Annotated in this window: 49 protein-coding genes (1 of these 49 cut by a window edge); 31 read left to right on the top strand and 18 right to left on the bottom strand. The window is 70.5% G+C overall.

Translation table 11 applies throughout. The features are described 5' to 3' along the window. From EP26_RS33335 to EP26_RS19430, 15 genes are all read left to right on the top strand, one after another. Window positions 1–361 carry the 3' end of an ATP-binding cassette domain-containing protein gene (locus EP26_RS33335; RefSeq protein ID WP_084112673.1) on the top strand. It extends 1,340 nt beyond the left edge of the window, so only the last 361 of its 1,701 coding nucleotides appear in the window; its start codon lies off the left edge, out of view; the stop codon is at window positions 359–361. Beyond that, entirely contained in the window at window positions 358–3,423 is a 3,066-nt protein-coding gene (locus EP26_RS32155; protein WP_052389388.1) for an HlyD family type I secretion periplasmic adaptor subunit, read from the top strand. The genes EP26_RS33335 and EP26_RS32155 overlap by 4 nt, the downstream gene beginning before the upstream one ends. Before the next feature lie 46 nt (window positions 3,424–3,469). Continuing rightward, window positions 3,470–4,630, top strand: coding sequence for a cell division protein ZapE (zapE, locus tag EP26_RS19490; protein ID WP_043341106.1), 1,161 nt, complete (start codon window positions 3,470–3,472; stop codon window positions 4,628–4,630). A 36-nt stretch (window positions 4,631–4,666) separates the two neighbouring features. Beyond that, entirely contained in the window at window positions 4,667–5,035 is a 369-nt protein-coding gene (locus EP26_RS19485) for a hypothetical protein (protein WP_043341105.1), read from the top strand. Between the two features lie 122 nt (window positions 5,036–5,157). After that, a complete protein-coding gene (gene mdh / locus EP26_RS19480) occupies window positions 5,158–6,111 on the top strand; it encodes a malate dehydrogenase (protein WP_043341104.1) in 954 nt (317 codons plus the stop codon). 39 nt (window positions 6,112–6,150) lie between these two features. Continuing rightward, window positions 6,151–7,344: an ADP-forming succinate--CoA ligase subunit beta gene (sucC, locus tag EP26_RS19475; protein ID WP_043341103.1), complete on the top strand. Its 1,194-nt coding sequence runs from the start codon at window positions 6,151–6,153 to the stop codon at window positions 7,342–7,344. A gap of 3 nt (window positions 7,345–7,347) precedes the next feature. Continuing rightward, window positions 7,348–8,238: a succinate--CoA ligase subunit alpha gene (sucD, locus tag EP26_RS19470; RefSeq protein ID WP_043341099.1), complete on the top strand. Its 891-nt coding sequence runs from the start codon at window positions 7,348–7,350 to the stop codon at window positions 8,236–8,238. A 150-nt stretch (window positions 8,239–8,388) separates the two neighbouring features. Next, on the top strand, window positions 8,389–11,283 hold the full coding sequence (locus tag EP26_RS19465; RefSeq protein ID WP_043341097.1) for a 2-oxoglutarate dehydrogenase E1 component: 2,895 nt from the start codon (window positions 8,389–8,391) through the stop codon (window positions 11,281–11,283). A 34-nt stretch (window positions 11,284–11,317) separates the two neighbouring features. After that, window positions 11,318–12,580 (top strand): 2-oxoglutarate dehydrogenase complex dihydrolipoyllysine-residue succinyltransferase, encoded by a 1,263-nt coding sequence (gene odhB, locus EP26_RS19460; RefSeq protein WP_043341096.1) that lies wholly within the window; start codon window positions 11,318–11,320, stop codon window positions 12,578–12,580. A 142-nt stretch (window positions 12,581–12,722) separates the two neighbouring features. Then, a complete protein-coding gene (locus EP26_RS19455) occupies window positions 12,723–13,004 on the top strand; it encodes a hypothetical protein (RefSeq protein WP_043341095.1) in 282 nt (93 codons plus the stop codon). 1 nt (window position 13,005) lies between these two features. Continuing rightward, window positions 13,006–13,596 (top strand): YajG family lipoprotein, encoded by a 591-nt coding sequence (locus tag EP26_RS19450; protein ID WP_043341094.1) that lies wholly within the window; start codon window positions 13,006–13,008, stop codon window positions 13,594–13,596. A gap of 73 nt (window positions 13,597–13,669) precedes the next feature. Continuing rightward, window positions 13,670–14,461 (top strand): SDR family NAD(P)-dependent oxidoreductase, encoded by a 792-nt coding sequence (locus tag EP26_RS19445; RefSeq protein WP_043341093.1) that lies wholly within the window; start codon window positions 13,670–13,672, stop codon window positions 14,459–14,461. Between the two features lie 75 nt (window positions 14,462–14,536). Continuing rightward, on the top strand, window positions 14,537–14,830 hold the full coding sequence (locus EP26_RS19440) for a FeoA family protein (protein ID WP_043341092.1): 294 nt from the start codon (window positions 14,537–14,539) through the stop codon (window positions 14,828–14,830). 15 nt (window positions 14,831–14,845) lie between these two features. Then, window positions 14,846–16,747 (top strand): ferrous iron transport protein B, encoded by a 1,902-nt coding sequence (feoB, locus tag EP26_RS19435; protein WP_084112672.1) that lies wholly within the window; start codon window positions 14,846–14,848, stop codon window positions 16,745–16,747. Between the two features lie 413 nt (window positions 16,748–17,160). After that, on the top strand, window positions 17,161–17,628 hold the full coding sequence (locus EP26_RS19430; RefSeq protein ID WP_157033630.1) for a hypothetical protein: 468 nt from the start codon (window positions 17,161–17,163) through the stop codon (window positions 17,626–17,628). Between the two features lie 123 nt (window positions 17,629–17,751). Here EP26_RS19430 and EP26_RS19425 read toward each other — a convergent pair whose 3' ends face one another. Then, window positions 17,752–18,873, bottom strand: a complete 1,122-nt coding sequence (locus EP26_RS19425) for an RMD1 family protein (RefSeq protein ID WP_043341091.1) — start codon at window positions 18,871–18,873, stop codon at window positions 17,752–17,754. Between the two features lie 71 nt (window positions 18,874–18,944). Between EP26_RS19425 and EP26_RS19420 the strand changes: the two genes are divergently transcribed. Then, window positions 18,945–19,334 carry a carboxymuconolactone decarboxylase family protein gene (locus EP26_RS19420; RefSeq protein WP_043341089.1) on the top strand — a complete coding sequence of 130 codons (390 nt, stop codon included), beginning with the start codon at window positions 18,945–18,947 and terminating at the stop codon, window positions 19,332–19,334. Here EP26_RS19420 and EP26_RS19415 read toward each other — a convergent pair. Continuing rightward, window positions 19,331–20,134: an EcsC family protein gene (locus tag EP26_RS19415; RefSeq protein WP_043341086.1), complete on the bottom strand. Its 804-nt coding sequence runs from the start codon at window positions 20,132–20,134 to the stop codon at window positions 19,331–19,333. The two genes, EP26_RS19420 and EP26_RS19415, sit on opposite strands and share 4 nt — an antisense overlap. Before the next feature lie 74 nt (window positions 20,135–20,208). On the opposite strand from EP26_RS19415, the gene EP26_RS19410 reads away from it, so the two are divergent. Next, a complete protein-coding gene (locus tag EP26_RS19410) occupies window positions 20,209–22,281 on the top strand; it encodes a molybdopterin-containing oxidoreductase family protein (RefSeq protein WP_052389386.1) in 2,073 nt (690 codons plus the stop codon). Here the strand turns inward: EP26_RS19410 and EP26_RS19405 are convergent. The 6 genes from EP26_RS19405 to EP26_RS19380 form a co-directional block, all read right to left on the bottom strand. Next, window positions 22,267–23,130: an SAM-dependent methyltransferase gene (locus EP26_RS19405; RefSeq protein WP_052389385.1), complete on the bottom strand. Its 864-nt coding sequence runs from the start codon at window positions 23,128–23,130 to the stop codon at window positions 22,267–22,269. The two genes, EP26_RS19410 and EP26_RS19405, sit on opposite strands and share 15 nt — an antisense overlap. A 194-nt stretch (window positions 23,131–23,324) precedes the next feature. Then, window positions 23,325–24,290, bottom strand: a complete 966-nt coding sequence (locus EP26_RS19400) for a Bug family tripartite tricarboxylate transporter substrate binding protein (protein ID WP_084112671.1) — start codon at window positions 24,288–24,290, stop codon at window positions 23,325–23,327. 60 nt (window positions 24,291–24,350) lie between these two features. Beyond that, the gene (locus EP26_RS19395; protein WP_043341083.1) at window positions 24,351–25,280 is read right to left on the bottom strand and encodes an AEC family transporter; all 930 of its coding nucleotides are present in this window, start codon (window positions 25,278–25,280) and stop codon (window positions 24,351–24,353) included. A 3-nt stretch (window positions 25,281–25,283) separates the two neighbouring features. Beyond that, entirely contained in the window at window positions 25,284–25,760 is a 477-nt protein-coding gene (locus tag EP26_RS19390; RefSeq protein WP_043341081.1) for a hypothetical protein, read from the bottom strand. A 62-nt stretch (window positions 25,761–25,822) separates the two neighbouring features. Beyond that, a complete protein-coding gene (locus EP26_RS19385; protein WP_245624454.1) occupies window positions 25,823–26,320 on the bottom strand; it encodes a bactofilin family protein in 498 nt (165 codons plus the stop codon). A 344-nt stretch (window positions 26,321–26,664) separates the two neighbouring features. After that, window positions 26,665–27,330 (bottom strand): EI24 domain-containing protein, encoded by a 666-nt coding sequence (locus tag EP26_RS19380; RefSeq protein WP_043341079.1) that lies wholly within the window; start codon window positions 27,328–27,330, stop codon window positions 26,665–26,667. 113 nt (window positions 27,331–27,443) lie between these two features. On the opposite strand from EP26_RS19380, the gene EP26_RS19375 reads away from it, so the two are divergent. The 4 genes from EP26_RS19375 (at window position 27,444) to EP26_RS19360 (ending at window position 31,821) form a co-directional block, all read left to right on the top strand. Beyond that, entirely contained in the window at window positions 27,444–28,457 is a 1,014-nt protein-coding gene (locus EP26_RS19375; RefSeq protein ID WP_043341077.1) for an adenosine kinase, read from the top strand. Window positions 28,458–28,559: 102 nt separating this feature from the next. Next, window positions 28,560–29,522: a hypothetical protein gene (locus EP26_RS19370; RefSeq protein WP_043341076.1), complete on the top strand. Its 963-nt coding sequence runs from the start codon at window positions 28,560–28,562 to the stop codon at window positions 29,520–29,522. A gap of 201 nt (window positions 29,523–29,723) precedes the next feature. Continuing rightward, window positions 29,724–31,553: a translational GTPase TypA gene (typA, locus tag EP26_RS19365; protein WP_043341074.1), complete on the top strand. Its 1,830-nt coding sequence runs from the start codon at window positions 29,724–29,726 to the stop codon at window positions 31,551–31,553. A gap of 79 nt (window positions 31,554–31,632) precedes the next feature. Then, on the top strand, window positions 31,633–31,821 hold the full coding sequence (locus tag EP26_RS19360) for a hypothetical protein (RefSeq protein ID WP_043341071.1): 189 nt from the start codon (window positions 31,633–31,635) through the stop codon (window positions 31,819–31,821). Here EP26_RS19360 and EP26_RS19355 read toward each other — a convergent pair. The 3 genes from EP26_RS19355 to EP26_RS19345 form a co-directional block, all read right to left on the bottom strand. Next, on the bottom strand, window positions 31,811–32,380 hold the full coding sequence (locus tag EP26_RS19355) for a YIP1 family protein (RefSeq protein WP_043341069.1): 570 nt from the start codon (window positions 32,378–32,380) through the stop codon (window positions 31,811–31,813). The genes EP26_RS19360 and EP26_RS19355 overlap by 11 nt on opposite strands. A gap of 11 nt (window positions 32,381–32,391) precedes the next feature. Then, the gene (locus tag EP26_RS19350) at window positions 32,392–33,894 is read right to left on the bottom strand and encodes a flavin-containing monooxygenase (protein WP_043341066.1); all 1,503 of its coding nucleotides are present in this window, start codon (window positions 33,892–33,894) and stop codon (window positions 32,392–32,394) included. A gap of 102 nt (window positions 33,895–33,996) precedes the next feature. After that, window positions 33,997–34,836 (bottom strand): VOC family protein, encoded by an 840-nt coding sequence (locus EP26_RS19345; protein WP_043341063.1) that lies wholly within the window; start codon window positions 34,834–34,836, stop codon window positions 33,997–33,999. On the opposite strand from EP26_RS19345, the gene EP26_RS19340 reads away from it, so the two are divergent. After that, a complete protein-coding gene (locus tag EP26_RS19340; protein ID WP_211259482.1) occupies window positions 34,807–35,832 on the top strand; it encodes an NAD(P)H-dependent flavin oxidoreductase in 1,026 nt (341 codons plus the stop codon). The genes EP26_RS19345 and EP26_RS19340 overlap by 30 nt on opposite strands. Next, a complete protein-coding gene (locus tag EP26_RS19335; RefSeq protein WP_043341060.1) occupies window positions 35,829–37,223 on the top strand; it encodes an amidase in 1,395 nt (464 codons plus the stop codon). Before EP26_RS19340 ends, EP26_RS19335 begins: the two co-directional genes overlap by 4 nt. Here EP26_RS19335 and EP26_RS19330 read toward each other — a convergent pair. Next, window positions 37,220–37,657 (bottom strand): OmpA family protein, encoded by a 438-nt coding sequence (locus EP26_RS19330; protein ID WP_043341059.1) that lies wholly within the window; start codon window positions 37,655–37,657, stop codon window positions 37,220–37,222. The two genes, EP26_RS19335 and EP26_RS19330, sit on opposite strands and share 4 nt — an antisense overlap. Then, complete coding sequence (locus tag EP26_RS19325) at window positions 37,654–38,871, bottom strand: cupin domain-containing protein (protein ID WP_245624453.1); 1,218 nt, start codon at window positions 38,869–38,871, stop codon at window positions 37,654–37,656. The genes EP26_RS19330 and EP26_RS19325 overlap by 4 nt, the downstream gene beginning before the upstream one ends. 118 nt (window positions 38,872–38,989) lie before the next feature. Between EP26_RS19325 and EP26_RS19320 the strand changes: the two genes are divergently transcribed. The 3 genes from EP26_RS19320 to EP26_RS19310 are packed head-to-tail and all read left to right on the top strand — an operon-like array spanning window position 38,990 to window position 45,350. After that, window positions 38,990–43,618, top strand: a complete 4,629-nt coding sequence (locus tag EP26_RS19320) for an NAD-glutamate dehydrogenase (RefSeq protein ID WP_043341053.1) — start codon at window positions 38,990–38,992, stop codon at window positions 43,616–43,618. Next, entirely contained in the window at window positions 43,615–44,097 is a 483-nt protein-coding gene (locus tag EP26_RS19315; RefSeq protein ID WP_043341051.1) for a mismatch-specific DNA-glycosylase, read from the top strand. Before EP26_RS19320 ends, EP26_RS19315 begins: the two co-directional genes overlap by 4 nt. Further along, window positions 44,094–45,350 (top strand): MFS transporter, encoded by a 1,257-nt coding sequence (locus EP26_RS19310; RefSeq protein WP_157033629.1) that lies wholly within the window; start codon window positions 44,094–44,096, stop codon window positions 45,348–45,350. The genes EP26_RS19315 and EP26_RS19310 overlap by 4 nt, the downstream gene beginning before the upstream one ends. Here EP26_RS19310 and EP26_RS19305 read toward each other — a convergent pair. Then, window positions 45,329–46,027, bottom strand: coding sequence for a CBS domain-containing protein (locus tag EP26_RS19305; RefSeq protein ID WP_245624452.1), 699 nt, complete (start codon window positions 46,025–46,027; stop codon window positions 45,329–45,331). The genes EP26_RS19310 and EP26_RS19305 overlap by 22 nt on opposite strands. 224 nt (window positions 46,028–46,251) lie before the next feature. On the opposite strand from EP26_RS19305, the gene EP26_RS19300 reads away from it, so the two are divergent. The 3 genes from EP26_RS19300 (at window position 46,252) to EP26_RS19290 (ending at window position 49,906) form a co-directional block, all read left to right on the top strand. Beyond that, window positions 46,252–47,688, top strand: coding sequence for an adenine nucleotide alpha hydrolase family protein (locus tag EP26_RS19300; protein WP_157033628.1), 1,437 nt, complete (start codon window positions 46,252–46,254; stop codon window positions 47,686–47,688). Between the two features lie 121 nt (window positions 47,689–47,809). Further along, entirely contained in the window at window positions 47,810–48,781 is a 972-nt protein-coding gene (locus tag EP26_RS19295) for a TAXI family TRAP transporter solute-binding subunit (protein ID WP_043341111.1), read from the top strand. Window positions 48,782–48,931: 150 nt separating this feature from the next. Continuing rightward, window positions 48,932–49,906 carry a Bug family tripartite tricarboxylate transporter substrate binding protein gene (locus tag EP26_RS19290; protein WP_043341046.1) on the top strand — a complete coding sequence of 325 codons (975 nt, stop codon included), beginning with the start codon at window positions 48,932–48,934 and terminating at the stop codon, window positions 49,904–49,906. Window positions 49,907–49,984: 78 nt separating this feature from the next. On the opposite strand, the gene EP26_RS19285 is transcribed toward EP26_RS19290, so the two are convergent. Both EP26_RS19285 and EP26_RS19280 read right to left on the bottom strand, forming a co-directional pair. Continuing rightward, window positions 49,985–50,620, bottom strand: coding sequence for an FMN-binding negative transcriptional regulator (locus EP26_RS19285; RefSeq protein ID WP_043341043.1), 636 nt, complete (start codon window positions 50,618–50,620; stop codon window positions 49,985–49,987). A 52-nt stretch (window positions 50,621–50,672) separates the two neighbouring features. Further along, window positions 50,673–50,852, bottom strand: a complete 180-nt coding sequence (locus tag EP26_RS19280; protein WP_043341041.1) for a hypothetical protein — start codon at window positions 50,850–50,852, stop codon at window positions 50,673–50,675. Window positions 50,853–50,950: 98 nt separating this feature from the next. Between EP26_RS19280 and EP26_RS19275 the strand changes: the two genes are divergently transcribed. After that, complete coding sequence (locus tag EP26_RS19275) at window positions 50,951–52,021, top strand: mechanosensitive ion channel family protein (protein ID WP_052389384.1); 1,071 nt, start codon at window positions 50,951–50,953, stop codon at window positions 52,019–52,021. A 34-nt stretch (window positions 52,022–52,055) separates the two neighbouring features. Here the strand turns inward: EP26_RS19275 and EP26_RS19270 are convergent, their stop codons facing one another. Continuing rightward, window positions 52,056–52,844 (bottom strand): potassium channel family protein, encoded by a 789-nt coding sequence (locus tag EP26_RS19270; protein ID WP_084112669.1) that lies wholly within the window; start codon window positions 52,842–52,844, stop codon window positions 52,056–52,058. A 2-nt stretch (window positions 52,845–52,846) separates the two neighbouring features. Continuing rightward, entirely contained in the window at window positions 52,847–54,082 is a 1,236-nt protein-coding gene (locus tag EP26_RS19265; RefSeq protein WP_043341039.1) for an argininosuccinate synthase, read from the bottom strand. A gap of 217 nt (window positions 54,083–54,299) precedes the next feature. Here EP26_RS19265 and EP26_RS19260 point away from each other — a divergent pair, with 217 nt between their 5' ends. After that, window positions 54,300–56,333, top strand: a complete 2,034-nt coding sequence (locus EP26_RS19260) for a beta strand repeat-containing protein (RefSeq protein ID WP_043341037.1) — start codon at window positions 54,300–54,302, stop codon at window positions 56,331–56,333. Window positions 56,334–56,407 lie beyond the last annotated feature (74 nt).

The following is a 56,407-nucleotide window of genomic DNA, read 5'->3' as shown; positions in this document are numbered from 1 at the left end:
CGCGCATGACCTGATCGCCGGCCTGCCCCTCGGCTATGCGACACCGCTTGGCCAGGGAACGAAGCTGTCCCTCGGCCAGCAGCACCGCATCGCTATCGCCAGGGCGCTCTATGGCCGGCCGAAGCTGCTGCTGCTGGACGAGCTTGGCGGGTCGCTCGATGCCGAGGGCGAGGCGGATGTCGCCGCCATGCTCGGGCGGCTGCGCCGGGAGGGAGGCTCCGCCGTGTTCACCACCCACCGGCCGGCGCTGCTGGGCCTGGCCGATCGCGTCCTGGCCATCCGGAATGGGACGCTGGTATCCGCGGGCGGCGCGGCGCATCACCTCTTCGCATCGCCGGTTCCCGAGCGGCGCCTGGCATGAGGCCGGCGGCTGCCAGGCCCTGGCTCGATCTCGCGGAGATTGGCATCACGCCTGCCTCCGTCGCCACGGTGCTGCTTCTCAGCCTCGCCGGGCAGATCGGCTACTTCGGCTTCCTGCTGCTGCTCAAGGCGCTGTCGGACGCGACGCATGCGAGCAGCAATGCCGACACCTACATCGCCATGATGGCGATCTTCGTCGGCCTCACGCTCTTCTCCGAGATCTACCTCTTCTACCGGGCGCGGATGCTGCGGGCGGCGGCGCATCGCTTCAATCTCCGGCTGCGGGCGGAGGCGCTGCAGAGTTCGGTCCGCAACGCGGTCCGCACCGATGTCGCCCGCGGGGTCACGGTGCTGCAGGATATCGCCACCGTGCAGGGCTTCCTGGCGGGGCCCTCCCTGGTTGGCGCTCTCGACCTCGTCGGCGCCTTCCTGGCCCTGGCGGCGCTCTTCTACATCGACAGCGGCTTCGGCTGGATCACCACGGCGGGCATCCTCGTCACCATCGCCATGGCCTTCGTGACGAAACTGGCGGTGTCGCGGCAGAGCGAGCGCGCGGAGAGACAGGTCGCCGCGGTATCGGCCGAGCTCGGCAGCCTTTTTTCCAACAATGATATGCTGCGGGGGCTCGGGCAACTTCCGGCCATGCTCTTCCGCTGGCATCGGCGCTATGATCGGGCGCTCGATGCGGGCGATGCCGCCCATGCCCGGAAGGAGGCGATCGAGCAGATCGAACATATCGTCTCGGGCCTGTTCGTATTGGCGCTGCTGGTGCACGGCGTCGTCCTCGTCTTCGAGGGCACCGGCACCATGGGCCTCGTGCTTTGCGCCTTCTTCGGCGGCTCCAAGGCAATGGCGCCTTTCTCCGACATCTTGCGGTATTGGGACAGCTGGAGCGGCGGCCTCGGCGCCTGGCGGCGGTTGCGCCAAGTCCTGCGAGAGGATGGCGCGCCCGCGGTCGCACCGCCGGAGGCCGCTGCGCCGCCGGGCCTCGTAGCCGAAGGCCTTGGCTTCTGGCCCGAAGGCCGCGAGATGCCGATCATCGACGGCCTGTCACTGCGGCTGCCGCCGGGCAGCGTCACCCTCGTCACGGGCCGGAACGGTGCCGGCAAGAGCACCCTGCTGCGCCTGGTGCTCGGCCTGTTGCAGCCGGGTTCGGGCCGGGTGCTGCTGAACGGTCAGGACACTTGGTTCTGTGATCGGGAGTCGCTCGGCGGCCGCATCGGCTACCTGCCGCAGGATATTCAGCTGCTCGACGAGAATATCCGGACCAATATCGGCCGCGGCCCGGACGCGCCGCTGGAGTCCGTGATCGCCGCGGCAGCGGCTGTCGGCGTGCATGAGATGATCGGCCGTCTGCCACTCGGCTATGCCACGTCCTGCGCCGTTCTTTCCACCGGACAGCGCCGGCTGGTCGCGCTGGCCCGGGCGCTCTATGGAGGGTCGGAGTTGCTGGTCCTGGACGAGCCGGAAGAGGCGCTGGACGGGCCCTCGCGACGCCTGCTCCTCGCTGCCGTCGACCATGTGCGGATGGCGGGAGGCGTCGTCCTCGTCGTCACTCATGATCCAGAAGGATGGGAAGAGCACGCGAATTACGCCCTGCAGCTCTCGCTGGGCGGCGGGTGGAGCCTTGCGGAGCGGCAGCCGGTTGAGGCAGTGGAGCGGCCGATCCCGGTCGCGGCTCCCCTCGTGCCGACTGATCCGCAGGATGGCCGGCTCGCGCTGCGCCGGCTCATCGAGGCATCCGTGCCGAGCCCTCCCGTCTCGGCGGTGATGCGGACGGCGCTGCTGGTTCTCGGACTGACCCTGGTGCCCTTCATCGGCTGGGCGACCATGACGCGGATGGATCAAGCGGTGCTCGCTCAGGGCCAGCTGGTGCCGGATGGCCGGCGGAAGACCGTCAACCTGCTGGAGCCCGGCATCCTCCGGGAGATGCTAGTGCAGGAAGGGTCGGTCGTGCAGGCTGGGCAAGCCTTGCTCCGGCTCGACTTGGCCCAGTCCGAGGCGACAGCCATGCAGGCGCGAGCCGCCTATTGGGGTGGCCGGGCGCGGGCCGCGCGGCTGGCCGCCGAGCAGGCGGATCAACGCCGGTTCGCCTTTCCGCAGGAGGTCGAGGCCAGGGCGGAGGCGGAGCCGGCCATCGCCGTCTTCCTGGAGGCCGAGCAGGCACTCTTCGCGGCCCGCTGGGCGGCCTTCGACGGCCAGTCGGCGGTGCAGGAGCGGGCCATTGCCCAGCTCCGCGAGCAGATCGCCGGTGCCCGGGCGCAGCGGGACGGCGCGGCGCGGCAGGTCGCGGCCATCAGGGAGCAGATCGCCGGCTACAACCGGCTGCTGACGCAGGGCTATGCCTCGCGCTTCCTGGTGCTGAACCTGCAGCAGCAGGAGGCAGGCTTCGTCGCCATGATCGGCCAGGCGGAGTCCCGGGAGGCGCAACTCCGCGAAGGCATCGCCCAGGCGGAGCGGCAGCTTGCGGGCATCCGGCTCCAGCGGCTCTCAGGCATCGCCACCGATATCCAGGCCGCCGAGGCGGACATCGCGGCGGCGCGGCAGCAGCTCCGCATAGCCGAGGACGTGCTGACCCGGCGGGAGGTGCTGGCGCCTGAGGCTGGGCGGGTCACCAATATTCGGGCCTTCACGCCTGGGGCGAGCATCGCTTCGGGCGAGCCTGTCCTCGATCTCGTGCCGGTCGAGGACAGGCTTGTGGCTGAAATGCGGATTTTGCCGACGGATATCGATCAGGTGGCGGTAGGCCAGCGTGCGAGGCTGCGGCTGACCGCGCTGCGACAGGCGAATCCGCCGATGTTGCCGGGCCAGGTAATCACCGTCTCGCCCGATATGCAGGCCGATGCCGTGGGCCGGGCCTACTACCTCGTCCGGGTCGCGCTCGATCCCGGGGCGCTCGACCTCGTGCCGCAACGCTCCCTCGTGGCCGGCATGTCGGCCGAGGCGTTCCTGGTCGGCGAGAGCCGGACCCCGCTCGGGTATTTCTGGGAACCCGTGCGCGGCTCGGCGCGCCGGACCGTGCCGCCGGCCGCGCCCGCGGAAGGCCAGCCGCCGGGAGCGTGACCGGTGGATTGCCCCCGGCCCAAGTCCGGGTTATCCGCCGGGCGCGATGCATGCGCCCGTCAACCCCCGCTCCGATCAAGGCCCGCTGCCGGCCTATCGCGCCCGCGTCGCGGCCGGGCTGCTGAAACCCGACACCGCCCAGGCCCTGGCCGCTGAGACCCTGCAGGAGCTCTGGCACCGCCTCCGCGGCTACGATCCGCACCCGGAGGCGCCGCCGGAGGCCGGGTTCCTCGCCCGTTTCATGCGCCGCAAGCCGGTGCCCGAGGCGCCGGAGGGGACGCCGCAGGGCCTCTACCTCGTCGGCGAGGTGGGGCGGGGCAAGTCCATGTTGATGGACCTCTTCTTCGAATGCGCCGACGTCATCCGCAAGCGGCGCATCCACTTCCACCAGTTCATGCAGGATTGTCATCAGACGATCCACGCCTGGAAGCAGCGCAACCCGGGCGAGGCGGACCCGATCCCGCCACTGGCCAATTCGATTAGCGTCGATGCGGCGCTGCTCTGCTTCGATGAGTTCCAGGTGCATGACATCGCCGATGCGATGATCCTCGGCCGGCTGTTCGAGGCGCTCTTCGCCCGCGGCGTGGTGGTGGTCGCGACCAGCAACACGGCGCCCGACGACCTGTTCAAGGGCCGGCCCGGCCGCGACGCCTTCCTGCCCTTCATCGGACTCATCAAGAAGCGGCTGAACGTGCTGCATCTGGAGGCGCAGCAGGATTACCGGCGGGAGCGTATCCGCGGCCTGCCGAGTTGGCACAGCCCGGTAGACGGAAGGGCGGAGCGGGCGCTGGATGCCGCTTTCCTCGAACTGACCGGCGAGGTGCAGGGGGCACCGGCCCGCCTGACCGTGCTCGGCCGGGTGGTGGAACTGCCGGAGGCGGCGCGGGGCGTGGCCCGGGCGGATTTCGACGAGCTGTGCGGCAAGCCGCTGGGGCCGGCCGACTACCTCGCCGTCGCCACCCATTTCCACACCCTGGTGCTCGATGGCATCCCCCGTCTGGGGCCGGAGAATTTCGACCGGGCGCGGCGCTTCATCACGCTGGTGGATGCGCTCTACGAGCATCGTTGCAAGCTGGTGGCCTCGGCCGAGGCGCCACCCGATTCGCTCTACGAACAGGGCGAGAACGCCGCCATGTTCGAGCGGACGGCGAGCCGGCTCACGGAAATGCAAAGCCAGGACTATCTGGCCTTGCCGCATCTGACGTAATATGGAGTAATATTCACGGATTCGAGAGGATTCTAAATGCGCCTGCTTGCCCTGATACTCCTCGGCCTCGGCCTCATTGCTGCTCCGGCGGAGGCGGCACAGAAGGGCGGGGGGCAGAGGCCTCAGGCGCGGATGGTGGTGGCGAAGCCGCAGCAGATGGCCCGGCCGCAGGCGGTGGTGCATCGCTCGGTGCCGATGCGGTCCCGCGGCAGCGTCGGGCGGGACCAGCGGGCGGCCTCGGCGGCGGCCTGCAGCGCCCGGCGCGGCGGCTGCCAGGCGCCGCGGATGAGCTGGGCTCAGGGCCTGTCGCCGGCTGCCGGCATCCAGGCCAATGCCTGCCCGGATGGCACCATGGCGGTGCTCGCCACCGGGCATGACGATATCGTCCGCTGCATGCCCATCTGAGCGGGGGCCCGGCGGCCCCCGCCTTGCCGGTCGATGCGGTCGGGAGTAGGAACGCGCTGTTTTCGCTTGGGCGGCCCTGGTCGCCTGGGTGCCTTCCGCCCCCCGTTCCTCAAGGACACGTCATGGCCCGCAAGAAGATCGCGCTGATCGGCGCCGGCAATATCGGCGGCACGCTCGCCCACCTGATCGGCCTCAAGCAGCTCGGCGATGTCGTCATGTTCGACGTGTTCCCGGGCGTCGCTGCGGGCAAGGCGCTCGACATCATGCAGTCCGGCCCGGTGGACGGGTTCGATTCCAACATGGCCGGGACGGGCGACTATGCCGCGATCGCCGGGGCGGATGTCATCATCGTCACCGCCGGCTTCCCGCGCATGCCGGGGATGAGCCGTGACGACCTGCTGACCAAGAATGCCGGTGTGATGGGCCAGGTGGCCGAGGGCATCAAGACCTACGCGCCCGATGCCTTCGTCATCTGCATCACCAACCCGCTCGACGTCATGGTCTGGGCGCTGCAGCAGAAGTCGGGCCTGCCGGCGCATAAGGTGGTCGGCATGGCCGGCGTGCTGGACAGCAGCCGCTTCCGCCTCTTCCTGGCGCAGGAGTTCAACGTCTCGGTCGAGGACGTGACGGCCTTCGTGCTCGGCGGCCATGGCGATACCATGGTGCCGCTGACCCGCTACTCCACCGTCGCCGGCATCCCCGTCCCCGACCTGGTGAAGATGGGCTGGACGACGCAGGAGAAGATCGACGCCATCGTCAACCGCACCGCCAATGGCGGCGGCGAGATCGTGAAGCTGCTGGAGAAGGGCTCCGCCTTCTACGCCCCGGCCGCCTCCGCCATCGCCATGGCTGAGGCCTATTTGCTCGACAAGAAGCGCGTCCTGCCCTGCGCCGTGATGCTGAACGGCGAGTACGGCCTCAGCGACTTCTATGTCGGCGTGCCGGTGGTGATCGGTGGCGGCGGCGTGGAGCGGATCGTCGAGGTGCAGTTCACGCCGGAGGAGAAGGCGGCCTTCGACAAGTCCTGCGACGCGGTGAAGAAGCTGATCGAGGACTTCAAGAAGCTCGGCGTCTGATCAGGCGCCCGGCATCCATTCGCTTGCAGGGGTGACGGCATGAACATCCATGAATACCAGGCGAAGGAGCTGCTGGGGCGCTATGGCGTCGCGGTGCTCCAGGGCCATGTGGCCTGGACGCCGGACGAGGCGGCCGAGGCGGCGAAGAAGCTGCCCGGCCCGGTCTATGTGGTGAAGTCACAGATCCATGCCGGCGGCCGCGGCGCCGGGCGCTTCAAGGAAGACCCGAACGGCAAGGGCGGCGTCCGCGTCGTCAAGTCGGTCGAGGAGGTCCGCGCCGCGGCCGAGGCGATGATCGGCAAGACGCTGGTCACCAAGCAGACCGGCGAGGCGGGCAAGGTCGTCTCCCGTGTCTATGTGGAAGACGGCTGCGACATCAAGCGCGAGCTCTATCTCGGCCTGCTGGTGGACCGCGCCACCTCCCGCCTCACCGTCATGGCCTCGACCGAGGGCGGGATGGAGATCGAGGAGGTGGCCGAGCACCACCCCGAGAAGATCTTGAAGGCGGCGATCGACCCCGCCGCGGGCATCTCCGGCTTCCATTGCCGCAAGCTGGCCTTCGGCCTCGGCTTGACCGGCAAGCAGGTGGCGAGCTTCACGAAGTTCGTCACGGCGCTCTACGGCGCCTTCGTCGAGCTCGACTGCGCCATCGTCGAGGTCAACCCGCTGGTCGTCACCGGCGCAGGCGAGATCGTGGCGCTCGATGCCAAGGTCTCCTTCGACGACAACGCGTTGTTCCGCCACAAGGACCTCGAGGCCCTGCGCGACGACAGCGAGATGGACCCGAAGGAACTGGACGCGGTCAAGAACGACCTGAACTATGTCGCGCTCGACGGCGAGATCGGCTGCATGGTGAACGGCGCAGGGCTTGCGATGGCGACCATGGACATCATCAAGCTCTACGGGTCCTCGCCGGCGAACTTCCTTGATGTCGGCGGCACGGCGAATGCGGCGCGCGTCACCGAGGCGTTCCGGATCATCACCTCGGACAGCAACGTCAAGGCGTTGCTGGTCAACATCTTCGGCGGCATCGCCAAGTGCGACATGATCGCCACCGGCATCGTCGAGGCGTCGAAGAACCTCTCGCTCTCCGTGCCGCTGGTGGTGCGGCTCGAGGGCACCAATGTCGAGCTCGGCAAGAAGATCCTGGCCGAGAGCGGCCTCGCCATCATCCCCGCCGACAATCTGGCGGATGCGGCCCAAAAGGTCGTTGCCGCGGTGAAGGGAGCCTGAGCCATGGCGATCCTGATCGACGAGAACACCAAGGTCATGACCCAGGGCTTCACCGGAGCTCAGGGCACCTTCCATGCCGAGCAGGGTATCGCCTACGGCAGCAAGTATGTCGGCGGCGTGACGCCAGGCAAGGGCGGCACCACCCATATCGGTCTGCCGGTCTTCGACACGGTGGCGGATTGCGTGGCGGCCACGGGGGCCAATGCCAGCGTGATCTATGTGCCGCCGCCCTTCGCGGCGGATGCGATCCTCGAGGCGATCGATGCGGAGCTGCCGCTCATCATCTGCATCACTGAGGGCATCCCGGTGCTCGACATGGTGCGGGTGAAGCGGGCGCTGGGCGGCTCGAAGTCGCGGCTGATCGGGCCGAACTGCCCGGGCGTCATCACCCCGGATGCCTGCAAGATCGGCATTATGCCGGGACATATTCACCGGCGCGGCTCGGTCGGCATCGTTTCGCGCTCGGGAACGCTGACCTATGAGGCGGTGGCGCAGACCTCCGCCGCCGGGCTCGGCCAGTCCACCTGCGTCGGCATCGGCGGCGACCCGGTGAAGGGCACAGATTTCGTCGAGGTACTGGAGATGTTCCTGGCCGATGACGAGACCAAGTCGATCGTCATGATCGGGGAGATCGGCGGCCAGTCGGAGATCGAGGCGGCGGAATTCCTGGCGCGCGAGAACAAGGCCAAGGGGGCAGGTCATAAGCCCGTCGTCGGCTTCATCGCCGGCGCCACGGCCCCGCCCGGCCGCCGCATGGGTCATGCCGGCGCCGTGATCTCGGGCGGCAAGGACACCGCCGAGGCGAAGATCGAGGCGATGCGCGCGGCCGGAATCCATGTGGCGGACAGCCCGGCGGCGCTCGGCTCGACCATGGTGAAGGCCCTGAAAGGGTAAGCGTTTCGCACAGGGCAGCCCTGCAGGGCTGCCAAGTCGGGCGCCGAGGCCCTATGTTACCTGTCGCCGCGACCTCGCTCTGGGGTCGCGGCGATCATTGCATGTGCCGATAGAGACCGCTGGCCCCTCTTGGCCGGCACGGAGAGACATATGGCCGGAGTGGATATCCTCGCGACAGCGATGACGGGCGCCAACGCCGCCTTCCTCGCCGATCTCTACGCCCGCTGGGTGGAAAAGCCCGACAGCGTCGATCCCTCCTTCGCCGAGCTCTTCGCCGTCCTCGACGACGATGCGAAGGCGGTGCTGACCGATGCGGTCGGTGCCTCCTGGGCGCCGCGCGGCCGTGGCGGCTTCGCGCCGGAGCCGGAGCTCGCGCCGGCCGCCAAGGGTGGTGCCAAGGGCGGCAAGGGTGCCGCGCCTGCCGCCGCCCCGGATGCCGAGACCATCCGCCGGGCCCAGCTCGATTCGATTCGCGCGCTGATGCTGATCCGCAGCTACCGGGTGCGCGGCCATCTGCATGCCCAGCTCGACCCGCTCGGCCTCGCCAAGCCGCGACCGCATCAGGAGCTGGACCCAACATTCTGGGGCTTCACCGAGGCCGATATGGATCGGCCGGTTTTCATCAACGGCGTGCTCGGCCTGGATACGGCGACGCCGCGGCAGATCCTGGAGGTCTGCCAGGCCACCTATTGCGGGCCGATCGGCGTCGAGTTCATGCATATCCAGGACCCCGGCCAGAAGGCCTGGATCCAGCAGCGCATGGAAGGCGCCCCCTGGACCACCGCCTTCGATGGCAAGGCGAAGCGGGCGATCCTGGAGGACCTGACCGAGGCGGAGGGCTTTGAGGCGTTCTGCGCCCGCAAATACGTCTCGACCAAACGCTTCGGCCTCGAGGGCGGCGAGAGCACCATCCCCTCCATCCAGGCGGTGATCGAGACGGCGGCGGCGGCTGGCGTCAACGAGATCGCCATCGGCATGGCGCATCGCGGCCGGCTGAACGTGCTGGTCAATGTGGTGAAGAAGCCCTTCACCCAGGTCTTCTCCGAGTTCAAGGGCGTCGGCGCCAACCCGGACGATGTCCAGGGCTCGGGCGACGTGAAGTACCATCTCGGCACCAGCACGGATATCGAGGTCGGCGGCCGCAAGGTCCATCTGTCCTTGCAGCCCAACCCCTCGCATCTCGAGGCGGTCGATCCGGTCGTGGTCGGCAAGGTGCGGGCGCGGCAGGACATGGCGGGCGACACCAAGGGCCGGCATTCGGTCATGGGCATCCTGCTGCATGGCGATGCCGCCTTCGCCGGCCAGGGCTTGGTCTACGAGACCATGGCGATGAGCCAGCTCATTGGCTACCGTACCGGCGGCACCATCCATCTGGTGACCAACAACCAGATCGGCTTCACCACCGTTCCGGTGCATGCCTATTCCGGCCTCTACTGCACCGACATCGCCAAGGCGGTGCAGGCGCCGATCTGGCACGTCAACGGCGACAACCCGGAGGCGGTGGTCTTCGTCTCCCGCCTGGCCGCCGAGTTCCGCCAGGAATTCTCGACCGATGTGGTGGTGGACATCGTCTGCTACCGCCGCCACGGCCATAACGAGAGCGACGAGCCGGCCTTCACCCAGCCGATCATGTATGGCCGCATCAAGGAGATGCGGACCACGCGCACCCTTTATGCCGAGCGGCTCGCAGCCGAGGGCAGCGTCCCGGCCGAGGAGTCGAAGGCGATGTGGGACGCCTTCAACCAGCGGCTGGAGGAGGCGCATGAGGCGGCGCAAAGCTTCAAGCCGAACAAGGCCGACTGGCTGGAAGGCCATTGGTCCGGGCTGAAGGCAGCCGGAACCGCGGATGCGGTGGAGCAGCTCCACCCGACCGCCGTGCCGCTCGAGACGCTGCGCGAGGTCGGCACGGCACTCGGCCGCGTGCCCGAGGATTTCGCCGTCAACCCTAAGATCGCCCGCCAGCTCGAGGCCAAGAAGCAGGCGATCGAGAGCGGCGAGGGTATCGACTGGGCGACCGGCGAAGCACTGGGCTTCGGCACGCTGCTACTGGAGGGGCATCGCGTCCGCCTCTCGGGCGAGGATGTGCAGCGCGGCACCTTCAGCCATCGCCATGCGGTGCTGATCGACCAGAAGACCCAGGCCGAATACGTGCCGCTGAACAACATCCGCAGCGGCCAGCCGCGCTTCGAGGCCTTCAACAGCCTGCTCTCCGAGTTCGGCGTGCTCGGCTACGACTATGGCTACTCGCTGGCGGACCCGCACACGCTGGTGCTGTGGGAGGCGCAGTTCGGCGACTTCGCCAATGGCGCGCAGGTCATCATCGACCAGTTCATCGCCTCGGCCGAGACCAAGTGGCTGCGCATGTCGGGCCTCGTGATGCTGCTGCCGCATGGCTATGAGGGCCAGGGGCCGGAGCATTCCTCGGCCCGGCTGGAGCGCTACCTGCAGCTCTGCGCCGAGCGGAACATGCGGGTGTGCAACCTGACGACGCCGGCCAACTACTTCCACGCCCTGCGGCGCCAGCTGAAGGCGAATTACCGCAAGCCGCTGGTGCTGATGACGCCGAAATCGCTGCTGCGGCACAAGCTGGCGGTCAGCAGCCTGGCGGAATTCGGCCCGGGCAGCGGCTTCCGCTATGTCATCCCCGAGATCGACGCGATCGCGCCGGAGGAGGCGGTGAAGCGGGTCGTGCTCTGCACCGGCAAGGTCTATTACGACCTGCTGCAGGAGCGGCGCGACAAGGGCGTGCAGGACGTGGCGATCATCCGCGTCGAGCAGCTGCACCCCTTCCCGAAGGAGAGCCTCGGCCAGGCCTTGGCGCCCTACAAGAATGCCGAGGTGGTGTGGTGCCAGGAGGAGCCCGAGAATATGGGCGCCTGGACCTATATCGACCGGCGGCTCGAGAAGGTGCTGAAGGGCCTCGACATCAAGGCGAAGCGGCCCGAATACGTCGGCCGCGACGAAGCGGCGAGCCCGGCCACCGGCCTCGCCAAGGTGCATCAGCAGCAGCAGGAAGCCCTGGTGCGGGCCGCGCTCGGGCTTTAAGGCGCGGCGGCGAGACGGAAGGCGAGAGAGAACGATGGCGACGGATATCCTGGTACCCACCCTCGGCGAGAGCGTGAGCACCGCCACCGTGGCGCGCTGGCTGAAGAAGGCCGGCGAGCAGGTCGCGGTGGATGAGCCGCTGGTGGAGCTGGAAACCGACAAGGTGACGGTGGAGGTCAATGCGCCCTCCGCCGGCGTCATCGAATCGATCGCCGTGGATGAGGGCGGCGAGGTGGCCCCCGGCGCGGTGCTCGGCGTGATCGGCGCGGCCGGCGCCGGTGCGGCGCCGAAGCCCGCCGCGCCGAGCCCGGCCCCGGCTGCGCCGGCCCCCGCCCCGGCGGCGGCGGCCCAGCCGAAGGTCGAGGAGCCGCGGGTGCCGCAGGGCCCGGTCGCCGTGCCTGGCAACCCGAACGCCCATGCCCCGCTGCCTGCCGCCGCCAAGCTGATGACCGAGAACAAGGTCAGCGCCGAGCAGATCGGCACCGGCACCGCCAAGGACGGCCGCATCAGCAAGGGCGACGTGCTCGACTTCCTCGCCCGTCCGGCCGCCGCTGCGGCGCCGGCTGCCGCTGCCGCCAAGGCCGCACGACCGCTGGAAGAGGGCGAGGAGCGGGTGAAGATGACCCGCCTGCGCATCACCATCGCACGCCGGCTGAAGGAGGCGCAGAACACCGCCGCCATGCTCACCACCTTCAACGAGGTGGATATGGGCGCGGCCATGGCGCTGCGCGCCGAGTACCGCGATGCCTTCGAGAAGCGGCACGGGGTCAAGCTCGGATTCATGTCCTTCTTCGTGAAGGCCTGCGTGGCCGCGCTGAAGGAGTTCCCCGCCGTCAATGCGGAGATCGACGGCGATTCGGTGGTCTACAAGAACTTCGTTCATATGGGCATCGCGGTCGGCGGGCCGAACGGGCTGGTCGTGCCGGTGCTGCGCAACGCCGACCAGATGAGCTTCGCCGGTATCGAGAAGAGCATCGGTGATTTCGGCAAGCGCGTCCGCGACGGGCAGCTGAAGCTGGAGGAGATGGCGGGCGGCAGCTTCACCATCACCAACGGCGGCATCTATGGCAGCCTGATGTCGACGCCGATCCTCAACCCGCCGCAGTCCGGCATCCTCGGGATGCACAAGATCCAGGAGCGGCCGATGGTGGTCGGCGGCAAGGTCGAGGTGCGGCCGATGATGTACCTCGCCCTGTCCTACGACCACCGGATCGTCGACGGGAAGGAGGCGGTGAGCTTCCTCGTCCGCGTGAAGGAAGGCGTCGAGGACCCGCGCCGGCTGATGCTGGACCTCTGAGCCGTCGGCAGGGGGCCGGCCCGCCGGCCTCCTGATTCCCGCGCTCAGCCGCGATCAATCTGCTAGAATCCGGGCCGGCGAAAGCCGGATTCCCTGGCGCGCGCGCCCAGGCGCCGCGCCCAAGCCATAACGGGAGAGTCACATGCGTTCCTTCGAAGGCCAATTCTCCGACAACCGCCCGCTGAAGCGGACGCGCGAGGAGAAGGTGCGGCTGCTGGCCGAGCTGAAGGAGACCTACCGGACGCTGAAGCCGCACACCTCGCCCGAGTTGAAGACCTCCATCGCCGGCAAGATCCGCGAGCTGCAGGCCGAGCTGGCCGCCCCACCGCCGCCGCCGCGCGAGCGGCGCGGGCCGCCGCAGCAGGAGCAGTTCGGCACCGGCCCCCGCCCGCCGCGCCGCCCGCGGCCGCCGCGGGAGTTCTGAGATGCGGCTTGCCAGTCTCCTGCTGGTCGGGCTGCTCGCCGCCTGCGGCACGACCCAGTCGCCTATGGCCTATGCGCCGACGGTGCCGGTCAGCACGACCGCGTCCCGCCCGCTGGTGACGGTGGTGGAGCCGATGGCGAACCAGCGCCGTGCCGGCAGCAATGATCCGCGCTGGATCGGCACCATCCGGGGCGGCTACGGCAACCCGGTGAAGACGCTGGAGGCCGACCGGCCCGTCGACCAGGTCGTCGCCAGCGCCTTCTCCGATGCGTTGGCGTCGCGCGGGTTGCAGGCGGCGACGAGGGCCGGGCGTTACGCCCTGGCCATCACGATCTACCAGTTTGACGCCAACCAATATGTCCGGCGCGAAGCCACGGCCGATTTCGGCATTCGGGTGACGGAGCGCGCCACCGGCCGTGAGGTCTGGTCGGACCGGACCAAGGCCTACAATGTCGATGGCAGCATCCTCTCGCTGAGCACCGGCGTCTTCGCCTCGGTCGACGACCTGAAGCGGGTGGCGCTCCGCAGCATGAGCGAGGCCGTGGATACCTTGCTCGACAAGCCGGGCTTCCGCGCCGCCCTCCGCGGCTGAGCCGCGGCGCCCCTACCCCAACGGCCTGTATCGGCGCAGCATGCACCGAACGGCCAAAGGGGGAGGGAGCGCGATGCGCCTCAAGGACAAGACCGCCATCATCATCGGCGCCGGGCAGGGACCTGGCGAGGGCACCGGCAATGGCCGCGCGACCGCCATCCGCTTCGCCCAGGAGGGGGCGCGGGTCGCCTGCGCGGACCGCGACCTGGTCTCGGCCGAGGAGACGGCGCGGTTGGCCGGCAATGGCGCCTTCGCCCTGCCCGTGGAGGTGACGCAGGAGGCGACGCTCGCCGCCGCGCTCGAGGAGACGGTGCGGCGCTTCGGGCGGCTCGACATCCTCCACTACAATGTCGGGGTCTCGCTGGCCGGGGGCGATGCGCCACCAACCGAGATCACCGAGGAGGCCTTCGACCGGGTCACCGCCATCAATCTGCGTGGGTTCGTCATGGCGGTGAAGCATGCCCTGCCGATCATGTGGGCCCAGCAGGGCGGGGTGATCCTTTCCATCTCCTCGGCCGCCGCGGTCGAGAGCTACCCCTATGTGGCCTACAAGGCGACCAAGGCGGCGATGCTCGCCTTCACCGAGCAGGTGGCGATCCAGAATGCCGGCCATGGCATCCGCTGCAACACCATCCTGCCCGGGCTGATGGACACGCCGATGGCGGTCGATACCCGCGTGCGCCATACCGGCAGGACCCGGGCCGAGGTGGCGGCCGAGCGTGACGCCAAGGTGCCGCTCCGCCGCCGCATGGGCACGGCCTGGGACGTGGCCAATGCCGCCCTCTTCCTTGCCAGCGACGAGGCGGGGTTCATCACCGGCGTCGCCCTGCCGGTGGATGGCGGGCGGCTGGTCCAGATCGGGTGATCGCCCATGGCCGGGCGGTAAGTTGCAAGCGCCAAGCGTTCGCATCTACAAGGAGGCTTCGGTCACGGGTCTCCTATGTCTTTCATCGCCGATGCCGTCCTGACTGAGCCATCCGCTGCGCTCGATCTCGGTGCCGCCCCGCGCGGCTTCCGCGGGCGAATCCGGGGCTTGCGTGCCTTCGCCTCCGGCGGGTTGCCGGCGGAGGAGTTGGAGCGCCGGCTGCTGGAGCTCGGCTTCGTCGAAGGGGCGGAGGTGGAGCTGCTGCACCAGGGGCTGTTCGGGCGGGACCCCATCGCCATCCGGGTCGACTCCGCCACCATCGCGTTGCGCCGACGGGAGGCCGCGGCGGTGCTGGTGGAGCCGATCTAGCAGGACCAAGCGCCTATGAACGAGATGTCGGCCGGCCTGCGCGATCTGCGGATCGCCCTGGTCGGCAACCCGAATTGCGGCAAGACCGCGCTGTTCAATACGCTCACCGGCAGCCGCCAGCGGGTGGCCAATTATCCGGGCGTCACGGTCGAGCGGAAGGAAGGCAGCTTCGTCAGCCCCGGCGGGCGGCGGGTGCGGCTGCTCGACCTGCCGGGCACCTATTCCCTCCGTGCCCGCAGTCCGGACGAGGTGGTGACGCGCGACGTGGTGCTCGGCCAGCAAGCGGGGGTGGCGCCGCCGGACCTGCTCGTCTGCGTGGCGGATGCGACGAACCTGCGCCTCGGCCTGCGGCTGATCCTGGAGCTGAAGCAGGCCGGGCGGCCGCTGCTGGTGGCGCTCAACATGTTCGACATCGCCCGGCATCGCGGCATCGAGGTGGATGTCGAGCGGCTCTCGGCGCTGCTCGGCCTGCCCGTCGTCACCACCGTCGCGGTGCGGCGGGGCGGGACGGAGGCGCTGCTGGCGGCCATCGACGCCCAGGCGCCGGTGGGCGAGGGGGAGGCCGCCTGGTCGGCGCCGGATGCCGCCGGGCTTCGCGCCTTGCAACGCGAGGCGGACCGCATCCTCGCCGCCGTGGTCCGGGTGCCGGACCGGCGCGACGCGGTGACGCGGCGGCTGGACGCGGTGCTGCTGCATCCGGTGGCCGGGCTCGTCATCCTGCTGGTGGTGCTGTTCCTGATGTTCCAGGCGGTCTTCGCCTGGGCGCAGCCGGCAATGGACCTGATCGATGCCGGATTCCAGGCACTAGGCGCCATGGTCGGCGGGCTGTTGCCGGAGGAGGGGCCAGGGGGCCTGCTGCGCAGCTTCCTGCATGACGGGCTGATCGCCGGCGTCGGCAGCGTCCTTGTCTTCCTGCCGCAGATCCTGGTGCTGTTCCTCTTCATCCTCCTGCTGGAGGATTTCGGCTACATGGCCCGCGCCGCCTTCCTGATGGACCGCATCATGGGCGGCGCCGGGCTGCATGGCCGCGCCTTCATCCCGCTGCTGTCTTCCTTCGCCTGCGCCATCCCAGGGATCATGTCGACGCGGGTGATCGACAGCCGACGGGACCGGCTGGCCACCATCCTCGTAGCGCCGCTGATGACCTGCTCGGCCCGCATCCCGGTCTATACGCTGATCATCGGCGCCTTCGTCCCCGACCGGCCGGTGGGGGAGGGGGCCTGGTCCTGGGTCGGGCTGCAGGGGCTCGTGATGTTCGGCCTCTACGCGGCGGGCATCCTGAGCGCGCTCGGGATGTCCTTCGTCTTCAAGCGGCTGCTCTGGCGCGGCCAGCCGACCGAGCCCTTCATGCTGGAACTGCCGGACTACAAGCTGCCGCGGCTGCGCAACCTGGCGCTCGGCCTCTGGCAGCGGGCCAAGGCCTTCCTGCGCCGGGCGGGGACCATCATCCTCTCGATAATGGTGGTGATCTGGTTCCTTTCCTCCGTTCCCCGTCCGCCGGAGGGGGCGACCCAGCCTGCCATCGAGTACAGCTTCGCCTATTCAATCGGCCAGGCGGTGGAGCCGCTGCTGCGGCCGATCGGGTTCAACTGGCAGATCGGCGTGGCGCTGATTCCCGGCATGGCGGCGCGGGAGGTGGCGGTGGCCTCGCTCGGCACCGTCTATGCGGTGCAGGACGCCGAGGAGGATACGGCCCAGCTCGGCCAGGCGCTGGCTGGGCGATGGAGCCTGGCGACGGCGCTCGCCTTCCTCGCCTGGTATGTCTTCGCGCCGCAATGCGTGGCGACGCTCAGCGTGATTCGGCGCGAGACGGGTGGGCAGCGCTGGATGTGGTTCAGCTTCGGCTACATGCTGGCGCTGGCCTATCTGGCGGCCTTTGTGACCTATCAGGTGGCGAGGGCGCTGGGGGTGGGATGACCCCCGGCCTTGGCGTCGATGAGGGATTTGCCGGGTGCTGATCCGATACCGGGTCGCCAATGGTCGCGCATTCGACTGGGCTTTGCCGGGCCGGGCCGGTCCGGGGCTTGGGCCCGAGAGATAAGCCGTTCTTCTGTCCAATGGCGATTATGCAGCCGACAAGTCCTAGTAAGGCCTGAGCATCAGGCGGACAGCTTTCGTTCGCTATCCTATGCGTTACTATTTCGTAATAAATATAATTAGAGGTGGTAGGGGCCGGCCTGACGGGCAGCCTTGGCCTTAAATTATACCAAGACATAACCAGACAGTTGAAAGTCCACGGACTCACACTTTTTTGCGGTGCAAAAAGCTTGTATGGATGATGTGCCGAACATGTTCGGCTGCCTCTGACCGCTTCAAGGCGGAGATCGACGATGAATGCCGTATCGATACAAAAACAAGCTTCGATGACCCAATCCGTGGGAAAACCGATGACCAAGCCGTCAGATCATTCCCAGACCCCCAATTATTTCATCCGCTACGATGCCGTGCGTAACCTGCTGCGCCTGCAGAACAAGGCCATCGCGGAAGACACCCTGAAGGTGATCCTGCGGATCGTCCTCGATGCCACGCCGATTGACGAGGACCTCTACCTCGATCGCTACCCGGATGTGGCAAAGGCCGTTGCCAGCGGCGTCTACCGCTCCGCACGCGAGCATCTCACCACGGTCGGCTATTTCGAGGGCCGGTCCGCCTGGCCGGACCAGTTCGACGAGACTGCGTATCTGAAGGCCTATCCGGACGTGGCCGACGCGGTCGCCTCGGGCAGCCTCCGCAGCGCCTTCGAGCACTTCACCCATTCCGGGGCCATCGAGGGGCGCCTGCCTGCGCCAGCCGTCTGAGGCGGCGCCACATCAGCCAATCCTCCGGTCGGGCGAAACCGCTCAACCGGAGCTGTGCCGCATGACACGGGCCGCATCGGGCTCGGGCCGATTGGCTACCCTGCGTCCCGAGACGATGCAGCCTCAGTACCGCACCAGCGACAGCACGATCTCGACCGCGATGAGCAGCAGGATCGCGGTCTCCAGCAGCTCCGCCCGGCCGCTCGCGGCCTCGCCATGCAGCGCGGTGTAGGTGTCGCGGATGATCGCCAGCTTGCGGTCCACCGCAGCGCCCACATTGGGCACGCGAAACTGCTCCATGGCCGCGGCATAGACGCGGGCGAGATAGACATCCTCCGTGACCTGCAACGCATTGTCGACGCGCTCGGTCAGCTCCGTCACCTCGGCGACCAGCGCGTGTAGCCCGCGGGCGAGGCGCGCATAGCGGCGGGAGGCGAGCAGGTTGGTTCGCCGCCGCGCCGCCTCCACCATCCCGCGCATGCGCGGCAGCTCGTCATCCAGCATCTCGTCATAGCCGCGCAGCTCGAGCAGCTGGGCATTGGCCATCTCCAGCACATCGGCGACATCGGTTTCGCGCTGCGGCTCGTGGATGAAGGCGCGGTCCCAGGTCAGCACCACCAGGTCGTCCGGGTGATAGGAGAAGCGCTGGCGCAGCAGGTCCCGCCGCGCGCCCTCGGAGAGCGGGCGTTCCTCGCCGGAGAGCAGCGGGACGAGGTCGAGCGTCTGCACCAGCGTCTCGGCCATCATCGGCCGGTCGAAGGCATCGACGATGGCGAGCAGGTAGTCCTCCTGCAGCGGCGTCGCGGTCGGGCGGTCGAGCGCCTCGGCCAGCAACTCGCGCAGCCGGCCGAGCAGCCCTTCCCAGACCGGCGTCTCGGCGGCCGGGCCGATGGCGCGGTCGGTCCCGTTCACCAGGGCGGTGAAGCCGGCCCAGCCGAGATCGGCCGCCGGCAGCCGCAGGGCGAGCGCCGCGATGCCGAAATCGTAGAGCCGGGCGCCCGCCGCCGCCGTCACCGGCCTGCCGTCGAGCATGATCTCCACCGGCCCGAGATCGAGCGCCAGCGGCGGCACGCCGAAGGACACTGCCTTGGGCGAGGTGCCGACCAGCCGGCTGCGCACGCCGCTGCCCTGCGCCCGGCTGGCCCAGAGCGCCTCGGCCCGCCGCAGGTCGATCTCATAGGCCAGGTCGAAGAGCCGGAGCGCGACCACCTGCCCCGATACCACCCTCGGCTCCGCCTGCTGCATCCCACTCTCCTCGTCTCGTGGGCAGGCGATTAGCATGGGCCGCGAACCGGTGAACGCATGGAGGGATGACGATGGCGGACGACCTGCTGGAGAGCGGCAAGCGCATCAGGGCCGAGGTGATCGGTGAGGCGCGCTCGGCGGCGGCACTGGCGGGCACGACCGATTTCGACCGTCCCTTCCAGGAGTTGGCGCTGCGCTATTGCTGGGGCGAGGTCTGGGGCCGCCCCGGCTTGCCGCGGCGCGACCGGAGCCTCGTCAACCTCGCCATGCTGGCCGCCCTCGGCAAGCCGAACGAGCTGAAGATCCATCTCCGCGGCGCCCTGACCAATGGCGTGACGCGCGCGGAAATCCAGGAGGTCTTCCTCCAGCTCTGCATCTATGCCGGTGTCCCGGCGGCGGGCGAAGCCTTCCGCGTCGCCCGTGAGGTCTTCGAGGAGCCGGAATTCGCCGATAAGGGCTAGCCGGCGCTTCGGATCGCCTCGTACCCTGCCCGCACCAGCGCCGGCCCATGCTCCCGCTCGAGCCGGCGGATGGTGAAATGCGCCGTAGCGATACCGGAGAAATGCTCGAGGAAGGCGATGTTCACCGCCGCCCCGCCCGCCGCGCCGATCACCGGCGCCGCCTGGGCGGAGAGCTTCACCGCGACCGGCGCCCCGAAGCGCGCCGCGATGGCACCGAGGAAGCCCGGCAGCAGCGCGCCGAAGCCGCGGCCGACGGCGCCCTTCAGCGTCTCCGCCAGGGCGATGCGCAGGGCGAAATAGCCACTTTCCGCCTCCTCCGCCTGCGGGTCGCGGCCGCCGAGGGCGAAGACCTTCAGGCATTCCGCCTGCACCATCGGGTCCGACAGATCCTCGCCCTGCTCGGCGGCGATGGCGGCGATGCGGCGCAGCAGCAGGGTGGTGGAGACGGGCAGTTCCATCAGCGTCCCACCGAGGCCGAAGGCTCCGCCCGCCGCGCCGGAGGCGGCCAGCAGACCGCGATGCAGCCAGGCGCCGGACAGCGGCGTCGGGTTGCGGGACGGGTCGCTGCGCATGGCGGCCTGCAAGGCGCCCTCGAGCGCGCGGCGGACGGCGCCGTCCAGCATGCGTTGCGCGGCCGCCGGCAGGCGGCGCTTCAGGGCGTCCACCGAGCCGCCGACCAGCGAGGCCAGGCGGACGGGCAGGGAGGTGCCTTCCAGGATCGCCACCGCCTCGGCGAGCGCCGCCTGCTCGTCATTGCGAAGGCCGGCGGGGACGGGGAGGGTGGATTCGGTCGTGCTCATGCCGGCAACAACCTCCGTGCTGGCGCCGGGTTCGCTGCGGCGGCAGGATTGCCGCCCGCCGAAGGACCGCTAGGATGGATGGCAGCCTCGCCCCGCCCAGGGAACCGACCCTGATCCGCACCGCCTGCCCGCATGACTGCCCGAGCGCCTGCGTGCTGGAGGTGGAGCGCATCTCGCCGGAGCGGATCGGCCGGGTGCGCGGCTCGGCCAGCTACGACTACACGGCGGGCACCTGCTGCGCCAAGGTCGCCCGCTATGCCGAGCGGACGCATCACCCGGACCGGTTGACCCGGCCCTTGCTGCGCGTCGGCGCCAAGGGCGAGGGCCGCTTCGCCCCGATCGGCTGGGATGAGGCGCTGGACCGCATTGCCGATGCCTTCCGCGCCGCCGCCACGCGGCATGGGCCGGAGGCGGTCTGGCCCTACCATAGCGGCGGCACCATGGGCGTGCTCGGCCGCTGGGGGCTCGACCGGCTGCGGCATGTGATGGGCTATTCCCGGCAGAAATCGACCATCTGCGTCACCCCGGCCGAGATGGGCTGGCGCGCCGGCCATGGCGCGGCCCGCGGCGCCGATCCGCGCCGGATGGCGGAGGCAGACCTCATCCTGATGTGGGGTGGCAACCCCGTCTCCACCCAGGTCAACCTGATGACGCACATCCAGCGGGCGCGGAAGCGGCGCGGGGCGAGGCTGGTCGTCATCGATGCCTACCGCTCGCCGAGTGTGGAGGCGGCCGATATCGGCATCATCCTGCGGCCGGGCACGGATGCGGCGCTGGCCCTCGCGCTGATGGCGATCGCACTCGAAGGCGGTGCGGCGGATCGCGCCTTCCTCGCCGCCCATACGGATTGGGATGCGGGGGTGGAGGCGCATCTCCGCCGCCATACGCCCGAATGGGCCGAGGGCGTGACCGGCGTGCCGGCGGCCACCATCCGCGCGCTCGGCGCGCTCTATGCCGGCACGCGGCGGATGTTCCTCCGCGCCGGCGTCGGCTTCACCCGTCACCGCAACGGCGCGGCGACGATGCATGCCGTCTCCTGCCTCGCCGCGCTCACCGGCGCCTGGGGCGTGGAGGGCGGCGGCGCCTTCTTCTACGCGCTGGAAGGCTGGGGGCTCGACACTCGTCTCGCCTGGGCCAGCGACCGGATCGACCCTTGTGTGCGGGTGCTCGACCAGTCCCGCATCGGCGCCGTGCTGAATGGCGAGGCGCTGGCAGGTGGGCCGCCCGTAACGGCCATGCTGATCCAGAACGCCAACAGCGCCGAGGTGGCGCCCGACAGCCACGCCGTCCGCCGCGGCTTGGCGCGGGAGGACCTCTTCCTCGCCGTGCATGAGCAGTTCCTGACGCCGACCGCCGCCTTCGCCGATGTGGTATTGCCGGCCACCACCTTCCTCGAGCACAGCGACCTCTATCTCGGCCTCGGCCATGACGCCTTGACCGTCGGCCCGCAGGTGATCGAGCCGCAGGGCGAGGCACGCAGCAACCATGCCGTGGTCTGCAGCCTCGCGGCGCGGCTCGGGGCGGAGCATCCCGGCTTCGGCATGGCGGAGGAGGCGATGCTGGATGCGACGCTGCGCGCCTCGGGCCTGCCGGGCTGGGAGGCGGCGAAGGCGGCGGGCTTCCTGCCCATCGGCAATGCCATCCCGGCCGGCGAGGCCTTTGCAGGCTTCCCGCAGCCGGATGGGCGCTTCCGCTTCCGCCCCGACTGGGCGGCGCTTGGCCCCTATGCCGAGGGGATGCCGGCGCTGCCGAGCCATTGGGACAGGCTCGACCATGCGAGCGAGGCGACGCCCTTCCGCCTCATCACCCCGCCGGCGCGGAGCTTCCTCAACACCAGCTTCACCGAGACGCCCGGCTCCCGCACGCGGGAGGGCGCGCCCCGGCTCCGCCTGCACCCGGAGGATGCGTACCGGCTCGGCATCGCCGACGGCGCCCGCGTGCGGATCGGCAATGCACGCGGCGCGCTGACCCTGCAGGCGATGCGCTTCGACGGCGTGCTGCCCGGCGTGCTGGCGGTCGAGGGCATCTCGCCGAGCGCCGATTTCCCCGAGGGCATCGGCATCAACAGCCTGGTGGGGGCGGAGCCGGTGGCGCCGGCGGGCGGCGTCGCCTTCCACGACACCGCCGTCTGGCTACGTCCCGCCTGAGCCGCCGCCCGCCACCACGATGATGCCGGCCGAGGTCGCCGTGAAGCCTGCGACCGAGAGGCGCAGATGCGGCGGGTGCATGGCGCCGAGCGGGCCGATCTCCACCGGGAAGGGCGGGATGTCGACGAACTGGTCCATGATGCCGGGCGGATTTATGTCATCCAGCCGCAGCATGCGGTGGCCCTGCGCCGCCAGACGCGCGGCCAGGGCGTCCAGGTGGCGGCGCTGGAACAGCACGGTCGAGCCCCGGGTGAGCGTCGCACCCTCGGGGTCGAGATTCATCTCGGTGGTGTGGACCGCGATGCCGCCCGGCTTCAGGCAGCGCATCGCCGCCTCGACGAAGGCGAAGCCCCGGTCGATCGAGCCGAGATGCTCCATGGCGCAGGCCGACCAGACGATGTCCTGGCTGCCATCCTGCAACTCGGCCGGCAACTCGCTCATGTCGACGCTGCGGAAGCGGACGAGCCGGTCGAAGCCGGCGCGGTCCTGCAGATGCGGGCGGTGCAGCGCATCGATCCCGGTGCCGTGCTGTCCGGTCTTGATCCAGTCCCGCGCGCGGCTGTCCTCCGCGGCGAGGTCGGTCGCCAGCACCGCGACGCCGCGCGAGGCGAGGATGGCCGGCAAGGGCTCCCGCCCCACCGCGAAGCCGATGGCGCGGCGGCCCGGCTCCAGCAGCCCGGCCTCCCACAGCGCCTGGCAGATGAAGGCATCCTCCCAGAGCTTGCGGTGATAATAGGGCGGTACGCCGAATCCGGCACCAGTGGCGCAGCCAGTCGCTTTCGATATCGGCCTGACGGCAGCTCCGGCTGGTGAGGCCGGCCTGCACCGGCGACTCGGGCAGCGCCACATCCGGGCCGGCGAGGCCGCTGGCGTAATGGCGCTGCACCATCTCCCAGCCCAGCAGCTTCACCGTGCCGCGCAGCGCCGCATCCTCGCGGCTGCCGCGTCGGAGCGTGACGACGGGTTGCGCGAGCATCGCCGCCAGCCTGTTGCGGGAGAAGGCGCGGAACAGGCGAAGCGGCATCGCCGCGGTATCCTCCCCGTCAGCTGTCCAGCCGGATGCCCAGCTCGCGGATCAGCGGCCGCCACTCGGCATTCTCGCGCCGGACGAAATCGGCGAATTCCTGCGGCGACCAGGGCGCGCTCTCGATGCCGAGGTCGCGGTAGCGCGCCTGCACGTCATCCGCGCCGACGCCGGCCGCGAGCGCCTCGGCGAGCTTCGCCACCACCGGCGCCGGTGTCGCCGCCGGCACGCTCATCCCCTGCCAGCCATAGGCGACGGCATTCGCGTGGCCGAGCTCGCGCAGCGTCGGCACGTCCGGCGCGCGGGCGGAGCGGGCTTCGGAGAAGACGCAGAGGGTCTTCACCCTGCCGCTGGTGATGAAGGGGATGCCCGATGCGCAGTCGATGACGACGCTCTCGACATTGCCGGCGAGCAGGTCCTGCATCGCCGCCGGCCCGCCGCGATAGGGGACATGCGTCGCCTCGAGCCCGGTGCGGCGCTTCACCATCTCCATCGCCAGGTGATGCGGCGAGGCGACGGCGGGCGTGCCGTAATTGGGCGCCCGCGTCTTCGACTGCGCCACGAACTCGGCGAAGTCCTTCACCGGATTGTCCGGCCGCACGACGAGGAAGAGCGGGAAGCGGCCGATGAAGCCGACGCCGCGGAAGTCCCTGTCCGGGTCGTAGGGCAGGCGCGAGTAGAGCGCCGGGTTGTAGACGAGGATGCCGTTGTCGACATGCAGCAGCGTGTAGCCGTCCGGCGCGCTGCGGGCGACCGCCTCGCTGGCGACCACGGCGCCGCCGCCGGGGCGGTTCTCGACGACCATGGTCTGCCCGAGCCGCGTGCCGATATGCCCGCCGATCAGCCGGGCGAAGACGTCGCTCGCCCCGCCCGGCGGATAGCCGACGACCCAGCGCAGCGGGCGGTCGGGGAAGGTCTGCGCCCGCGCCATGCCGGCCAACGCCGCGCCGCCGATCCCGGTGAGAAGAGTGCGTCGTCCCAGCATCGCTTCAAGCCCCCGTATTGCTCTGCAGCATCTAGCGGATTCCATCGCCCCTCGTCACGATCAGCCGCGCAGCAGGGATTGCAGCAGCAGCAGCCAGCAGGGCAGCGTCGCCACGGCGAGCAGGTGCTCGAGGCTGGTGATCGCCGCCATCAGCGGGGCGTCGCCGCCCATGGCGCGGGCCATGACGTAGCTCGTCGTCGCCGTCGGCAGCGCCATGAAGGTGACGGCGGCGGCGAGCGGCAGGGGCTCCAGCCCGAACCAGCGGCCGAGCGCGAAGGTCAGCGCCGGCATCGCCAGCAGCTTGATCGCGCTGGTCGCCAGCTGCAGCGGCAGCCGCCCACCGAGCGCGCCGAGCGAGAGCGCGGCGCCGACGCAGAGCAGGCCGAGCGCGACCGAGGCCTGGCCGAGGGATTGCAGCAGCGGCTTCACCCCATGCGGCAGCCCGCCGAGCAGTGCGACGGCGAAGCCGATGAGGCAGGCGAGCAGCAGCGGGTTGAGCAGCAACTGCCGCAGCACGCGGCGCGGCGAGAGGCGGCCGTTCGTGCCGGGGCCGAGGGCGAAGACGATGGTCGTCAGCGTCTGCACGAAGGGCACGATCAGCCCCGTCGCCACCGCGCCGAGCGCCGTGCCGCCGCTGCCGAAGATGCCGCCGATGACGGCGAAGCCCATCAGGTTGTTGAAGCGGATGCCGCCCTGGAAGACCGAGGTCGTGGCCGGATGGTCGGCCCGGAAGGCGAAGGCCAGCGCCAGGCTGAGCGCCCCTCCCGTCAGCAGGCTGAGCCAGATGGCGAGGCCCATCCGCCCGATCGGCAGGGCGAGGATATCGACCGAGGCGATGGCGGAGACCAGCAGCGCCGGCATCAGCGCCCAGAAGACCAGCCGCTCAATCCCCGCCCAGATGGCATCCTGCGGCAGCAGCCAGCGCTTCAGCGCCGCGCCGAGCAGCAGCAGCCCGAAGGGCGGCACGAAGACGTCGAGATAGAGCAGCAAGCCTCAGGCGCCGCGATCGGCGGGGCGTGACGCACCGGCCAGCTCGTGCAGGCAATGCGCCTCGGTGCGCGGCTCCGTCCCGCTGGCCCGCGCCGCGGCATGGGAGACGCGCAGCCTTCCGCCCTCGGGGTAGAGGATGAGGTCGAGCGCGCAGGCCGGGGCGGCGTAGAGCCAAATCTCGGCCGTGCCCTCATGGCGGCGGAAGCTGGGCTCGCCGAGCCAGCGCCGCAGCGTGTCCGGCCCGAGGCCTAGGAATTGGGTGGCGGCGACCGGCCGCGCTGCGGCGGGCTCGACCGCGATGGCAGGAACGGTCGCCGCCGACAGGGCGACCGGCGTTGCCGCCAAAGGGGAAGCCAACGGGGCTAGGCTTGCCCGGCTGGTCTCGAAGGCCTGGCGGAGCGCATCGGCCCGCTCCTCCGGCGCGGCGCAGGCGCCGAGCAGGCCGAGGACCGGGAGCAGGAGAAAGAGGCGGGGCGCCATGGCGGCGCAGCTCCGGAGCAGGCGGCACGCCGCCGGGGAGGGCCCCGGCGGCGCGGTTGGCATCAGGCCTCGACGGGGGTGGGAATCACGCGGGGCGCCGGCGCGGCGCTGCCCTCCGTGATCATTTCCATGCGGCCGGAGACCTGGCCGCCTTCCTCCACCGAGAGCTTGCGGTAGCGGGCGGTGCCGGTGACCTTGCCGGTCCCGCGGATGGTGAGCGAGCCGCGGGCGGAAATGGTGCCGTCGAACAGGCCGGCGATCTCGGCATCCTCGACCTGCACCTCGCCGCGGAACACGCCGGTCGGCGCGACGAAGAGCTCGGCGGCCTGGATCATCTCGGACTCGACGGTGCCCTCGACCACCAGCCGCTCGGCGTCGCTCACCGTGCCCTGCAGGCTGATCCCCCGCCCGACGACCAGGGTGCGGCGCTCGGCCGCCTCGGGACGGGCCGGCGGGCGGGCGGGCACGCCGAGCGGCGCGGCCGCGGCCGGCGCCGCCGGACGGGGCGCCAGGGACGGCGTGGCGGGGGCGGCATTCGGCTTCGGGGCCATCGACATCATGGGCGTGTCCTTAAGTGTTGAGCGGAAGGGCGGCACACCGAAATCGGCGTCGCGTGCGGCGGAGGTCGTGCCGGTCCCTTCGGTCCCAGATGCCGGGTTCGGAGCCTCGACCGACCCTTGGCCCGTTCCAGGGTCGATGGCCGGCGTCGCCGGCCCGTCTTCGCGTTTGCGGCCGAAGATGGCCATGCTGTCCCCCAAAGATCCACGGCGCTGCGCCACGGCGGCGCATCGACGGGCCGCGCGTATTCCCCATACGGCCGGCCCGACAGCCACCGGCTAACATGCCGCATTGTGCCAACACAACGACGTGTTGCATTGCGCCGGCGGAATTTGTTGCACGTTACTTATCCGATCCAAGTGCGGTGGCGGTGGAGCAGATGCGTCATCGCCGCCGTACCGAGCACGGGAACCAGCAAATTGAGCCCGGGCACCAGCGAGAGCGCCGCCATGATTGCGCCGATCAGCAGTACCGGCACCTCGCGCCGCCGCCGCTCCGCCCGCGCCTCGGCCACCGGCATGCGCCGCTGCGCCACGCCCTCGAACAGCCCATGGCCGAGCGCCACGGTCGAGACGAGCCAGAGGACCACGGCGCCGAAGGGCGGGGCGAAGGCGAGCAGCGGCAGGGCGGCGAGGGTGACGACGCCCGTCTTCAGCGCGAAGACGAGGTTGAAGCGTATCTGCGCCATCAGCGCGGCCCCCTGGGGCGGCGGCAGCTGCGGGTAGAAGCGCCGCTCCACCGCCGCCGCGACGGAATCGAGAAACAGGCCGGAGAGCGCCAGCATCACCGGCACGAAGAGCCAGACGGCGAGCACCAGCACCAGCAGCCCGCCTAACGCCCCGGCGATGCCGGCAAGCCAGCCCTCGCCGCCCGCGGCGCCGGCCACCGCCCAGGCGGAGAGCGCGGCGAGGCCGAGGAAGGCGAGCAGCGCGGCGCCGAAGCTCTTGGCGAGCGGGCCGATGAAGGCCGGGTCGCCGAGCTGGCGAAGGGCAAGCAGGCAGGCTGCGATCATGCGGGCGGAATCCTCTCCATGGTTGCGGCAGCCAGGGTCGGGGGCTATGGGCGGGCTATCCTGGCCCGGCCCCTGGCACAATGCCCCGGCCCCAACGCCCCTGATGAGGTCCCATGAGCGAGCCAACCCTCGACATTCTCGGCATCGGCAACGCGATCGTCGACGTGCTGGCCCGTGCGGACGACGCCTTCCTCGCCGCCGAGGGGCTCGACAAGGGCGCGATGCGGCTGATCGGGGCGGAGGAGGCGGAGGGGCTCTACGGCCGGATGGGGCCCGGCGTGGAGAGCTCCGGCGGCTCGGCCGGCAATACCTGCGCGGTCGCCGCGGCGCTCGGGGCGCGGGTCGGCTACCTCGGCAAGGTGGCCGAGGATGCGCTGGGCCAGGTCTTCGCCCATGACATTCGTGCCGCCGGCGTGCATTTCCCGACCGCGCCGTTGCGGGGTGGGGCGCCGACGGCGCGCTGCCTCATCCTCGTCACGCCCGACGCGCAGCGGACGATGAACACCTTCCTCGGCGCCTGCGTCGCCTTCTCGCCCGAGGATGTCGACCCGGCCGAGGTCGGCCGCGCCAAGGTGACCTATCTCGAAGGCTATCTCTTCGACCCGCTGGCAGCGCAGGAGGCCTTCCGCGCCGCCGCCCGCGCCGCCCATGCCGCCGGGCGGCAGGTGGCGCTGAGCCTTTCCGACGCCTTCTGCGTCGAGCGGCACCGCGAGGCCTTCCGCCAGTTGGTGCGCGAGGAGGTCGACATCCTCTTCGCCAATGAGAGCGAGATCGCCGCCCTCTACCAGGCCGATGTCGAGGCCGCCGCCACCCAGGCCGCGCAGGACGTCGCGCTCGCCGCGCTCACCCGCAGCGAGCGGGGCAGCCTCATCCTCGCCGGGGGCGAGCGGCACGAGGTCGCCGCCGCGCCTGCGGCGGTGGTCGACACCACCGGCGCCGGGGATGCCTATGCCGCCGGCTTCCTCGCCGCCCTTACCCGCGGCCTGCCGCTGCCGGAATGCGGGCGCTGGGGCTCCATCGCCGCGGCCGAGGTGATCTCGCATTTCGGTGCAAGGCCGCAGTCCGATCTGAAAGCGTTGGTTGCGGCCGTTCCGGGGAACCGCCCCGTCTCCACCGTGTTGGGCTGAGCAAGGCCCGGTGGCGGCCCCGCCTCGGCGGGGCCCATGCCGCGGGCCCCATGCCCCGGCCGCGTCTCCCCATCGGCCGGTGGCCAACGGAGACGCCCCAAGATGCACCTGAAAACCAAGCTGCTCACGACGACCTTCGGCCTGGCCCTAATCGCCCTGCCGGCCCTGGCCCAGACCGGCCCGTCGACCATGTCGCCGATGGCGCCGCATTCCGCCCAGTCCGACGACACGGCCGGCATGCCGCATCACCGCCACCACGGCATGCGCTCCGAGCGCCGCGCCGAGCGCCGGGCGATGCGCGAGGAGAACCGCCAGGACGCCGCCGGCCTGGTCGAGGCGGCGAGCGAGGCGCTGCGCCGCGGCCGCGCCGCCGAGGCCACCGACCTGCTGGAGCGGAGCGAGACCCGGCTGCTGACCCGCAGCATCCCGTCCGACCGCGCCGGCCAGCCGATGCGCAGCCCGGCGCTCGACAGCCTGGCCTCCGCCCGCAGCGCGATCCAGAGCCGCGACCGTGCAGGCGCCCAGACCCAGATGCAGCAGGCCATCGCCATCCTCCGCCGCGAGGATAGCAGCATGGGCAGCGGCGCCGACGCCTCCACGATGCCGATGAGCGGCCAAGGCATGTCCAGGCAGGGCATGTCCGGCCAGGGCATGCCCGGCCAGGCCATGCAGCAGGACGAGAACATGACGGCCCGCGGCATGTCAGGCCAGGGCACCTATGGCCGCGGCACAATGCAGGATGGCGGCACGGCCGGCCGTTCGATGAGCCGGGCCGATGGCATCATCCGCGTGCAGGGTACCGGGATGAACGCCCCGCGGGACCAGCGGGAACCGCGGGACATGCAGAACCGGCGCGACGGCAACCCGGCGACGAGCCATGGCACGACCAACCATGGCGCCGGCGGGGTCGGCGCTGCGCCGACGCCCGGCACCACGCCGACGCCGCAAGTGACGGGCAGCGGCCGCAGCAGCAGCGGCGGCGCCGTGACCACGGGCACACCGAGCAGCGGCAATGCCAGCGGCGCGACGACCCCGTCGGCCCCCAGCCAGGGCAGCGGCCGCTAAGAGCGAATGACGAAGACGGGAGGGGGCGTTTCCCCTCCCGTCCGCCTTTTCCACACTCGGCCCTCGCTTTTTGCGCAGCAAAGCCCTATGTGTTGCGCCGCAACAAGCCGCCAGCCTGCTCTGCCCGACCCCCAGCCGCATCCGGCTGCCGAGGTTGGGCTTCGCTTTGCGTTGCGGCGGCACCGGAATTAAGGCCCCGCAATGGAAATCCGTAACGTCGCGATCATCGCGCATGTCGACCATGGCAAGACGACCCTGGTGGACAATCTGCTGAAGCAGGCCGGCGCTTTCCGCGCCAACCAGGCCGTCGCCGAGCGCGCGCTCGACCGCAACGACCTGGAGCGCGAGCGCGGCATCACCATCCTCGCCAAGTCCACCGCCGTCGAGTGGAAGGGCGTCAAGATCAACATCGTCGACACCCCGGGCCACGCCGATTTCGGCGGCGAGGTGGAGCGCATCCTCTCCATGGTCGATGGCGCGATCGTCCTCTGCGACGCCGCCGAGGGGCCGCTGCCGCAGACCAAGTTCGTCCTCACCAAGGCGCTGGCGCGCGGCCTCCGCCCGATCGTCGTCATCAACAAGGTGGACCGGCAGGACGCGCGCCCGGACGAGGTGCACAACGAGGTCTTCGACCTCTTCGCCGCCCTCGGTGCGACGGACGAGCAGCTCGACTTCCACACCCTCTTCGCCTCCGGCCGCCAGGGCTGGGCCGATCTCGAGCTGGAAGGGGCCCGCAAGGACCTCTCGCCGATGTTCGACCTGATCCTGAGCCATGTCCCGGCGCCGAAGGTCGATCTCGAGAAGCCCTTCGCCATGAACGCCTCGATCCTCGAGAGTGACAACTTCCTCGGCCGCATCCTGACCGGCCGCGTTGAGCAGGGCACCGCCCGGGTCAACATGCCCGTCCGCGTGCTGCGCCAGGACGGCACCGTGGTCGAGAGCGGCCGGCTGACCAAGCTGATGACCTTCTCCGGCCTCGACCGCGTGCCGGTCGAGGAGGTCCAGGCGGGCGACATCATCGCCATTGCCGGCCTTTCGGATGCGACGATTCCCGACACCATCGCCTCGCCCGAGGTGACGGAGCCGCTGCCCGCCATCCCGGTCGATCCGCCGACGCTGGCCATGACCTTCCGCATCAATGACGGTCCGCTCGGCGGCCGCGAGGGCAAGAAGGTGACGTCGCGGCAGATCCGCGACCGGCTCTTCAAGGAGACGGAAGGCAACGTCGCCATCCGCGTCAAGGTCAGCGAGGAGGTGGACGCCTTCGAGGTGGCCGGCCGCGGCGAGCTCCAGCTCGGCGTGCTGATCGAGCAGATGCGGCGCGAGGGCTTCGAGCTGACTATCGGCCGTCCCCGCGTCCTCACCCGCGACAACCCGGAGACGGGCGAGCGCGAGGAGCCCTTCGAGGAGGCGCTGATCGACGTGGACGAGGCCTATTCCGGCGTCGTCGTCGAGAAGATGTCGATGCGGAAGGGCCAGATGCAGGACATGCGGCCCTCGGGCGGCGGCAAGGTCCGGCTGACCTTCCACATCCCCTCGCGCGGCCTCATCGGCTACCACGGCGAGTTCATGACCGACACGCGCGGCACGGGCATGATGAACCGGCTTTTCCTCGGCTACTTCCCCTGGGCGGGGCCGATCGAGGGGCGGCGCAACGGCTCGCTGATCTCCAACTCCGACGGCGAGGCGATCCAGTACGCGCTGTTCTACCTGCAGGAGCGCGGCACGCTCTTCGTCGACCCGGGCGTCAAGGTCTATGTCGGCATGATCCTCGGCGAGCACAGCCGGGACAACGACCTGGACGTGAACCCGATTAAGGAGAAGAAGCTCACCAACATCCGCGCCGCCGGCAAGGATGAGGCGCTGCTGCTGATCCCGCCGCGGCGGATGAGCCTCGAGCAGGCCATCGCCTATATCGAGGACGACGAGCTGGTGGAGGTGACGCCTTCCGCCATCCGTCTCCGCAAGCGCTACCTCGACCCGCACGAGCGCAAGAAGCACGCCCGCCGCGCCGACAGCGAGGCGGCGTAAGGCACTTCGTCCATGATTCGGGAAGGCTTCGGCGTCATGATGCCGGAACCTTCCTGATCCGGACCGAGGACGCCTGCCCGTGACTACGCCCATCGCCGAGGATTTCGCCGCCATCCGTGCCCGGCTTGAGGCCATCCACACCGAGGAGCGCGGCCGGGCCGCGGAGCCGGCCCCGCTGGTCCAGCCGCGCGCGACCCCGCCCGTCGATTTCTATGCCTGGCTGACCAGCGGCTCGCTCTGGTCCGCCGGTGGCCCGGCTACAGGCTGATCGCCAGCCCGGCCACCATCACGACCAGGATATTCACCGCGATCCCGACCACCACCGCGGCCAGGGTGAAGCCCATCACCCGGTCCTGGGGCATGCGCAGTACGATCGGCGCGCCTTTGTAGAAGGTGTAGAGGCTGTAGAGGCCGAGCACCCCGAGGATCGCCAGCGGCGGGATGATGGCGAAGATGCCGGCGATCCAGGCTGCCGTCGGGGTATGGACGGCGAGCTTCATCGCCGAGACCTCGTCCCCCACTCCGCCGAAGCGGGGCGAGAGCGCCTGCACCACCTTGCCCCAGAGCCACAGGCCGAACAGCCCAAGCAGATAGCCCAGCACGGCATTGATCAGCAGCCGGAACACGCCGACCGGCGCCCCGAGCACGCTGCCCAGATAGCCAGCGAAGATCGCCGAGCCTATGAAGCCCGCCACCGCCGGCAGGGCGGAGAGCGGCACGGCATAGCCGGTGAAGAGGCTCTGCGTATCCGCAGGCTCGGACGCGATCACCCGCCATTCCTGCTCGGGTCGCTGGAGCAGGGCCTTCACCCGGTCGAGAAGCGCCATGGGATCTCCGTTCAGCGATAGACGAAGGCGGCGTCGTTCAGGTCGATGGCGGCGAAGGCGTCCTTCTCCGACCAGTAGTCCTGGGTGTGCTGCCATTCCGGCTTGTCGCCGCGCTTCGGCAGCAGATGCATCCCCCGCATCAGGTAGCCCGGGTTGAAGTTCTCCGGGTCGATCCAGGGGAGGATGGGCATGTCGCGGTCCTCCGGCCGCAGCGCCACCTCGACGCGCTTCGCCCCCTTCGCCTCCATGTATTTCAGCAGCCGGCAGACGAAGTCGCCGACGAGGTCGGCCCGCAGCGTCCAACTCGCGCGGAAATAGCCGAAGACCCAGGCCATGTTGGGGATGCCGGTGAACATCATCCCGCGATAGGTGACGGTCTCGTGGAAGGCGAGCGGCTTGCCGTCGATCTCGAAGGCGATGTCGCCCAGCACGTTGAGGTGGAAGCCGGTGGCGGCGACGATGATGTCCGCCTCCAGGTGCTGGCCGGATTTGAGCTGGATGCCCGTCTCGTCGAAATGCTCGATCTCGTCGGTGACGACCGAGGCCTCGCCGCGTGCCACCGCCTGGAACAGGTCGGCATCGGGCACGAAGGCGATGCGCTGCCGCCATGGCCGGTAGTTCGGGGTGAAATGCGTATCCAAGTCGTAGTCCGGCCCGAGAATGGAGCGGAGATTGGCCAGCATCTCCGCCTTCACCTTCTCCGGCTCGGCGAAGCAGCGCTCGGTGAAGACGGTCTGCTCCAGCAGGATCTTGCGGCGGACGATCTCGTGGATCCAGCTCTCGTCCACCTGAAGCTTGCGCAGCTCCTCCGCCAGCTCGATGGCATTGCGGCCGGTACGGAAATAGGTGGGCGTGCGCTGCAGCATCGTCACATGCGCGGCCTTGCCCGCCATGGCCGGCACGATGGTCGCCGCCGAGGCGCCGGAGCCGATGACGATGACGCGCTTGCCGGCATAGTCGAGGTCTTCCGGCCAATTCTCGGAATGGACGAGCTGGCCGCGGAAGCGCTCCTTGCCCGCCCAGTCCGGCATGTAGCCGTCGTTGTGGCGGTAGTAGCCCTGGCACATCCAGAGGAAGCCGGCGGTGATCCGCACCGCCTCGCCGGTGTCGCTGCGCGTCGCCTCGATGGTCCAGAGGTTGTCGGCGCTCGACCAGCGGGCGGAATGGATGCGGTGGTTGTAACGGATGTGGCGGTCCAGCCCGTTCTCCTCGATCACCTCGCCCATGTACTTGCGGATCTCCTCCGCCGTGGCGATGGGCGTGCCGGTCCAGGGCTTGAAGCGGTAGCCGAAGGTGTGGAGGTCGCTGTCGGAGCGGATGCCGGGATATTTGTGCGTCCACCAGGTGCCGCCGAAGGTCTCGGCCGCCTCCAGCACGGCGAAGCTGGTGCCGGGGCATTGCGTCTTCAGGTGATAGGCGCCACCGACGCCTGAGATGCCAGCGCCGACGATCAGCACATCGACATGCTCCGCCTGCTGTGGGGATGGCCTTTCGAGGGTCGCGGCTTCGGACATCGTCCCTGTGATCCTTGGCTGGGGCGCCGTCTGGCGGGCGCCTGATATACCGATAATGATAGCCGCCTACCGGTTGGGCAAGCAGGATCGCCCGCGCCTGCCTCACCGGAAGGCGAGGATCAGCCCATGCGCCGCCCGAGGAGGCACGGCCAGGCCGAACCGCCCCTCCATCGCCCCCAGGCCTGCGGCGCAGCGCACGGCGGCGGAGGGGTTGGCGACCCGGACGGCCAGCGTCGCCGGCCCCTCCGGCGGCAGGCCGCTGAGGTCCAGGCCAGGGTAGCGTCCGGCGAGCTGCAGCCCGGTGAGGAAAACCAGCGGCGCCGCCCCGGTCTCCACCCGCATCGCCCCGTCCGCCTCGGCCTCCGGCGCGCGGTCCAGCACCCGCCCCATCGCCTTCGCCGCCGAGGCCGGGTCGGCCGCCAGCACCTCGATCCCGGCCAGGGCCTCGGCGGTGTTCGGGTGCTCCATCAGCCCGGGGACCCAAGTGGCCTCCGGCGTCAGATGCTCGCAGGCGAAGAGGTTGAGTCCCGGGGCAGGGGCTTCGGCCAGGTGGAAGATGCGGAAGCGCGCCTCCGCCGCCCCGCCATCCGGCATGGTGACGGGCCGGCCGAAGCCTTGCACCGGCAGGGTGGCGACGCCGCGCGCCGCTAGCTCGGCCGCGCCCGCCTCGGCATCCCGCGCCCGGAGCACGATGTTGGAAATGCCCTCGCGCTCGGCCAGCGCCTCGCGCCAGCGGATATTCCGCTCGGTTGGCGCCAGCACGCCGAGCAGTTCCACATAGTCGGTCCGCAGCATGATGCAGTGGTTGCCGGTGCCCATCTCCGGCGAATGCGTCCCCCGCGGCGCCAGGGTGAAGCCGAGCCGGGCGAAGCCGGCCGCCGCGGCGTCCAGGTTCCGCACCAGCACCACGGCATGGTCGATCCCGCCCAGATGCGTCAGCATGACCGCGAATTCCTCCAACCCAGGGGCACCATGTCGCACGCCATCGAAACCCGCGTCACCCGCCTGCTCGGCATCCGCTACCCGATCGTGCAGGGCGGGCTGGCGCGCGTGGCCTTCGCTGACCTCGCCGCCGCCGTCTCCAACGCGGGCGGGCTCGGGCAGATCAGCACCGCCGGGCTCGACGGGCCGGAGGCGCTCCGGGCCGAGATCCGCCGCTGCCGCAGCCTGACCGACAAGCCCTTTGCGGTGAATTTCCCGATCGGGCGGAACGACATCACCCCCGGCCTCGAGGCGGCGCTGGAGGAGGGGGTGCGGATCATCGCACTCACCGCCGGCAATCCGGCCCCCTTCATCCGCCGCTGCGAGCAGGTGGGGGCGAAGACCCTGGTGCTGACCGCAGGGCCCGAACTGGCAAGGAAGGCCGAGGCCGCCGGCGCCGACATGGTGGCGACCGTCGGCTACGAGGGCGGCGGCCATATCGGCCGTTCCGACGAGACGACCATGGTGATGGTCCCGCGCACCGTGGCGGCGGTGAGGATCCCGGTGCTCGCCTCGGGCGGCATCGCCACCGGCGCCGGGCTGCTGGCGGCGCTGGCGCTGGGAGCCGAGGGGGTGGAGATGGGCACCCGCTTCGTCGCCAGCGCCGAGGCCATCGCCCATGACAATTACAAGAATGCCCTCGCCGCCGCCGCGCCCGGCGACACCATGCTCATCAAGCGGACGCTCGGCATGCCCGGTCGCGTGCTGCGCAGCCCCCATGCCGAGCGCATCGTCGCCGCCGAGGCCGCCGGCGTCCCGAGGGAGGAGCTGATCGCCATGATCGCCGGCGCCGCCAATGCCCGTGGCACCGATGGCGGCGACCTTGCGGACAGCTATGTCTGGGCCGGGCAATGCGTCGGGCTGATCGATGGGGTGGAGCCGGCCGGCGCCATCATCGCCCGCATGGCCGAGGAGGCATCGGCCGGCCTCGCCCGCCTGCGCGGGATGATGGCATGAGCGACGATCCTGCCCTGCTTTCCGCCACGGCGCTGGCCGGTCGCTTCGCCCAGGGGCGGCTGTCGCCCGCAGAGGCGCTGGACGGGGTGCTGGCGCGGATCGAGCGGCTGAATCCGCGCCTCAACGCCATCATCGCCCTCGACGAGCCCGGCGCACGCGCCGCCGCCATGGCGAGCACCGCCCGCTGGCGCGCCGGCCTGCCGCTCTCGCCGCTCGATGGCGTGCCCTTCACGGTGAAGGACAACATCGCCATGGCCGGCCTGCCCTGCACCTGGGGCAGCCCGCTTTTCCGCGAAGCCGTGCCGGAGCGGGACGAGCTGCCGGTCGCTCGGCTGCGCGCCGCCGGGCTGGTGCCACTCGGCAAGACCAACGTCCCGGAGTTCACCCTTCAAGGCTATACGAACAACGCGGTCTTCGGCCCGACCCGCAACCCGTGGAACACGGCGCTGACGCCGGGCGGCTCCTCCGGCGGGGCGGTGGCGGCGGTCGCGGCCGGGCTCGGGCCGCTGGCGCTCGGCACGGATGGCGGCGGCTCGATCCGCCGGCCGGCCTCGCATGCCGGGCTGGTCGGGCTGAAGCCGACGCCCGGCCGGGTGCCGCGCTGCGACGGTCTGCCCGCCATCCTGCTCGACCTTGAGCAGATCGGCCCCATTGCCCGCACCAGCGCCGACCTGCTCGCCCTCATGGCCCTGCTCGCCCCGCCCGAGGCACGGGACCCGCTGAGCCGCACCATGCCGCCCTTCGTGGTGCCGGTGGCGCCGGCACGGCAGCGCATCCTCTTCGTCCCGCGTTTCGGCACCAACCCGGTCGATCCGGAGATCGCCGCCAGCACTGCGGCCGCGGCAACGCGCCTCGCCGAACTCGGCCATCATGTGGAGGAAGGCGCGCCGCCCTTCGAGGCGGAGATGCTGGCGGCGCTGTTCAACCCCATCGGCCAGGCCGGCCTCGCCTGGCTGCTGGCCGCCCGCGGCGGCGAGGCGAGCGCGCCGATGCTGCGGGAGATGGCCGAGGCCGGTCGGGCGCTCCCCGCCGCCGCCCTCTTCGCCGCGCTCGACGGCATCGCGGCCTTCCGCCGCCGGATGGCCGGCTTCTTCACTGCCTTCGACCTCATCCTGACGCCGGCCGCCGCCGCCCTGCCCTGGCCGGCCGAGGAGGTCGCGCCGCCCGTCATCGACGGCCAGGCGGTCGGGCCGCGCGGCCATGCCGTCTTCACCAATTTCGCCAACCTGGCCGGGCTGCCGGGCCTCGCCCTGCCCGGCCGGCCCTCTGCCGCCGGCCTGCCGATCGGCTTCCAGCTCGTCGGCCCGCCCGGGGCGGACGGGTTGCTCTGCGCCCTGGCGCGGGAATGGGAGGTGGCGGAGCCCTGGGCGCTTTGGCAGGAGGGCGGTTAAGGCGCGGCGGGCAGCAGCACCACCGTCACGCTCCGCTCCTCCGGCACGGCGCCGCGGGCGAAGGCGGCGCGGCGCGCCTCGGCGCGGATGCGGTCACGCTCCACCCCGAGCTTGGCCAGCGCCTCGGCCACCGCTCCGGCGCGCTTGGCGGCGAGTTGCACCCCGGCCTGCGCACCGCCTTCCTGCGGCGCGGCATGGCCGAGCACGCAGAGCATCCGCTCCGGCTCGCGCTTCGCCCGTTCGGCGGCGGCGGCCAGGTTGCTTCGCGCATCCTCCCGTGGCTGGGCGGCGCCACGGGCGAAGGGGATGGCGAAGGCGTCGTCCTCCAGCTGCTCGGCACCGATGCAGGAGAAGGGACGGGGCTGCGCCCAGGCCCCCTTGGACAGGACGAGGCCCGGCAGCAGCAGGGCAGCGGCGATCAGCGGGATCATCATGCGGCGACCAGCAGCCCCGCATCCCGCAGCCGCGCCAGCAGCGCCGCCGCATCCACCCCTGGATGAGCCGCACGCAGCTCCGGCTCCGCCACATCCGGCCGGGCGAGCAGCCAGCCGGCCGCTTCCACCTCGGCGCCGGCGAGCGGCAGCACGCCGCCGGCGGTCTTCAGCACCCACTCCGCCCCGCGCCGCACCGGCTTCGCCCCGGGCGACAGCACGCGGAAGGAGGGCGCATCCGTCTCCGCGCCCGGCGCCTCGCTGGCCGGGGCAATCCCGCGGGCGGCGAGCAAGTCGTTGCCGCCGCGATGGAAGCGATAATCGGCGACGAAGCGCTCCAGCACCTCCATCACCTTCGGGTCCCGGCAGAGTTCGGCCAAACGCTGGCCGAGTGCGCCAGCGCGGCTGGTGATGGCGAATTTGGCTGCCGCCGAGCCATCCTGCCGGGGCAGGGGCTTGCGGAATTCGGGATCGTAGAGCGCCCGCTCCACCAGGATGTTCAGCAGATCCATCCCGAGCGGCGCATGCACGCCATAGGCGATGTGGACGGAGGCCGGCGCCTCGGCCAGCGCGTCATGGTACCAGCCACGCGGCAGGTAGAGCAGGTCGCCCGGACGCAACAGCACCTTCTCGCGCAGCCGGCCCTTCTGCTGCTCGTGCTGCGCCTGGGGCATGGAGCGGAAGACGGGATGGGCGATGGGCCATTCCGCCCGGCCTTCCCAGAGGTTCCAGGTCTTCTCGCCCTCGACCTGCACCGCCCAGACCTCATGCGTGTCGAAATGCGCGGGGAAGGCCTTGTGGCTCCGCCAGGAGATGTAGACGTTCGCTTGAGCTTTCCCGAGCCCGGCCCCTTCCAGTGCGGCGGAGACGGCCGCGAGGCCAGGCGTCAGGCTGTCCACGTCGTTCATGACGATGCTGGCGCCGCGCTTCACCCAGTCCTGCACCTTCGGCGCCTCGGGCTGCAGCACCTGGGCGTTGTCCCGGCTGGTGGCGCGGCCGCAATACTGCTCGGGCGGCACCGGCGTGCCGTCCATGACGAGCTGGAGCGAATGGCCCGACCAGATATGGGTCATGTCCAGCAACCGGTTGATCTGCCGCCAGGACAGGACATGAGCGAATTTCGCCGCCCCGCCCTGCACATGCAGCGGCTTGCGATCGTAATATTCGGCGAAGAACCGCTCGGGCGTGACCGGGGCGAGCAGCTCGGCAAGGGTCATGGTCATGGTCCGGCGATGTAGCAGATCGCGCGCCGAAGCGGGACCGTTCCGTGAGGCTTGCCGCAGGCGGCGGAAGCCGCGAAGAGAGAGGCGGCCGAATCACGGGGGGATACGACGGATGACCGAGCCGGCCCGGCTTGAACTGCTCCGCCTGGCGGAGGAGGCGCTGCTGCGCCAGGCCCCCGCCCTTCCGGCGGATGCCGCCCATCTGCTCCGCGTCTTGCATGCCGAGGTCCCGGCCGCCGAGCTTGCCGCGCCGGAGGCGGTGGCCGCCGCCGCCGGCAGCCTCTTCGCCCTGGCGCAGGACCGGCCGCCCGGCACCGCCCGCATCCGCCTCATCCCGCCCGCCGCCGGGCAGGGGCCGCATGCGGTGGCGGAGATCGTCACCGACGACATGCCCTTCCTGGTGGACAGCGCGCTCGGTGCCCTGGCCAGGCAGGGGCGGGTGGTCCGCCAACTCCTCCACCCCGTCGTGCTGGTCAGGCGCGACGCGGCCGGGCGCCTGCTCTCCCTCGGCGGCGAGGGCGCCCCCGAGAGCATGATGCGCATCACCCTCGGTGCCGCGCCCACCGCGCTGTTGCCGGGCCAGCCTGCCGTGGCGCCCGATGACTGGGCCGGGCTCGAGGCGGCGCTGACCCAGGCGATGGCCGATACCCGCTGCGCCGTGGAGGATTTCCCCGCCATGGCCGGCCTGCTGCGCCAGGCGGCGGCGGAGGTGGCGCCGCGCGCCGAGCCGGGCGCCATCGGCTTCCTCCGCTGGCTGGGCAAGGACAATTACGTCCTGCTCGGCCATCGCCGCCTCGACCTCACGCCGGAGGGCGCGCTGCGCCCGGTGGAGGCCGAGAATCTCGGCCTGCTGCGCGACCCGGCGCTGCCCGTCTTCGACGTGCTGCGCGGCGAGGGCGCCCTGCCGCCCGCGCTCCGCGCCGCGCTGACCGACAGCGCCGCCGTCACCATCGCCAAGGCGAATATGCGGAGCACCGTGCATCGCCCGCAGCATGCCGATGTGATCGTCACCGACATGCTCGGCGCCGAGGGGCAGGTGGTGGGGCTCCGCCTCTTCCTCGGCCTCTTCGCCGCCTCGGCCTACAACCGCAACCCGCGCAGCATCCCGCTGCTGGCGGAGAAGGTGGACCGCATCCTCTCCGCCGCCGGCTACGACCCGGAGGCGCATGATGGCCGCGCGTTGCGCAACATCCTCGACACCTGGCCGCGCGACGAGCTGTTCCAGGCGCCGGAGGCGCAGATCCTCGCCGCCGCCCGCCGCGCGCTCGACCTGCAGATCCGCCCGCGCCCGGCGCTGGTGCTGCGGCGCGACCCCTTCGGCCGCTTCGTCTCGGCCATCGCCTGGCTGCCGCGCGACACCTTCGACACCCGGCTGCGCGAGCGCGTCGGCGCTATGCTGGCGCGGGCCTGCGGCGGCCGGCTGAGCGCCTGGTACATCGCGCTCGGTGATTCGCCGCTGGCGCGCATCCACTACATCATCGGCACCGACCCGGCGCAGCCGGCCGAACTGGACGAGGCGGCGCTGGAGGCGGCCGTCGCCCAGGCGGCGCGCGGCTTCGCCGAGCGGCTCTCCGAGGCGCTCGCCGCCGAACGGGGCGAGGCCGCTGCCGCGGCGCTGCTGGCGCGCTGGCAGGAGGCCTTCCCGCCCGGCTACCGCGAGGCGGCGACCGGCACCGAGGGCGCGGCCGACCTCGCTCTGGCCGAACGCGCCCTGGCCGAGGGCCGCCCCGCCGCCGCGCTGGCTCGGCCGCCGGGCGCTGCCGGCCTCGTGCTGCGCCTCGCCAATCCGGGCCGCGCGCTGCCGCTGGCCGATGCGCTGCCGCTCTTCGAAAGCCTCGATCTCCGCGCCATCGAGGAGCTGCCGCATCGCCTCACCCCCGCCGGGGCAGGCGTCGTCGTGTTGCACGTCTTCACCCTGGAGCCCGGCGGCCCGGCCGAACCCGCCCGCTTCCCCGCCCTGCTCGAGGCGCTGGCCGCGCTGCTGGACGGCCGCGCGGAGGCCGATGGCTTCAACCGCCTCGTGTTGCGCGCCGGGCTCGGCTGGCGCGAATGCTGGCTGCTGCGCGCGCTCTATCGCTGGCTGAAGCAAGTCGGCTTCGCCTTCGCCCAAGGCAGCGTGGAGGCGGCGCTCGCGGCCCACCCCCCCGCCGCGCGGCTGCTGCTTGACCTCTTCCATGCCCGCTTCGACCCGGACCGGCCGCGCGGCGAGGAGGCGGCGCTCGATGCCGCCTGGCGTGCCCTGCTCGACACGGTGGAGAACCCGGACGAGGACCGCATCCTCTCCCGCCTCCACCAGGTGCTCGGCGCGATGCTGCGAACCAACTACTTCCAGGGCCACGACTACCTCTCGCTGAAGATCGACAGTGCCGCGGCCGGCGAGATGCCGGCGCCGCGGCCCTGGCGCGAGGTCTTCGTCCATTCGCCGCGGATGGAGGGCGTGCATCTCCGCGCCGGGCCGGTGGCGCGCGGCGGCATCCGCTGGTCCGACCGGCGGGAGGATTTCCGCACCGAGGTCCTTGGGCTGATGAAGGCGCAGCGCGTCAAGAACGTTGTCATCGTGCCGACCGGGGCGAAGGGCGGCTTCGTGCTCAAGACCATCCCCGCCGAGCGCGAGGCCTTCCAGGCCGAGGGCGTCGCCTGCTACCGCCTGCTGGTCCGCGGCCTGCTCGACATCACCGACAACCTCTCGCCGCAGGGCGTGGTGCCGCCCGCGCGGGTGGTGCGCCGCGACGGCGACGACCCCTACATGGTCGTCGCCGCCGACAAGGGCACGGCGACCTTTTCCGACATCGCCAACGGCCTCTCCGCCGAGTACGGCTTCTGGCTGAGCGACGCCTTCGCCAGCGGCGGCTCGGCCGGCTACGACCACAAGGGCATGGGCATCACCGCGCGCGGGGCCTGGGTGATGGTGGCGCGGCACTTCGCCGAACTCGGCCACGACATCTTCACCGAGGAATTCACCTGCGCCGGCGTCGGCGACATGTCGGGCGACGTCTTCGGCAACGGGTTGCTGATCTCGCCGCATACGAAGCTCGTCGCCGCCTTCGACCACCGCCACATCTTCCTCGACCCGATCCCCGACCCTGCGGCCTCCTTCGCGGAGCGCCAGCGCCTCTTCGCCCTGCCGCGCTCCTCCTGGGCCGACTACGACACGGCGAAGATCTCGGAAGGCGGCGGCGTCTTCCCGCGCAGCCTGAAGGCCATCCCGCTCTCGCCGCAGGTGCGCGCGCTGCTCGGGATCGAGGCGGAGCGGATCGAGCCGGCGGCGCTGATGCAGGCCATCCTCCGCGCCCCGGTGGACCTGCTCTATTTCGGCGGCATCGGCACCTATGTGAAGGCGGGTACCGAAAGCCAGGCCGAGGCCGGCGACCGCGCCAATGACGCGCTCCGCGTCAACGGCCGGGACGTCCGCGCCCGCGTGGTGGGCGAGGGCGCCAACCTCGCCGTGACCCAGGCCGGCCGCGTCGAGATCGCCCGCGCGGGCGGGCGCATCAACACCGACGCGCTCGACAATTCGGCCGGTGTCTCCACCAGCGACCATGAGGTGAACATCAAGATCCTGCTCGCCGATGCCGAATCCTCCGGCGCGCTGACCCGCACCCAGCGCGACGCGCTGCTCGCCGAGATGACGGACGAGGTGGCGGAGCTGGTGCTGCGCGACAACGCCCAGCAGGCGCTCGCCGTCTCGCTCGAGGAGCGCGCAGGGGCGGATGCGCTGCCCGCCCAGGCGGCGCTGATGCAGCGGCTGGAGGCGGCGGGCGTGCTCGACCGCAGCGTCGCCGGCCTGCCCGACGCCGCGACCATGGCGAGCCGCATCGCCGCCGGCGAGGCACTCACCCGCCCCGCCATCGCCGCGCTGCTGCCATTGGCAAAACTTTGGCTCACCGAAGAGATCGAGGCGAGCGACCTGCCGGACGACCCGGTCTTCGCCCCGTTGCTGCTCGCCTATTTCCCGAAACCCTTGCAGGCGCGCTTCCCGGAGATGATCGCCCGCCACCGGCTGCGGCGGGAGCTGGTGGCGACCGCCATCGCCAATGAGGTGGCGAACCGCCTCGGCTGCGCCGCGCTCGGCCGGCTGGCGGCGGCGGCCGACCCGGTGACCCTCGCCCGCGCCGCCTGGCTGGCCGGCGAGGTCTTCGCCCTGCCCGCGGCGGCGGATGCGGCCGATGCCTCCGCCGCCCCGGCCCCCGCCCGGCTCGATTTGCTGCTGGCGCTGCGCCGCTTGCAGGAGGAAGCCGCGCTCGCCCTGCTCGACGCACCCCGTCCGCTGGAACTGGCCCTCGCCGCGCTGCGCCCCGGCGTCGAGGCCCTGGTCGCCGGCACCGAGCCCGGCCCCGAGGCCGCCGCCTGGCGCGAGGCCGGCCTGCCGGAACCAGCCGTGGCGCTGGCCTCCGCCGCCGGGCGGCTGGCCGCCGCGCCGGTCATCCTGCAACTGGCCGGCGCCACCGGTGCCGCGCCCGAGGAGGCCGCCGCCGCCTGGTCCGCCATCGGCGCCGAATACGGGATCGAGGTGCTGCGTCAGGCGGCCCAGGCCGCGCCCGCGCCTGGCACCTTCGGCCCGCGCGCCCGGGCGGCGCTGCTGGCTGATCTCGGCGCCGTCCAGGCGCGGCTGGCCGCCGCCCGGCTAGCCGGCACCGCGCCCCGGGTTGAGCCGCCCCTCGCCCTGGCGCGCGAGGTGGCGATGGCCGGCGACCTGGCGGCGATCGGCGTCGCGGTGCGGGCGCTGGCGGCGGTGGCGTGAGCCACATCCTTCCGGACCTGCTCCGCCCCGGCCTCCGGCTGGTGATCTGCGGCAGCGCGGCGGGCACCGTCTCCGCTGCACGCGGCGCCTATTACGCCGGGCCGGGCAACAAATTCTGGGACATCCTGCACCGCATCGGCCTGACGCCGCGGCGCTTCCGGCCGGAGGAATACCCCCTGCTGCTCGACCTCGGCATCGGCCTCACCGATCTCTGCAAGACCGCCTTCGGGCCGGATGCCACGCTGCCGCGCGACGGCTACGACCTGCCCGGCCTCCGCGCCCGGCTGGCGGCCGTGGCGCCCCGCATGCTCGCCTTCAACGGCAAGGCCGCCGCCGCGCGCTGGCTCGGCCTAAAGGCCCCGCGCTTCGGCTGGTGGGAAGGGGCGCCGCCGGTGATGGTGCTGCCCTCCACCTCCGGCCTCGCCTGCCGGAGCTGGCAGGAGGCGCCCTGGTTCGACCTCGCCCGGCGCGCGGCATGACGCGCCAGGCCTGGGCCTGGGCCCTCTACGACTGGGCGAACAGCGCCTTCCCCACCGTCGTCTCCACCTTCGTCATCGCCGCCTATTTCACCAAGGGTATCGCGCCCGACCCGGCGACCGGGCAGGCGCAATGGGGCTGGATGCAGACCACGGCGGGCATTGCCATCGCCCTGCTCTCCCCGGCGCTTGGCGCCGTCGCCGATGCGGGCGGCCGGCGGCGGCTGATGCTCGGCCTCTGCACGGGGGTGATGGTGCTGGCGACGGCCGGGATCTGGTTCGCCGAGCCGCGGCCGGAGGATGCGCTCTGGGCGCTCGCCTGCGTCGGCCTCGCCACCATCGCCTTCGAACTCGGCAACGTCTTCTACAATTCCCTCCTGCCGGAGGTGGCGCCACCGGCGCAGATCGGCCGCGTTTCCGGTCTCGCCTGGGGCCTCGGCTATGCCGGCGGCCTCGCCTGCCTCGTCATCGCGCTTTTCGTGCTGGTGCAGCCGAAGCCGCCCCTCTTCGGCCTCGACGCCGCGAGCGCCGAGCCGGTGCGGGCGACGGCGTTGCTGACCGCCGCCTGGGTCGCCGCCTTCGCCTGGCCCGTCCTCGCCCTGCTCCCCGGCCACCATGGGCCGAAGCCCGGCTGGCGGGCGGCGGCGCGGGGCGGCATGGCGGAGATCATCCGCCTGCTGCGCGGCCTGCCGCGCAACCCGGTGATGGCGCGCTTCCTCGTCGCCCGGCTGTTCTACACCGACGGGCTGAACACCCTCTTCGCCTTCGGCGCCATCTATGCCGCCGGTGTCTTCGGCATGGAGTTCGAGGAGATCCTGGTCTTCGGCATCGCGCTGAACCTGACGGCCGGGCTCGGCGCCGCCGGCTTCGGCCTGATCGAGGATCGCATGGGCTCGAAGCGCACGGTGATGGTCTCGCTCGGCGCGCTGGTGCTGCTCTCGGCCGGGCTGCTGGTGGTGGAGGGCAAGCCCGCCTTCTGGGCCCTCGCCCTTACCCTCGGCCTCTTCATCGGCCCTGCCCAAGCGGCCAGCCGGACGCTCATGGCCCGCCTCGCGCCGCCGGATGAGGTGGCGGCGCATTTCGGCCTCTTCGCCCTCAGCGGGCGGGTCACCGGCTTCCTCGGCCCCGCGGCGCTCGCCGCCGTCACTGCGGCGACGGGCAGTCAGCGGGCGGGGATGGCGACGGTGGTGGTGTTCCTTGCCCTCGGCGCCGCCATCCTCGCCGGCGTCAGGCCCTATGCGGCGACGGAGAGATAGGCCGGCATCGTCCGCATGTCGTCCACCACGCGGGTGACGCCGGGCACATTCTCCGCCAGCACCCGCAGCGCCCGCCGCACCGCCTCGTTGCGGACGAAGCCATGGAAGGTGACGGTGCCGCCCTGCACCTCGACCATGGTGCCGAAGCTGTCCGCCCAGGGCTGCTTGCGCATCGCCACCAGCACCGCCGTGCGGATGCGCTCGTCCGAGAGCCCGTGCGCCAGCTCCGGCGGCGCCACCAGCGCCCGCAGCAGGTCCGCCCGGCTGACGATGCCGCGCAGTCGCCCGTCCTCCACCACCAGCACGCGGCGGATGCCGAGTTCCTCCAGCAGATGCGCCACATGCGCGGCGGTCGTGCCGGGCGTGACGGTCACAAGGCGCTCCGTCATGACATCCGCCGCGGTCAGCCCATGGGTGCGGGCATAGCGCTCCGCCTCCTGGATCGGATTGACGAAGAGCTGTCGCAGCCAGCCAGCCGGGCGGTCCTCGGCGCCGGCCAGGCGGCGGATCAGGTCGGCCTCGGTCACGATGCCGCGCAGGATGCCGGCGCCGTCCAGCACGGGCACGGCCGAGATGCCCCGCTCGCCCAACAGACGGGCAATGGCGGCCACCGGCGTCTCCGGCGGCACGGTGACGACATCGACGCTCATCAGGTCACGGGCGGTCAGGTTGGTCATCGGGGCTTCTCCTTCGCCGATGCCCGGAGCTTGCGCCAAGGGCGGGCTGCCCCGCATTGATCCGGCGCAACCGCCACGCCTCGCTCGGCTTGCCGCAACCTGTGGAAGCGGCGGTGGCGCCGTATATTGTGTACTTTCATTAATCCCCTTTCCATCTAAGCCTCCCCGGCCTGCCGGATCGGACCGGCGGCAGCCGCGGGCCGCAGTCTTTACGGCCGACAAGCATGGGGGAAACGGGCCGGGTGCTGATCTCGGATGCCGGGCCGCGCGCCCATCGCCATCAATTCGTCATCTCCAGGCAGCCCTTCCTGCCGGACGAGGACTGGACCTCGCAGGCGCTCTCCAACGAATTCCACCTGTCCCACCAGCGGGACCTGCCGGTGCAGGTCCTGGAGCAGGACGGCCGAAGCGTGATGCTGCTCGGCCACGCCTTCGCCCTGGCGCCGGGGGCGGGGCCGGACGAAATGGCAGGGCGCTTCGCCCGGATCGAATGGCCCTACCTCTACCCCGATCCGAGCGTGCTGCTGCCCATCCACTATGGCGACACGCCCGGCGGGCCGCTGGTCACCTCGAGCCCGAGCCTCGCCGCCCGGCTCGGTGGCGGCGCCGTCACTTCCCGCGGGATCGCCTGGTCGGGGCTCAACTGGACGCCGCCGCCCGGCACCGCGGTCGCAGGCATCGCCCGGCTGATGCGGGACCAGCGCCTCGCCATCCCCACCGCCACGGTGGAGCGCGTCGAATGCCCGATCCGTCCCGCCGCCTCGGTCACGGCCGCCCGGGACGGCATGGCGGCGGACCTGACGGCGCTCGCCGGCACGCTCAAGGACCGCCCCGGCACCACCTACCTGGCCCTGACCGCCGGGCTCGATTCCCGCACCCTCCTCGCTGGGCTGCTCGCCGCCGGTACGCGCTTCGAATGCGTGACGCAAAGCTTCGACGGCGTGAATCCGGCCGATATCGAGATCGCCGGCCGCATCAGCCGCCATCTCGGCATCCGCCACCATGTCGTCGGCCCGGAAGCCTTCGACGAGGCGCCGCTGCGCCTCTGGCGCGAGCATGGGCTCAAGAGCTACAGCGACGCCGACGACGCGTACCTGATCCCGCAGAACCAATACCGCTTCCTCGGCGAGGGCGACCTGCTGGTCCGCGGCGGATGCTTCGAGTTCGGCCGGCGCTTCTACGCCTCGCGCTTCACCGGCCTCGATTTCGGCAATGCGACCGGAACCGCGCTCTGGTCCCGCTTCGAGGCAGCGGCGCCGCATCCGCCGACGGTCGCGGCGCTCGATGCCTGGCTCGACTGGCGCCGCGGCCATGCCGATGGCTTCGACCTGGTCGACTCCTTCTACCTCGACCAGCGGGCCGGCGGCTGGCTTGCCTCGGTCGAGCATGGGCTGGACATGCTGCCCGGCCACTCGTTTCCGATGGCGAATTGCAGCCGCATCCTCTCCGCCTTGATCACGCCTGCGGAGGCGGACCGGGCGGATGGCCGCTTGCAGCGCGACGTCATCCGCCTGCTGGAGCCGGGGCTGCTGCGCTTTCCCGTCAACCCGGTGGGCTTCGGCGAGCGGGCGACCCGCGTGCTGCACAGAACCCGCGACGGCATCAAGCGGCGCATCAAGCGGGTGCTGCCGGAGGCAATGGTCCGGCGGCTGCGGCGGTAGTCCGAAGCGCCACGGCCGCGTCGATACGAAAGGCGACAGACCGGACGAGCCGGGGGCTTCCCTGGGAGGCCGCCGGGCCCTATTGATCCAGCAATCAAACATCCGTTTCGGGAGCAACGTCATGACCATGCTCACCCGCCGCGCCGCCTTCGGCGCCGCCGCTCTGCTTGCCGCCCCGCGTCTGGCCCGCGCCGCCGACACCCAGCTCGCCATCGCCACCGGCACCACCGGCGGCGTCTACTACCCGCTCGGCGGAGGCCTCGCGAACATCCTCTCCCGCACCATCCCGGGGATGAGCGCGACCGTCGAGGTCACCGGCGGCTCCGTCGCCAACAACCAGCTGCTCGGCGCCGGCCGCGTCGGCCTCATCTTCTCCCAGGTCGATGCCTGCGTGGATGCGGTGAACGGGCAGGACCGTTTCCGCGGCCGGCCGGTCAAGGTCCGCGCCATCGCCGTGATCTACACCAACCGCATGCAGGTGGTGACGACGACCGCCAGCGGCATCCAGAGCCTCGCCGACATGAAGGGCAAGCGCATCTCCACCGGCGCCCCCGGCTCGGCGACCGAGGTGATGGCCTTCCGCCTCATCGAGGCCGCCGGCCTCGACCGCGACAAGGACTTCCGCGCCCGCGAGCGCCTGTCGCCGGCCGAGAGCACCAATGCGGTGAAGGACGGCAAGATCGACGCGTATTTCTTCGTCTCCGGCGTGCCGACCAGCGCGGTGACCGACCTTGCCGCCTCGCCCGGCGTCACCCTGCGGCTGATCGACCACGCCGACTTGGTGCCGAAGGTCACCGCCAAGCACGGCCCGGTCTACTTCCCGGAGGTGATCCCGGCCGGCACCTATCCCGGCCAGACCACGGACAACCAGCAGATGTCGGTGGCGAACATCCTTGCCGTGCTCGACACCATGCCGGACGAGATGGTGACGAAGATCCTTGAGAGCACCTGGAACGGCCGGGCGGAACTTGCCCAAGTCCATGCCGAGGGACGCGGCTTCACGCTCGATCGGCAGAAGACTGCCGCGGCCGGCGTGCCCTGGCACCCGGCGGCCGAGGCGTTCTGGAAAAAGCAGGGCGCGACGCTGGCCTGAGCGGCCGGTGACGCGGGCGGCGTGGGTCATTCCTGCCGCTGCCAGCCGACCGAACCCATTCCCTCCTCGTCGCGCCCAGGCCGGCGGCGCTACCGTCGCTCCGGCCGGTGGTGCTAGCCTCCCGGCAACGAAAAACGGGAGGGACATCCATTGCTGCACCGCCGCGGGCTCCTTGCGACACCCATGCTGGCCGCCTTGCCCCTCACGGGGCGAGCGCAGGCGGCTTGGCCAGACCGGCCGGTCCGCATCATCGTCGGCTTCCCGCCCGGCGGCTCCCTCGACGTCATGACACGGCTGGCAGCCGAGCAGATGGGGCAGCGCCTCGGCCAGCCCTTCGTGGTGGAGACGCGCACCGGCGCCTCCGGCAATATCGGCGCGGAGGCGCTCGCCCGCGCCACGCCGGACGGCTACACCATCGGCACGGTCAGCATGCACAACCTGCTGATCAACCCGCATCTCTTCCGCCAGCTGCCCTACGACCCCGACCGCGACTTCGCCTGGATCAGCGCGATGTGGGACCTGCCCAATGTCGCCGTGGTGCCGGCGCAGCATGTTCCGGCGAAGACCTTGGCGGAGTTCGTCACCTGGGCGAAGGCGCGGCCCGGCGGGGTAAGCTACGGCTCCTCCGGCGTCGGCACCACCATCCACCTCTCCGGCGCCTATCTCGCCAACCGCGCTGGCCTCGACGCGCAGCATGTCTCCTTCCGCGGCGGCGCGCAGACCATCACCGCCATGCTGGGGGGCGACATCCAGTACGCCGTGGACAACCTCGCCTCCTATGTCGGGGTGATCCAGGAGGGGCGGATGCGGGCACTGGCCGTGGCGCTGCCGCAGCGCTGGCCGGCCCTGCCCGACGTGCCCACCATGGCGGAAGCCGGCCTGCCCGGCTTCGAGGTCTCGCCCTGGCATCTCTGGGCGGCACCGCGGGGCACGCCGCAGGCGGTGGTCGAGCGGCTTTCGGCTGAGGTGCGCGCCGCCTGGACCGACCCGGCGCTGCAGCAGCGGGCGATCGGCATGGGCGCCCGGCTGACCGGCTCCACGCCGGAGGGGCTGGCGGCGCGGCTTACCAAGGAGAAGCCGATCTGGGCGGAGATGGTGAAGGTCAGCGGCGCACAGTCGGAATAGGCCACGACGCCCCGCGGCTGGCGGTTCAGAGCCTCGCCCGGCTGCTGACCATTGTCGCTCCGATGCCGCGCCGCATGCTCAGCCCCCTTCCGCCAGGCGTTGCATTGCCGATGCGGTGGCGCGGTCGCGGGGGTCCTCGCTCGCGGCCAGCCCGGCCACCGCGCCGTCCCGGTCGGGCGTGGTGCGGTTCTGGCTGAGCTTCCGCTTGCCGGTCAGCCGCTCGATCCGCAGCACGAAGCCAACGATGCCCTTGAGCTGGCCGGCGACGAAAGCCTCCGGCGCATCCGCCAGGGACCAGGGGCGCGGTTGCGCCGCCTCCCTCTCCTCGGTCAGCCGGCTGACGATGCCGTGCAGCCGCGCCGCATCCTCGATGATCTCGACCGGCCCTTCGGCATGCACCGCTTCGTAGTTCCAGGTCGGCACCACCCGGTGATGCTCGGCCTTGGACGGATACCAATTGGGCGAGACATAGGCCTCCGCCCCGCGGAAGATGGCGATGGCCCGGCCCGTCGCGCGCAGCGCCCCCGCATGCGGGTTGGCCCGCGCTAGATGCCCGATCAGCTCGCCTCGCTCGGCATCCAGCGTCAGCGGCAGATGCGTGACGTCCGGCACGCCCTCCGCCCCGTTCGAGACGAGGAGCGCAAGCCGCGCCTCGCGGATCAGGCCATGCAGGATCTCCGGGCGGTCCTCCCGGAAGGCGGCAGGGTTGTACATGGGCCGAGCATGCCCGTACCTGCCCCGCCGCGTCCAATGCGGAAGGCGCGGTTCAGCGCTGCTTGTCGTCTGCCGTCTCGGCGGCGGCGCTCTCGGTCCTGGCCCGATCGTCGTTCGGCCGGCCTCCGGGCGAGCCGCCTGCCTCCTCGATCTCCTCCGGCTTCGCCGCCCCGCGGGACATCTCCTCCTCGCTCCACGGCTTCTCGCCCGTTCCCTTCTTCTCTTCCGGCATCTCGCATCTCCTCCGTATCGAGTATCCAGCGCGGGCCGGGCGCCACGGTTCCAGCGCTGCCGCGTTGGGGCGCCGGCTGCCCGATGGAAGACGTGCCCATGCTGAGCAATCTGCTGATCGGAGGGCGGGAACTGCCGCTCTGGCTCTCCCTCCTGATCCCCTTCGTCCTCGCCCCGGCGCTGGCGCTGGTGGCGCTCCGCCTCGTCCACGCGCTGCTGGACCGGGTGCTGGCCGGCAGCCAGGCCCGGCTGCTACGCCGCATCCTGGCCGATGGCCGCGGCGCGGTGCGGGTCACCATCGCCCTGCTGGCGGTCGAGGTGGCGCTTCCCGCCGTGGACCTGCCGACTGCCGCCGAACAGGCTGCCAGCCGCGCCGCCGCCCTCGGCCTGGTGGTGGCGATCGGCTGGGCGCTGACCCGCAAGGTCGCCGCCGCCTTCGACGCCTATCTCGAGGGCGAGCTGGGCGAGAATGCCGACTGGCTGCAACGCCGCCGCCGTACCCAGCTGATCGTTTTCCGCCGCCTTGCCGTCTCGGCCGGCATCACCCTGACCGCCGGCCTGGTGCTGACCGCGATCCCCGCCGTCCGCGCCGTCGGCCTCAGCCTCTTCGCCTCGGCGGGCGTCGCCGGCATCGTCGCCGGCCTCGCGGCGCGGCCGGCCGTCTCCAACCTCATCGCCGGCATCCAGATCGCGCTGACCCAGCCGATCCGCCTCGGCGATGCCGTGCTGGTCGAGGGCGAATGGGGCCATGTGGCGGAGATCACCGCGACCTACGTGACCATCGCCACCTGGGACCAGCGCTCCCTCGTCGTCCCCATCGGCTATTTCACCGAGCGGCCGATCCGCAATTGGACCAAGACCAGCGCGCAGCTGCTCGACACCGTCTTCGTCTATGTGGACTACGCCATGCCCGTCGCCGAGCTGCGCGCCGAGGCGCAGCGCATCGTCGAGGCGACCCCGCTCTGGGACCGGCGCGTCTTCGCGGTGCAGGTAACCGACCTGAAGGAGCGCAGCATCGAGATCCGCGTGCTGATGAGCGCCGCCAATTCCGGCGCGATGTTCGACCTGCGCTGCCTGATGCGCGAGCAGCTCATCGCCTTCCTCGCCGAGAAGTACCCGCGCTCGCTGCCCCAGGCGCGGCTTTCCGTCTCCGGTCTGCAGGCTGCCTGACCGCTGCCCATGCCCGGCGCGGCAGCCGCTCCGGTCAGCCCTCGCCCTCGTTCGGGATGTTGAGCAGGGTGCCGCAAGCTTTGCAGTGGACCGCATCCGGCTCATGCCGCTGCAAGCCGCAATCCGGGCAGGAGAAGCGCACCTTGTTCGGCCGGAACAGCGTCTGCGCCAGCCGCAGGAAGAGGGTGACGCCGGCCAGCATGATCACCACCGAGAGCAGCCGCCCGACCGGGCCCAGCAGGGTGATGTCGCCGAAGCCCGTCGTCGTCAGGGCGGTGACGGTGAAGTAGAGCGCGTCCGAATAGTTGGTGATATGCGGGTTACCGCGATGCTGCGTCTCGAACACCACGCCGGTCATGACGAAAATGAAGACGCCAAGCTGCGCCGCCGCCAGCGCCGCCTCCTCGTTCTGGCGGAAGAAGGGCAGGTCGCTGCGGAGCGAGGCGATCAGCCGGACCGAATGCAGCAGCCGGAGCGTCCGCAGCACGCGGAGGAACCCCAGCGCGCCGTGCAGCAGCGGCGCGAGCAAGAGGGAGAGGATGCCGAGCAGGTCGGCCAGTTCCAGCGGCTGCGCCAGGCTCCGCCAGGGGCGCGCGCTGGCGCCGATCCGCGCCGCGAGTTCAGCCAGCAGGACGAGGCCGAGCCCGACATCCACGGCCAGCACCAGCGTGCTGAGCGGCAGGAAGGAGGCCGTGACGATCCAGCCGATGCTGACCAGGTCGAGGCCGAGCAGGGCATAGCGGAAGCGCCGGGCCTCCGGCACCTCCGCCCGGTAGAGCCTCCGCAGCGCAACCCGGAGCCGATCACGCCGCGGCCACCGCATGACTACAGGGCGCCGCCGCGGCGCCCGGCCATGGCGCCGAGCCGCAACCGCAGCGCGTTCAGCTTGATGAAGCCCTGCGCGTCGAACTGGTCATAGGCGCCCTGGTCCTCCTCGAAGGTGACGTGCTTCATCGAGTAGAGGCTGTGCGGCGAGCGCCGGCCGGTGACGATGACGTTGCCCTTGTAGAGCTTCATCCGCACCTCGCCGCTGACGCTCTTCTGGCTCTCGTCCGCCATGGCCTGGATCATCCGCCGCTCCGGGCTGAACCAGAAGCCGTTGTAGACGATCTCGGCATAGCGCGGCATCAGGCTATCCTTGAGGTGCGCCGCCTCGCGGTCGAGGGTGATGCTCTCCATCGCCCGGTGCGCCTGCCAGAGGATGGTGCCACCCGGCGTCTCGTAGCAGCCGCGCGACTTCATCCCGACGAAGCGGTTCTCGACCAGGTCGAGCCGGCCGATGCCGTTCGCCTTGCCGAGCGCGTTCAGCTCGGTCAGCAGCGTCGCGGGCGACATCCGCGTCCCGTTGATGCCGACGGCATCGCCGCGCTCGAACTCGACGACGATCTCGGTCGGGCTGTCCGGCGCCTCCATCGGGCTGATGGTGCGCTGCCAGACCATCTCATCCGGCGCATCCCAGGGCTCCTCGAGGATCTTCCCCTCCGAGGAGCTGTGCAGCAGGTTGGCATCGACCGAGAAGGGCGCCTCGCCGCGCTTGTCCTTGGCGATCGGGATCTGGTTGGCCTCGGCGAATTCCAGCAGCTTGGTGCGGCTCGTCAGCTCCCACTCGCGCCAGGGTGCGATGACCTTCACGTCCGGCTTCAGCGCGTAGTAGCCGATCTCGAAGCGCACCTGGTCGTTGCCCTTGCCGGTGGCGCCATGGGCCACGGCATCGGCGCCGACCTCCTCGGCAATGCGGATCTGCTCCTGCGCAATCAGCGGCCGAGCGATCGAGGTGCCGAGCAGGTACTGGCCCTCATAGAGGGCGTTCATGCGGAACATCGGGAAGACGAAGTCCCGCACGAATTCCTCGCGCAGGTCGCGGATGAAGATGTTCTCCGGCTTGATGCCGAGCAGCAGCGCCTTGTCCCGCGCCGGGCCCAGTTCCTCCCCCTGGCCGAGATCGGCGGTGAAGGTCACCACCTCGCAGCGATAGGTGGTCTGGAGCCATTTCAGGATGACGCTGGTATCGAGGCCGCCGGAATAGGCCAGAACGACCTTCTTGATATCCTTCACGCGCATAATCCTGGTCCTGACAGCGGTTGAGGTTGGCCCCAGAGGGTCCTTCGGCGGCTTGGTGCCGCGTTTGCGCGTTGAGGACAAGGGTTTGCAAACGGCTAGGCTAAGGGTGGGACGGCTACCGGTCAAAAATCGTACAAGAGTGATATTATTGCTATAATGACATTTCTTCATAATTCGTTATACGGTTCGCAAAACTCAATGGAACCATATCGTAACCATGGCCACCATTTCCGGAAATCCCGGCAGCGACACACTCACCGGCACCACCGCCAACGACCTCTTTCTGGGCAGCGCCGGAAGTGACGCCATCATCGGCGGGGGCGGTTACGACGCCCTGGACTACAGCAACCTCGCTCCAGGCAATTCCTTGACGGTCACCATGGGCCAAAATGGCCTGCTGACGGTCGCCAAGGCCGGGCTCGGCATGGACTCGGCCTTCGGCATCTCGCAGTTCATGGCGACCGACGGAAACGACAGCTTCGTCTCCTATAAAGGGCAGGCTGGCGCCTATATCGACTTCGCCGGCCTTAGCGGCAACGACACCATCAATGGCCAGGGCGATTACTATGTCACGGCTATTTACTCGCGCAGTCCGTCCGGCACTGCCATCGATCTACAGGCCGGCACCGCCAGCGATGGCTACGGCACGACAGATACTCTGATCGATGTCCGGCGCGCGAGGGGTTCCGATTATGCCGATACCATCAAGGGCGGCGCCGCAGCAGACATTTTCTGGGCCAGCTTCGGCAACGACAGCTACGATGGCCGCGGCGGCACCAACAACCTGACCTACACCTACAGTGGCGTGGGTCCCCTCACGGTGGTCATGTCCAGCCTGTCCAGCGGCATGGTGATGAAGGCCGGAGGCGGAGGCGCAGACACATTCACCAACATTGGCAGCCTCGACGCGACGGATGGCAATGACAGCATCCTTGGTGTCGCTGCGACGGCTGGCCAGTCCGGCTATGCGATGCTTGCCGGACATGGCGGCAACGACACCATCGACGGCGCACTGAACTACGCCAATGTTGTCACTTACAACGTATTTGGAACGGCCACTGGGGTTGTAGCGAACCTGGGGAGCGGCACCGCTTCGGACGGACAGGGTGGCACCGACAGCCTGCGCAATGTGCGGGGTTTGCAAGGGTCGAGCTTTGCGGACGTCATCACCGGCTCGACCGGCAGCGACGTCTTTTTCGCTACAACCGGCAGCGACAGTTACAGCGGCGCCGGTGGGCAGGACCAACTCAACTACAGTCTCCTCTCCGGCAGCATTGTGGTGACCCTTACTAGCCTGATTGGCGGGACCGTTTTCAAAACCTATGACGGCAGTACCGACAGCTTCAGCGTGATCGGATCGTTTATCGGCTCTACCGGCAACGATATCTTCCGCACCGGCACCGCCAACACCACCATCGCAGGCGGTGGCGGCACGGACGTGCTGGATTACTCCAACCAAGCCGGAGCCGTGACCCGCATCCAGGTCACCTGGACCGGCATCGGCAGCGGCACCGTCACCAAATTCCTGGTCAGCGGCGCGACCGCGACCGACAAATTCAGCAGCATCAGTCGCGTGGTCGGTACCAGCGGCGCCGATATGCTAACCGGAAGCCTAGGAGATGAAATCTTCTTCCCACTGGGCGGCAACGACACGATCATCGGTGGCGGCGGGACGGACCGCCTCTCCTATGCCTCGTATTACGGTCAGCCGACCGGAAGCCAAGGCGTCAAAGTCGATCTGACGGCTCAGACCGCAACGGACTCCTTCGGCAATGTCGAGACGTTGAGTGGCATCCGCAATGTCGATGGTTCGCCATTCAATGACACCTTGAAAGGCGTCTCGATCCCATCGGGCGCGGCAGGACTGTCAGGCTATCCGAATTCGGGAACAAATTTCGGCGGAAGCGCGGGTTCGGATCTGATCGACGGCGCTATGCCCCTGACCTCGAACGTCATCAATTACGGCACGTATGCAGGCCCGCTTACGATCGCCTTTTCCGACCACCTCCACGCAATTGCAACAAAAGGCAGTAGCGGGACTGACACGCTGACCTACATCAATACCGTTATCGGCACGTCCGGCAATGACTCGATCGCGGGCAGTCCGACAGCAATGCCCGCAGGTTCCTACGGCAACTCTCTTATTGAGGCGGCCCCCATTGTCTTGACTACGCGGCGTAGCGGAATTGCGGGTGCTGAAAGATGGAGCGGATCCGCTGCGGCCGCTTGGCAAGGCTACGCATATGGCTGATCGCCGCACGTTTCAGCTGCTGCTTGCTGCGCGCCGGCGCCTTGCGCGGGACCGCCTGCTTGAGGTCGGCGTTC

The organism is Belnapia moabensis DSM 16746 (assembly GCF_000745835.1).
Taxonomy (GTDB): Bacteria; Pseudomonadota; Alphaproteobacteria; order Acetobacterales; family Acetobacteraceae; genus Belnapia; species Belnapia moabensis.
The sequence above is the reverse complement of the archived record's forward strand: the minus strand, read 5'-3'. Positions and strand labels throughout refer to the sequence as shown.

What these genes read in the sequence shown, in the direction of transcription:
- EP26_RS19325 (WP_245624453.1), bottom strand. Translation starts at nt 38,871, where the DNA reads ATGACCCTTGCCGAGCTGCTCGCCCCGGTCACGCCCGAGCGGTTCTTC.
- mdh (WP_043341104.1), top strand. Translation starts at nt 5,158, where the DNA reads ATGGCCCGCAAGAAGATCGCGCTGATCGGCGCCGGCAATATCGGCGGC.
- EP26_RS19400 (WP_084112671.1), bottom strand. Translation starts at nt 24,290, where the DNA reads ATGCTGGGACGACGCACTCTTCTCACCGGGATCGGCGGCGCGGCGTTG.
- EP26_RS19430 (WP_157033630.1), top strand. Translation starts at nt 17,161, where the DNA reads ATGAATGCCGTATCGATACAAAAACAAGCTTCGATGACCCAATCCGTG.
- EP26_RS19440 (WP_043341092.1), top strand. Translation starts at nt 14,537, where the DNA reads ATGTCTTTCATCGCCGATGCCGTCCTGACTGAGCCATCCGCTGCGCTC.
- EP26_RS19370 (WP_043341076.1), top strand. Translation starts at nt 28,560, where the DNA reads ATGCACCTGAAAACCAAGCTGCTCACGACGACCTTCGGCCTGGCCCTA.
- EP26_RS19265 (WP_043341039.1), bottom strand. Translation starts at nt 54,082, where the DNA reads ATGCGCGTGAAGGATATCAAGAAGGTCGTTCTGGCCTATTCCGGCGGC.
- EP26_RS19350 (WP_043341066.1), bottom strand. Translation starts at nt 33,894, where the DNA reads ATGTCCGAAGCCGCGACCCTCGAAAGGCCATCCCCACAGCAGGCGGAG.
- EP26_RS19335 (WP_043341060.1), top strand. Translation starts at nt 35,829, where the DNA reads ATGAGCGACGATCCTGCCCTGCTTTCCGCCACGGCGCTGGCCGGTCGC.
- EP26_RS19450 (WP_043341094.1), top strand. Translation starts at nt 13,006, where the DNA reads ATGCGGCTTGCCAGTCTCCTGCTGGTCGGGCTGCTCGCCGCCTGCGGC.
- EP26_RS19345 (WP_043341063.1), bottom strand. Translation starts at nt 34,836, where the DNA reads ATGCTGACGCATCTGGGCGGGATCGACCATGCCGTGGTGCTGGTGCGG.
- EP26_RS19425 (WP_043341091.1), bottom strand. Translation starts at nt 18,873, where the DNA reads ATGCAGCAGGCGGAGCCGAGGGTGGTATCGGGGCAGGTGGTCGCGCTC.
- EP26_RS19340 (WP_211259482.1), top strand. Translation starts at nt 34,807, where the DNA reads ATGGTCGATCCCGCCCAGATGCGTCAGCATGACCGCGAATTCCTCCAA.
- EP26_RS19390 (WP_043341081.1), bottom strand. Translation starts at nt 25,760, where the DNA reads ATGGCGCCCCGCCTCTTTCTCCTGCTCCCGGTCCTCGGCCTGCTCGGC.
- EP26_RS19385 (WP_245624454.1), bottom strand. Translation starts at nt 26,320, where the DNA reads ATGATGTCGATGGCCCCGAAGCCGAATGCCGCCCCCGCCACGCCGTCC.
- feoB (WP_084112672.1), top strand. Translation starts at nt 14,846, where the DNA reads ATGAACGAGATGTCGGCCGGCCTGCGCGATCTGCGGATCGCCCTGGTC.
- EP26_RS19455 (WP_043341095.1), top strand. Translation starts at nt 12,723, where the DNA reads ATGCGTTCCTTCGAAGGCCAATTCTCCGACAACCGCCCGCTGAAGCGG.
- EP26_RS19310 (WP_157033629.1), top strand. Translation starts at nt 44,094, where the DNA reads ATGACGCGCCAGGCCTGGGCCTGGGCCCTCTACGACTGGGCGAACAGC.
- zapE (WP_043341106.1), top strand. Translation starts at nt 3,470, where the DNA reads ATGCATGCGCCCGTCAACCCCCGCTCCGATCAAGGCCCGCTGCCGGCC.
- EP26_RS19380 (WP_043341079.1), bottom strand. Translation starts at nt 27,330, where the DNA reads ATGATCGCAGCCTGCCTGCTTGCCCTTCGCCAGCTCGGCGACCCGGCC.
- EP26_RS19300 (WP_157033628.1), top strand. Translation starts at nt 46,252, where the DNA reads ATGGGGGAAACGGGCCGGGTGCTGATCTCGGATGCCGGGCCGCGCGCC.
- EP26_RS19445 (WP_043341093.1), top strand. Translation starts at nt 13,670, where the DNA reads ATGCGCCTCAAGGACAAGACCGCCATCATCATCGGCGCCGGGCAGGGA.
- typA (WP_043341074.1), top strand. Translation starts at nt 29,724, where the DNA reads ATGGAAATCCGTAACGTCGCGATCATCGCGCATGTCGACCATGGCAAG.
- EP26_RS19295 (WP_043341111.1), top strand. Translation starts at nt 47,810, where the DNA reads ATGACCATGCTCACCCGCCGCGCCGCCTTCGGCGCCGCCGCTCTGCTT.
- EP26_RS19415 (WP_043341086.1), bottom strand. Translation starts at nt 20,134, where the DNA reads ATGAGCACGACCGAATCCACCCTCCCCGTCCCCGCCGGCCTTCGCAAT.
- EP26_RS19330 (WP_043341059.1), bottom strand. Translation starts at nt 37,657, where the DNA reads ATGATGATCCCGCTGATCGCCGCTGCCCTGCTGCTGCCGGGCCTCGTC.
- EP26_RS19485 (WP_043341105.1), top strand. Translation starts at nt 4,667, where the DNA reads ATGCGCCTGCTTGCCCTGATACTCCTCGGCCTCGGCCTCATTGCTGCT.
- EP26_RS19280 (WP_043341041.1), bottom strand. Translation starts at nt 50,852, where the DNA reads ATGCCGGAAGAGAAGAAGGGAACGGGCGAGAAGCCGTGGAGCGAGGAG.
- EP26_RS19320 (WP_043341053.1), top strand. Translation starts at nt 38,990, where the DNA reads ATGACCGAGCCGGCCCGGCTTGAACTGCTCCGCCTGGCGGAGGAGGCG.
- EP26_RS19270 (WP_084112669.1), bottom strand. Translation starts at nt 52,844, where the DNA reads ATGCGGTGGCCGCGGCGTGATCGGCTCCGGGTTGCGCTGCGGAGGCTC.
- EP26_RS19275 (WP_052389384.1), top strand. Translation starts at nt 50,951, where the DNA reads ATGCTGAGCAATCTGCTGATCGGAGGGCGGGAACTGCCGCTCTGGCTC.
- EP26_RS19285 (WP_043341043.1), bottom strand. Translation starts at nt 50,620, where the DNA reads ATGTACAACCCTGCCGCCTTCCGGGAGGACCGCCCGGAGATCCTGCAT.
- EP26_RS19420 (WP_043341089.1), top strand. Translation starts at nt 18,945, where the DNA reads ATGGCGGACGACCTGCTGGAGAGCGGCAAGCGCATCAGGGCCGAGGTG.
- EP26_RS19260 (WP_043341037.1), top strand. Translation starts at nt 54,300, where the DNA reads ATGGCCACCATTTCCGGAAATCCCGGCAGCGACACACTCACCGGCACC.
- sucD (WP_043341099.1), top strand. Translation starts at nt 7,348, where the DNA reads ATGGCGATCCTGATCGACGAGAACACCAAGGTCATGACCCAGGGCTTC.
- EP26_RS19355 (WP_043341069.1), bottom strand. Translation starts at nt 32,380, where the DNA reads ATGGCGCTTCTCGACCGGGTGAAGGCCCTGCTCCAGCGACCCGAGCAG.
- odhB (WP_043341096.1), top strand. Translation starts at nt 11,318, where the DNA reads ATGGCGACGGATATCCTGGTACCCACCCTCGGCGAGAGCGTGAGCACC.
- EP26_RS19405 (WP_052389385.1), bottom strand. Translation starts at nt 23,130, where the DNA reads ATGTGGCGCTGCCCGAGTCGCCGGTGCAGGCCGGCCTCACCAGCCGGA.
- EP26_RS19410 (WP_052389386.1), top strand. Translation starts at nt 20,209, where the DNA reads ATGGATGGCAGCCTCGCCCCGCCCAGGGAACCGACCCTGATCCGCACC.
- sucC (WP_043341103.1), top strand. Translation starts at nt 6,151, where the DNA reads ATGAACATCCATGAATACCAGGCGAAGGAGCTGCTGGGGCGCTATGGC.
- EP26_RS19465 (WP_043341097.1), top strand. Translation starts at nt 8,389, where the DNA reads ATGGCCGGAGTGGATATCCTCGCGACAGCGATGACGGGCGCCAACGCC.
- EP26_RS19305 (WP_245624452.1), bottom strand. Translation starts at nt 46,027, where the DNA reads ATGACCAACCTGACCGCCCGTGACCTGATGAGCGTCGATGTCGTCACC.
- EP26_RS19375 (WP_043341077.1), top strand. Translation starts at nt 27,444, where the DNA reads ATGAGCGAGCCAACCCTCGACATTCTCGGCATCGGCAACGCGATCGTC.
- EP26_RS32155 (WP_052389388.1), top strand. Translation starts at nt 358, where the DNA reads ATGAGGCCGGCGGCTGCCAGGCCCTGGCTCGATCTCGCGGAGATTGGC.